This is a genomic window from Aquimarina sp. 433, from assembly GCF_054054605.1.
In genome coordinates, this window is sequence record NZ_JBSWZK010000003.1 from 115,344 (window position 1) to 173,014 (window position 57,671).

A 57,671-nucleotide genomic window follows, 5' to 3' on the forward strand; every position below is an offset into this window, starting at 1 on the left:
GGGTGTTTCATGATCTTTTAATGTTTTCATAGCATCTCCAATTTTTACGTTAATAAGGTGATCTACTTCAGCTTTTTTGAAAGTTGTGATAGCTTTTTGAGCTTTGGATTCAATTAGTTCTGTAGTTATTATAGAACCATTAGTTTCCATAACACCTAACGCTAAGTATAAGGTTGATATTCCGAAAGAGGTACCAAATTCTACAATATTTTTATAATTGTTTTTTATGATAAGTTGTGTTAGATCTTCGCCTTGCTCTTTGGAAATTGAAAGATATAGATCTTTAAAATCCTCGGGTTGTAAAGGTCTGATCACACCTTTTGAAACAGCCTTTATCATTTTGAAAAAATCACCTCTAGAATCGAGAAATAATTCATTTATTACTGAGTTTACTTTATCGTTGTTTATCGTATTCATATGAAATAATAAATTTGGTGTATGATTCTTTTTGAAACATTGTCAATGAATAAAAAATATCATAGCGTTCTTAAATTTAGGGGTAATGATTAATGTTAAATTCTATTTATAGTTAGGGTCTACATTATCATATACACGAATACCAGTTATTTTACCAGTTTCTTCATTGATATCATAGATGGAAACTCCTGCTTGGGGTTTGAAGGAAGCACTTCCCCATACGTCGCAAGTATATTCACCAGCGAAGGTTCCTTTATTATTATCAAAAATATAATTGTGGAATTTTAAAGGAACACCACCATCGCTAAAAAAGTGATCAAAATGTTCTTTTAAACCTTGTTTGGTTTTATGATTCCATCTCCAACCTGCAGGTTCTCGGAAATACACATCATCTTCAAAAGACAGCGTTTCCATGGTTTCTTCGGTTGATCCCACAGCAATAGACTTAAAATAGTTTACTACTTCTGTGGGTTCGGTTAATTCGATACGTTCTGATAAAATAGATGCTCTAAAAACATGTCCTTCCGTAATAGGATACACAGAATGATACGTTCGTATCGCACCGTATTTATCTCCGTCTTTTTCAAAAATTATCACTAATGGTAAATCAAAAGTATTGTTTAGCAGTATGTCGTACTCTATTACCAGATGTTTGCTGTCTTCAAATTCTTTAAAAATTTTAATCTCTTTAATTTCATCTTTTAGATAATTATGTTGCTTTTCCAGAAGTTGAAGAGCTTCATCTTTCCCATTAGAGACTCCTACACTTTGTAGGTTAAGGATTACATTATCAGAAAGTTGGGATAGTATTTCGTTATATTGTTGTGTTGTTATTAATTGTATATAGTTCATGTAAGTTATATTTTAATTACTATTTTTAGATATAGGTAATTACATTTGGTGTATTAAAAAACTTCGTTCTCCAAAAGCAGGAACGGTTAGTGATTCTTCCCCTTCAAAAAAGAATGAGATTTCATCTTTCTTTTCCATAAGTCCCAGGCTATATAAAGATGGAACATAATGGTCGGGAGTTGGAGCGGCTAGAATTCCGTATTTATGACTGGTGGCGTAATTTATCAATTCATTGAAATTTCTAGCTTCGATTTGTTTTTTCAACCAATTATCATATTCAGCTTCCCACCCATATAATGATGTGTCTTTTTGCATCATTTTTTGCATCCCTAACCTTATATTATGGATAAAAGCGCCACTACCAATTATTAATACTCCTTTTTTACGTAAACTCTTTAATTGTTTTCCTAATTCATAATGATAATTGGGATTGGCATTATAATTAATACTCATTTGAAAAACAGGTACATTTCCATCAGGGAATAAATGCATTAACATTGGCCATGCTCCATGATCCAAACCCCAATCGATTGTCTCTTTTGCAGAAGAGACAAGGTTGACAACTTCTTTTGCTATATCCGGTGCTCCTTTTGCATTATAAATGACATCATAATACTCTTTTGGAAATCCGTAATAATCATAAATCTGTTGTTGTGTATGAGATACGTTAACCAATGTTTGATCATTGGTACACCAATGGGCAGAAACAACCAGTGCTGCTGTTATCTCAAATGTATTTTGCAACTCCTTTCCCAAATCATAAAGAGTATTCCAAAAAACTCGTTCTTCTCTGGATTTTATAATGTCCATTGGATTTCCATGAGAAGTAAATAATACTGGCATTTTTCCTCCTTGAATTGGGAGGGAATCTGTAAATTTTTTGAAATTATTTAATGTAGACATATTAATTATATGTTAGTTTTAAATTTTGAGGTCATATGTTATTTTGGTTTTTAATAAAATCGGCGACTCTCTCAGCAATTAGGATAGTTGGCGCCATTGTATGGCCAGATATAAGATCAGGAATTGCAGAAGCATCAGCTACCCGTAAATTCTCTATTCCTCGTACTTGTAGTTTAGTATTTACAACAGCCATTGGATCATCATCTGATCCCATTTTGGCGGTACCTACAGGATGATAGATAGATTCTGCTTTGGCTCTAATGTAGTTTTCAATTTCTTCGTCTGAGGCATTGATAGGTAATGTAATTGTATCTAGATCTGTATAGGCCTTAAGTGACGCTGTTTGAAAAAACTTTAGGGCAATTTTCATACCCTTGATATATGTTTTTATATCCCTATCATCTCCCAGATAATTAGGATTCACTAGGATTGTATCTTTTGGATCCGAAGAAGCTAATCTAATAGTACCTCTACTCTTAGGTTGTACTAAACCTAAATCAATATGGTATCCTGCATTTTTTGGTGGTGGGGCGCCCCATTGCATTGGAGCATTAATGTTGAACATTAACTCCATATCTGCAACAGGAAGATCTGGTGATGATTTGAAAAATGAAACACTTGTGTTTTCTGCAACGGAAAGTGGACCATATCCTGTCGTTCTCCATTCTTGCAATTGATTGGGATCTTGAGGGTTTGCTCTTAATGATACACCAACTCCATCTGGAGCGGTAACACCGATATCCGTTCGTAAGTGATCTTTAAGGTTTTTACCTACACCAGGTAAATCCTGAACAACTTCTATACCTATTTCCTTTAGATAACCGGAAGGGCCAATCCCCGATAACATGAGAATTTTTGGTGTGGCATAAGTACCTGCACAGAGGATAATTTCTTTGTTGGCCTTCACTATTTTAGTTTGACCATCTTGAAAATACTCTGCTCCAGTGGCTTTTCCGTTTTCAATAATTAACTTAGAAACGAAAGATTCTGTTTGAATAGTTAAGTTGGGACGTAATCGAGCATTATCGAGATAGTTTACTACGGTATTATGCCTTTTCCCATTTCGGTATATGCATTGCCATACGTCGAAACCTTCTAATTTTTCACCATTTAGATCATCGGTTATGCCTAATCCCACTTCTTTGGATGCTTGTTTGAAGATTTGGGTCATATATGTTCCTTCTGGCGTTCGTTCTAACTTCATTGGTCCATCGAATCCTCTATATTGTCCACTCCCATGATCACTACCTTCAATTTTTAGGTACCATTTTAATACAGTGTCCCAATCCCAACCTTCTAAATTCCAACTATTATAATTCGACGCAGTACCTCTAGACCAAGATCCAATATTTATGGAAGCGGATCCACCTAGAACTTTTCCTCGAGGTTGCATAATAGCTCTGTCGTTCAACCCTTTTTGTGGAGTTGAATTATAGCCCCAATTAGTATCAGGTGTCCACATTTGTCCCGCACCTTGGACATACCCCATGGCTTCTTTGTTATTTTCTTTTCCAGCTTCAATAAGTAGCACTGAGTTAGCTGGATTTTCTGTCAGCCTTGTGGCAATTACTGGACCAGCAGTTCCGCCGCCAACAATGATATAGTCAAATGATTTGTTTGGTTCCATGAGTTTTGTATGATTTTTATGTGTTGATAATAGTAGGTAGTTCATTCAACAATCTATAATTGCTGAATGAACTTTTAAGACCTCGCCTAGTTAAGTTAGTTGTGTAGTGGGGTTGAAGATTTAGTTAGTTTAGGGTAATTGTAAAGGAAGCTCCTGGTTGAAATTCGAATCCTTCTCCAATTTCAACTACTAAAATATTATTAGCGTCGATTCTTAGAGTTACCGAACTGTTACTAGAAGAAAATCCTTTTACGTTTTGTGCTTCGTCAAAAGTTAAATAGTATCTGTCGAATGTATCAGGTTCTAATGTTCTAAATAAAGGCCCGTAGTTTGGATCGTTAGCCCCAGCTACTAGTTCAAAAGAAATACTGTTTTGATCGATGTCAATATCATACAACCCTAGTAAGTATGCCGGGAATTCAGTAGCATCACTGACATTTGCAGTTGCTTCTAAAGAACCTGCCGGTTGCATGAAAAGATCTTCAATAGCGGTTTCGACTCCTGACGTAATGGTAGCAGATTGAAATGTGTTTGCCACTGTTACACTTACTCCTGTATTGATGGGAGGTATGGTGTTATTATCATCATCACTATCGCAAGAAATAAATAGTGAAGTTGATACTATTGTTAAAAATAGAAATAGGGTGTTTTGCTTTAATTTTTTCATAATTAAGGTTTTAAAAAGTTTACGTTTGTTTTGAAATATTTGAATAGTAAAAGGGAATCTTGGTTTAGAATTTCCCGTTTTCGTTTTTCCAATCTGATTTTGCAGGTATGGTAGTTATTACATCCCAATGCTCTACGATAAGACCATTTTCTAGTCTAAATAGATCGTAGAATGCGGTAGGATCTCCTTTACCGAATTTCCCTTCGCTAACAGCTAATACGAAATCACCTTCAGCTATAGTCATATGTACTTTATCGTATTCCATAACCAAACCGTTTTTAGCAAAGTATTCCATGGCTTCTCCAAATCCCTTTAATCCATCTGCCACTGCAGAATTGTGTTGTAAGTATTTTTCGGGATTGATATAGGAGGTTATCTTTTCATTTTGGTGATTCAGTAATACATCATTGATAAAGTTTTTTACGATAGTTTTATTAGCTGCAGTTTTATCACGATCACTAATTTCTGATGTTCCGTCTAATTGTGTTCTTCCGCTTGGGTTTGGTGGAGTAATAGGAGCTAGGTTGTCCCAATGCTCTACGATTTTACCGTTTTCGAATCTGAAGATGTCGAAACCTACTTTTGGACCAAAAAAGTCATACTCTGTATGTGTGAATACATAGTCGCCATCTTCAAAAGCTCTAACCACTTTTGCTTTAAATCCACCTTCTGGAGCATTTTTCATTAACTTACCAAAGCCTGTTAATCCATCTGCTACATCTAGATTGTGCTGGATGTATTTCTGCGGATTGATATAAGAAATTGGTGTTTGATCTCCAGTATTGAAACTGTTTAAAAGTGCTATTACTTTTTCTTTCTTACTCTTATGAAATGGTAATAATTCATAACGTCCCATGAACATACTGGATTGGTCCATTTTGGACATGAATTCTTTGGCTGTTGGATCTGCCATAAAATCATTGATCGAAGCATCCGATGCTTCTTTAGTGGTCCAATATACTGCAACAGCTTGTTTTCCTTGTTCATTAACTCCAGTGAGTCTTTGTAAAAAACCATCCCTTTTTCCTGTGAAATCTGTTTCTACTTTTTGATTTAAGGTATCGAAACTATCTATATCCGTATCTGGTTTTAGATTAAAAGTCATTACTTCTACAAACTCACTTTTATCCGCGTTAAAAGTCTTATCCATTCCATAGCGTTCCATTTTCATTGTAGAACCATTGATCATTTTTGCGTAATCTGCGACAGATGGATCACTCATAAATTTATTCATAGATGCTTCTGCATCTTTTTGACTTTCCCAAAAGACAATGACCACATACTCTCCTTTTTCATTAATTCCACTTTGTCTTTTGATAAAACCAGGTTGTTTGCTGGTAAAGTTCGTTTCAATTTGTGCATCTCTGGTTTTAAAATCTAATGGGTCTACTGTTCCGTTAATTCCGAAAGTAGTTACTTCCATAATTGTTTTTGCTTCTTTTGACGTACCTTTTTTTTCTGAACATTGACTAAATAAAACAGCCAATAGAATTATTGAGGTAAGGTTGATTGCGTGTTTCATGTTACTGTATTTGATAATAATTAAAAGTTATCATCAAAATTAATTTACAGATACAAGAGTTAGATGGTGAATTTGATCCTAAATAGTGTCAAAATCGGAAAAATGTTAACGATGTGATTTTCTGAAGATTTCTGGTGAGGTTCCGACGTGTTTTTTGAAGTATTTAAAAAAATTAGCTGGATCATCGAAACCAGATGTATATGCAATTTCCTTTATGGATTCATTAGAACCAATGAGTAGTCTTTTGATCTGGGTAATCGCGATCTCATCAATGAAAGTTTTAGCAGGTTTATTAAGTATAGCATTCACGATATTGTTGATGGTTTTTGTAGAACATCCCATCTTATCAGCATAATACATTACTTTTTTATGTTGAAAGCAATGCTCTTCTACCAATTGTTGAAAGGATAAAAACTCTGCTAAGTATTTTTTCTTTCCTAATAACTGTTCATTTTTGAATTTAGTTCTAGATAGTTTTGTAATTACCATATGCAAGGCACTACGAGTTATACTAATAGAGTACTCATCTTTGATCTTATATTCTAATTGCATTTGATTAATCAGAGTGGAGAAATCGGAAAATGTAATATCATAAGGATCTAGTTGGATTTTGGGAAAGCTAAGCAATTCATTAAATAATTGAAACGATTTAATTGCTTCTAATTTGCTAAGATGACTGATAACAAATTCTTCTGTAAAGATTAATAAAAAGCCTTTCACGTTAGGACTTTTAAAAAACTTTTGAATTTGATCTTTTCTTATTAAAAGTATCGTGCCTTTTTGATACGGATAGTCTACAAAATCAACAGTATGAAATCCTTCACCTTCTATAATAAAAAGGATGATATAGAATTTAACGAGATGATTTTTGCAAATGTCATGATCTAGTTTTCTTGTTAATAGTTCTTCGATCTGAACAATTTCAAAATAGGATTTTGGATTCGTTTTGTTGTCAAATTTTATATGTTTTATGTCATCTTTCATCTTTTGAAAAAGAAACTTACTAATCTATTTGAACTCGAACACCTTCAGAATGACTACTGAATTCTGGTGCATACATACTCTGAATAGTGGTAATTCCGTTGGAGAAATTCCCTTTATTGTTCACACGAAGATCATATTCAAATACATAGACTCCTTTTGGTAAATAGTCAAAGAAGAAATTAGTAGATGCATCTTTAGTGCTTTCATAATATCCTAGTCCATCTTGATATTTGTATTGTGATAGTACATTTATTGGCTCTAATCCAGAAGCACGCATATCTTTCATGTGTACAAATTCCATAGCGCGATCAGATCGCAACTCAATACGTACTCTTACTAAGTCACCAAGTTGTAGTTTAGTTTTTTCGGTAATCTCTGTAATCTCTTCACCACGATCTGTGTTTTTCTTTATAAACAGTTTTTTCTTAAGCTGTAAAGGAGTTTCTGCTGAGGTGATTTTATCAAGGTTTTCGAAGTATTGCCAGTACAAAGCTCCCCAGGCGATTCCTTTTCCTTTTTTGGTAATTTTGGCAGTAGCCATATCCTTTTGGATTTCATTACCATTCCAGGAGGTTTTAAAATATCCTGTTCCAGCTTCTACTTTTACATCTTCGATCTTACTAGGATCAATCTTTTGATTTCCAAGCACGATTTCTACCATATCGGTTACAGATAACCAATCACTACCTTGTAGTAGTAACGCATATACAGCTTCGGTAGTAGCTTTTGTAGTCTTCCATTGATTAGTCTGTTTATTTTTTAATAACCAAATCTTTAGGTTGTCTACAATTTCTGTTTTTTTAGGTTCTTGTTCAATTTCAGAAAAGACTTCGATCATCAATGCTTGTGTTTCGATGGGTGCTTGATACCAGTACCAACTACCTACGTTAGATTTCCAGTACATTCCTAATTCTTCATTAGTAATACTTTTTTCATCTAGAGATCTTATGATTTTTGTAGCGGTGATGGAGTCATTATTTCTATGCAAGATCAGCGCTAATAGTCCTTGAGCATATAAACCTCTTTTTAACCAATATTTTTTAGACTGACCTAAGTAATACTCCCAAGCTTCATTGGTGTTCTTATTTCTTTTGATATCCGAAAAGAAACTACGCATATAGAGATAATGCATTTGGGTATAACTCAAATGATCTTTATTGATATCAACATTATGTTTTTTACAATATCTTTTTAGCTCTTCATATTCATCTACAAACTCTTGGTCTAGATAGCGAACTGCTTTTTGCATCATTCCTTTGGTTTTACTATCGTATTGCGTAACACCAAGTTTTTTAAGATGCCCAAACCCTGAAGCAATATGTTGTGTGATGAATCTGTTTTCTCTTCCGTCTTTAAACCATGGAAAAGCACCAGATCCATATTGCATTTGCTGTAGTTTATTAATAGCGCGTTGCAGCTCATTATTCATTTTATTCAGATCAAAAAGTAAAGCTATGCGTTTCTTTTGTTCACTTTCGCTCTGCGCATCGCGTAACCAGGGTGTCTCTTGGATGATCAATGATTTTAATTCCTGATTCTTTTCTAAGTTACTTTCTAAAGCATCCGTGTTTTTCCATTGATTAAAGACTTCCTGAATTCTAGGATTAGAATTGGCAATATGACTTGCCAAAGAGTTCGCATAATATCTAGAAAATGTTTGTTCTGCACATTCATAAGGGTACTCCATTAAATAGGGTAATGCTTGCACTGCATACCAAGCTGGATTAGAAGTCATTTCTAACGTAAGCTTATGATTCTTTAAGGTGTTAGAAGTGTTATCCTTTAACTTATCTAAGGTAAATGTCTTGGTTTGATCAGATCGAATCCACATGGGCAATGTTTCTGTAACCATCATACGATTGGATAGAACGGGTAATACATTTTGTTCTCCATCAGAAAATTCACCTGCTTTTGCTATGATTTTGTATTGCACCGTTTGTACATTATCCGGAATTTTTAATTCCCAAGAAATATTAGTGTTTCCCGCAGCTTTTACAGCAAATTCCTGTCGAATATTGTTGTTTTGTAAGTCTGTATCTATTGATTTTCCAGTGAGTGCATCGGTAAGTTGTAGTTCTATAATACCGGTAAGATCCTTAGTAGAAATATTAGATACTTTAGAACTCAGAATGATTTGATCTCCTTCTCGCAAAAACCTTGGTGGATTGGGTAAGATCATTAATTCTTTTTGCGTAACTGTTTCTAGTAATTGCGTTCCCGCGTTTAATGTTTTGGTATGTGCTAATAATTGTACTTTCCATTTTGTTAATGCTTCTGGAGTCGTAAAATTAAAACTTATGTTTCCTTCATTATCAGTAGTTAATTGTGGAAAGAAAAATGCTGTTTCTTGTAGGTTTTTACGAATTTTTACTACTTCTAAAGAGGGACCTTTTTTGCCATAAACCCCTTTTAGAGAATCAACAACTGCGTCGGTAAGTGAATTAAGTGGTTTTTGTACTATTTGTGATTCCTCCTTAGCTAAACCAGCTACAGTAACTTCTTCTAATTGAGCTTCATCTTCTACCATTTCCATAGCAGCTGCAGGAGCAGGAGCACTTCGTTCTGCCATTCTGCTCATTTTCTTTCCGCGAACATTAGAGAAAGTGTTTAGACTTCTGTAAGAGTTTCCAAAATATAACCCAAACCAATTAAGCTGGTCATAGTATTGACTGGTAAAGCTGGTTTTCCAGAGTTTGTGAGGATAGATATTAAATTTTCCTTTGGTAAAACTCTTGTTAGCATTACGCTGAGAATACGAATAGAATACTGGTCTATTGATTGGGTTGAAATACCATTGGTGCGGTTTAAATTGATCCAAAGATGCATCGTACATACTTGCTAATAGTTCTGCAGATACCTTGTCTCCTTTAGGTCCTTTGATAGTAAAACTCCAGGTTTCTTGCTGTCCAGGTTGTAGTTTATCCCTGAAAGTTTTAGTTTCTATAGATAATTGTGTTGATTCATAAGGTACAGTAATAGGTATAGTACCACTCTGATATGCGTTATAGTTGGCAAAACTGTACGAAATAGCAAATCCTCCAAGATCAGTTTTGTTTACCGGAATTTTAATCGTTTTACTATTGTTAGAAAGTTTAATAATTCTGGTATCAACTTCTTGTTTGTTTTTTTCGATATCTAAGGTTACGACGATATCTTCAGAAGCAGAACTAATTTTTAATACAACATCATCTCCAATATTGTAGGTATTCTTATCTGTAGTAATTTCGAAAAGTTTATTGTCTGCAATAGATTTTTCAGATTGATCGAATACATTGATATAGGTAATATCTTTTACTTCTTGTCCAAATTTGTCCTTGGTTTTAAGTTCTATGATATATTTACCTGTTTCCCATTTTTTTAAGTTTTTAAGTTCTATTTCTGCGGTTCCTTTGGTATTGTCTTTCGTTTCCTTAGTATCGTATGATGCTTCTAAAACCGGATTGCTTTTTTCCCAGTTTCTAAAATCATCTTCATCCTGGAAGGCATCATGAGGGAATAGTTTTTTAAATTCTTCTTTGGTGCTACTTTTATAATCTGGTGCTTTCCATGGGCGAACTCTAAGCGGACATTCTGGAGCTTGTAATTTGAATATTGTAATGTTTCCACTATTTTCAACAAGCTCTCCATTTAGATTTCTAGTGGATACAGATAAAACTTGATCTTTTTTGGTTCTATCAATTTCCGAACTAATATTTAGTGAGGCTATCAATGCATGGTATCCTACATTTACATAGGTTGTAGTACTCCTGGTTTCTCCATTGATATCAGTTACATCGGCGGTTACTTTATAAGTAAAAGTAGGTTGATTTTCTTTAGAAACACTTTTGTCAGGTAATGCTGCAAAAGTTATTTTATATTCACCACTATCATTTGTTTTTGTTTCTCCGTGGGTAATTTCTTGTTCTTCGGATCCGTATGAAGGGAACCAATAACACCAACGAGGATATTGCACCTGTCTATATACACGATATACCACTTTGGCATCGGTAATGTTACTACCAGCATATGCAGTTGCAGTTCCTGTTAAATGGATACTATCATTTACTTTGTAGGTTTCGGTAACAGGATTAAATTTTGTTTCAAACTTTGGTCGTTTATATTCCTCAACCGATATATACGTACTGTTATAACTATCCGTTTGAATTGTGTAATTACCTGTTAGTCCCGACGAAGGTAAAATGAATTCTCCAGCAAATGATCCATACTCGTTAGTGGTGAAATTAAGAAGTTTTACTTCTTGTCCATTCATGTCTATAAGTTTTGCAAAAGTGGCTCTGTTTGCTACAACTTTATGCTTTTCATTTCCAGCAGAAGACATCATTATTCCTTTAAAATAAACTGTCTGTCCTGGTCTGTAAATACTTCTATCTGTAAATAGAAATGTAGTATATCGCGTAGTATTGTCAGGCTCAGAATCACCACCATAATGGTTTAGGTATAAACCATTGAAATAAGCAGCATCTTCTCCTTTGGTAACTGTAGCTAATACATTATAATAATATCCTTCTTGGGTAAAAAAAGCTTCACCTTTATCATTGGTACTAAGTTTTTTGTTTAATTGGTTTCTTCTTCTATCAGAAGTAAGTTTAATAGAAGCATTAGAAATGGGAGTCCCATTTGTTCTATCGATTACCTGAAATTTTGTAGCCTTGTTTGTTTTGCTTTCTACAAGTGTTAAGTCAGTTACCTGAAGATTTCCAAAAGAGAAAGACGTATTAACACTAAGATCTTTAGAGGTAGATCCAACAATCATATAAGATCCTTGAGGCAATACAGGAACGTTAATTTCTATAGTATGATTCTGATAATCCTTTTCGTTTATCAGCTTAGAATTCCATGAAGTTACAGTAGATAACTTGTTTAAAAAAGATATTTTTTCTTTGCTTTGGTAAAGCTTGTTAAAGAATTTTAATTCACTTCTATTAATTTTTAAAACCCTAAAATACACCTGATCTAGATTTTTGTAATTGATTAGAAGTTTGGAAGGCTTATTTATAGGTATATAGCTTTCTAATGTTATACTATTAATATTTGTATCCAGAATTTGTTCTTTTAGGTAAGCACAATTATTAGCTCCTCTGGATTTTGGATGTTTAGAAATAGCATTATCACATATTTCTATTGTTTTTTGTAATGTCCAGCGATGTATTTCATTTTCTTTTGGGATGTATGTAGCTGCCTGTGTTTTATATAAATCGGCAATCTCATAATTGTACAAGGTAACTGCAGGAAATTGTTGGTGTTTTTCTTTTTCTGATAATAATGTGGTTAGCAGTAGTTCTTGTTTGTTGCTATAAATAGCATGTTCGTACACGAATTTTAGACGTTCGATATTTACCTCGATCAAAGCATCTGGTTTCTTATCTCTTTTATGAAAATTGATAAGGTTTTGATATATTTTTAAAGCATGAAATTGTAATGATAAAGAATCTTTTGTTTCTAGTTTTATTAAAGAAAATTGTTGGTGGTCTTTTAAATAGTCTGGAGAATCAATTTCAAAAGCATACGCTGGCTTAGTAATACTTGTTTCAGAGGTCTTGTAAAATACTAATGCATTGTGAGATAAAAAATCAAAAAGAGTAGGGCGGTATATTTTAGAATCTCCCGATTGTTCTAAGATATCGTTAAACTGCGTTAAATCTGTTTGCTGGGCTAGCAAGCCATTATCTAAGGATTTCTGATAATAGAAATGAATTTCTACAAACAACGTTTCTAAATCCCAAGTTCTAAAATCTTCTTTATCTACTTTTTTGGCAGTTTTAGTTCTGTTATAAAATTGCCATCTATGTTGCTGAAAATATTGCCAATATAAATTAGCAAGAATACTTTCTAATATATTTTTGCTAGGAAATTTGCTATTTGCAATTTCTTTTTTGAACTCCTTAATAATATTTAATTGTGCGTTTTCTTCTAAAACCAAAAGGTATTTGGCTTTATAAATCAGTGCTTTTGTAATCTGATTTGTATTATTAGCCTTTTTAGCTTTAGAGTGAATAGCTTCTACAATTTCTAATGCGGATTTAGGTAGTCCATCTTTATCAAAACTTTCTACTTTTTTCCAATCATCTTGGTAGTTATTATTGTTTTGAGCCATTGTATAATTTAGGTTTATTATAACGAGTATGAAAACAAGAATGATTCGTTCTTTCATCTGTTTGGTTTTTTGTGTTTATTAAAACTCAGTGCAAGTCTTATACCATTTCATGATAATGTAAAAACTTACTGCTAGTAAATAACTTTATAAAGCTACATAATTGCAACGATAAATTAGGGAAAAGCTTATGTGGTTTAGTGTACTATTTAATTTATTGAGTTTTTAGGATTTTGTAAACTACTGGTTTTTAGAGTTCGTTGACAAATTAAATAATGAATTAATGAGTAAGGATGTTAAAGGTGTACTACTTGTTTATGTTGGTTAATTATCGATTCATTTTTACTAATGATCTCTTTTGGTAATTGCAAAACATAAGTATTGGTTTCGGTAAATTCTTATTTTATGATTATCTTTAAGAAGATTACAGGTTTAATTTTTCCCCACTTCGTAAAAAAACTTTGATCAAGTAGAAAAGACACTAATTTATTTCAATTACTATAAACCAAATTTTCAAATATGAAGGGCATTATTATTTTTTTGTTAGTCATTATCACTCTGGTAATGGGGTATAATCAATATCATAAATACCAAAGATTTCACCCTAAGAATGTAGCCTATGTATCCAAGGATACTGTAGATAATTCTTATCATGATCCGCAAGTTGTTATGAATTATTATGAAGCTATCGAAATGCTGAATGGATATATAATCTCACAATGGTCTACAAACCGTATAGATGTTAGAAATCCAAAAAAAGACAATTCAGCCACACGATATGCTATTAACGAATATCAAAAGAAATTAGGAAAGGTGAAATATTACGAGGCTATTCTTATGCAATCTACAGTGTATAAATCTAAAGGATTATCTAATGATGAAATAAAATTGCTAGAGCAGAATCAATTATCACAAGAAGATATAGCAGAGAACAATAGAAAGGAAGCATTTTACGATTTATTTCAAAAAACAGTTTTGCAAAAAACATTAAAAACAGGAGATCGAGGTCCATGGGTGTATGAAATGCAAAAGCGCCTGGTTGCCAGTGGGTATACGATTGCTGTTGATGGGGATTTTAAAATAGAAACAGAAACAGCGCTAAAAGATTTTGAATATAAACATGAATTATTTCCGGATGGAATATTGGATGTTTTAACACTTCGCGAACTTTTGAAATTACCAGAAGAAGCTACTAGACCCTTATTGGCTACGCAATAATTTTACAGTAAAATCTGAAATTGATACAATCTACTCGTTATTTTAAAGTTAGTTTCTTTAATAATTAAAAGTAGGTTGTATCTTTACTTTTTAGAATTAAGAATACTATTATGCGCGTACATTTTATTGCGATAGGAGGTAGTGCTATGCACAACCTTGCTATGGCGTTGCATCAAAAAGGATATAAAGTTACAGGAAGTGATGATGTGATTTTTGAACCTTCGAAATCACGATTAGCTAAGCATGGTTTGCTGCCTGAAACTTTTGGTTGGTTTCCTGAAAAAATCACTAAAGAAATTGATGCTATTATTTTAGGAATGCACGCTAAAGAAGATAATCCAGAGTTACAGGAAGCCCAAGAATTAGGATTGAAGATATATTCTTATCCAGAGTTTTTGTACGAGCAGTCTAAGAATAAAACTCGTGTTGTGATTGGTGGTTCTCATGGTAAGACTACTATTACTTCTATGATTTTACATGTTCTACACTACCATGATAAGGAAGTAGACTATATGGTAGGAGCACAATTAGAAGGTTTTGATACGATGGTACATCTAACGGAAGAGAATGATTTTATGGTGTTAGAGGGTGATGAATATCTGTCCTCTCCGATAGATAGAAGACCCAAATTTCATTTATATAAACCAAATATTGCATTACTAAGTGGTATTGCATGGGATCATATTAATGTGTTTCCTACTTTTGATAATTACGTAGAGCAGTTTCAGATTTTTGTGGATAGTATCGTACGAGGTGGAAGTATTAACTATAATGAAGAAGATCCTGAGGTGGTTAAAGTAGTTGAAAATTCTGAAAATCAAATTAGGAAAATACCTTATACTACACCCGATTACAGAGTAGAAAATGGAGAAACCTTATTAAATACACCGGAAGGTGAAATGCCTATCGAGGTATTTGGGGCTCATAACTTAAGTAATTTAGCAGGAGCAAAGTGGATTTGTCAACATATGGGTATTGATGAGGATGAATTCTATGAGGCGATTGCATCCTTTACTGGTGCTTCTAAAAGACTAGAAAAAATAGCAGAGAGTAATGCTGCGGTTGCATATAAAGATTTTGCCCATAGTCCTTCTAAAGTAAGTGCTACCACAAAAGCAGTAAAAGAGCAATATCAAGACAGACAACTAATAGCATGTCTAGAGCTACATACGTATAGCAGTCTAAACGCAGAGTTTTTAAAAGAATACGAGGGAGCGTTGGATGCAGCAGATCAGGCAATAGTTTTTTATTCGCCTCATGCGGTAAAGATTAAACAGCTAGAAGAAGTATCCGAAGAACAAATTGCTACAGCATTTAACAGAAAAGATTTGTTGATTTATACAAATCCTGAAGAATTTAAGGAATATCTGCAACAAAAGGATTTTGCTAATTCTGCACTATTACTTATGAGTAGCGGTAATTATGGTGGATTAGATTTCGATGAGGTAAAGGAGTTGATATAATATTTTGTTATTCTAAAAAAAACTTACCGACTTTCTGTTGATTGTTTTATGGTTATGGTTAGTATATCACTAAGCCCTTTATTTTCTTCGATTGTACCATCATTACTAAAGGTGTCCCCCACAGCTATAATCGAACCATTACTTAGTTCTGCCACATCATAGATGTAATCGAACTGAGACCCTCCAGTACTTATTTGCCAAACAATATCTTGATTATTGTCTAGTTTGATAATCCAGCCGTCGATTTGCCCTTGATTTTCGGAAGTATCTCCATCTTCGCTCCGCGATGATCCCACAATTAAATAACCTCTATCAGCCGTATTGATAATTTTTTCTGCTGTATCAAAATTACTACCTCCAATAGTTTTTTCAGAAATCAAATCTCCAGATGGCGAAATTTTTACTAACCAAATATCCGTAACACCTTTGTTAGCTGAAACATCAATATCTGAGCTTTTGGTAGCCCCAACAATTAAATAATTCCCATCATTCGCTTTAGTGATACTAAATCCATTATCAATATTACTTCCGCCAAAAGACTTTTGCCATTCTAAAATTCCTGTATTTGAGATTTTAATAACCCAGAAATCATAAAAACCTTTGTTGTTAGTAATGTCTAAATCATCACTGTCGGATTCGCCAACAATAATATAACCTCCATCATCCGTTTGAATTACATCTTTTGGAGTTTCTGAAAAACCACCGCCAAATTGTTTACTCCATTCTAACATCCCATCTTCGGTAATTTTAATTGCCCAATAATTGCCTCCTGTATGTCTATTGCTAGTAGTTTTTGCAGTGTCACCTTCGCCATTCGATCCTACAACGTCTAGTTCTCCAACTAATACATATCCACCTTCACTTGATTTAATTAGGGATGTTCCAAAATCTTCACCAGAATAGCCAAAGGATTTTTGCCAAATAATGACTCCCATAGAAGATAACTTAAGAACCCAATAGTCTTTATCACCTTCATTATTAGTAGCGTCTCCATCATTGCTTGTGCTATAGCCTAATATTACTAAACTTCCGTCTTGATTTTCTATTAAATCATAACCTCTGTCATTACCCGTTCCTCCATAGGTTTTGCTCCATTGCAATTCGTTTAACCCATCGTATTTTAATAGATAGAAGTCAGCATCTTCTCCTTCCTTATCAGTGATGTCTTGGTCGTTACTTAATGTATACCCCAAAACAATATAACCTCCATCTTGGGCAGCTTTAATTGCTTGTGCACTATCATTATTGCTTCCTCCGTAAGTTTTGACTTTATCCAATATACCTACATTTATATTGTTATTGGTAACGGAATCTTTATCATCATTCGAACAATTTATAACGATAAATGATATAAGTAAGATCAATGAAATATTTAATGTTCTTGTCATGGCTACAGTTCTTTTCTTTATGAGATCTTTTGATATAGGTAGATTTGGAACTATTATTTATGGTTTTAAAAGTCTTAAGAATTATGTAAACTCAATTTAGTGTTTAGAACTTTAATAAATTAGGTTTAGTATACGTTAGAAGTAATATTTTAATCTAATGGTATTCTTAAGTTCATAGAACTTATATTGAAAAGGAATAGAATGGTAGTTAAAACCTTTAGAGAATAAGGAATCTGAAGAGATGCTTAAAAATGATTTTGGAATAAACCATTAACAAAATCAACAATACTGATCTGGTTATTTTTGATCAATTCATGTTTTGCATTTTCTATGTCAGCTGGTATTTTATCTTGGCTTAATTTAAATTTACCTTCCCAATGTTGTACTTCAATCTCAAAACAATGAATATACGGAACCAAACGATCCATTCTAGGGTCTTCTTTTAATAGTTTAAAACCATCATTGGGATTTTCTAAAAAGTCAGTCATTACTACCATTGATTCTTTGATTAATTCTGGATCTTTGATCGTCTTTACAATACCTACTGCGTGTGAAATAATGTAATTCCAGGTGGGTAATTGCTTGGTAGTATAAATCGTTGGAGAAATATAGGTTTGAGGTCCTTGGAAAATTGCTGTGACTGGATAGTCATTTTGCAATAATTCTACATGTGGATTATTAGCGTCTATGTGGCCGACAAGAGTGTCTCCTTTCAGAATTAATGGTGCGTGAGTAATGTATGGTGTTTTGTCTTTGGCAGATACTAAGGTAGCAAAAGGATATGCTTTAGCTACACTTTTAATGTTCTCTACGTTATAGTCTTGATGATGTTTTGGTGGATACACAGACTATACGTTAAATTGTTGTAAATGATGATCTAAATGCTTGTATTGCATTTTTCCCCATTGATCTTTGGTAAACTGTCCAAACATAGGATGCGGATCCCATTCGGAAATAGTTCTCTTTTCTGAGAATTCACTGATTAAATTTAATAATACCTTTTTTTCTTCTTCAAAAACTTTACTATCAACAACTTTTAATTTTGGATGTGTAGGTAAATTTTTTTTCCAAGGTTTGTCGTTATACAAGGATTTTTTAAAGAATATCTTAGCCAATAAATTTGGTTTTACCGTTGGATGCTTTTTTTTAAGTGCAATTTTTAAAGGAAACTGACAATGAAATAACATTTGAGAAATATCCATTTTGCCCCAATTTGGAGAGCTTTCTGTAGATAATTTCTGAATTCTACCTTCTATTTCATTTTTTACGGGTTCATCAAAAAGAGATTTCATCTTATGGCATATTTAAGCTGTACATACCAAAAATAACAGAATTATTTTAAATATGATCCATAAAAAACCTAAGCTATTGCTAAAATAACTTTAAAGATTAATCGTAAAAATAAATGATTTAATTATCCGACCTTTTCGAAGACAAGTTTAAGAATTCCTTCCAAATCTCCGTTTGCTGATATATCCGAAGGTGTTCCAAGATTTATCATCAAAGGCTGATCTTTAATTTTTCCCATTAAAAAATATTGGAAAGTAGTACCAGATTTAAATTTAAAACCTTTCAATTCAGATCCAAAGGAAGTAAATGTTACAGCCGTCTTAGAAGAGTTATCTGCTCCAAAAGCATCAATAGTAGCGTCAAATACTGCAGTTAACATATCATCACTGTAATAATCCCATTTAATAGAGGTTCCATTACATGCTTGCAGCTCAAATTCTGATTGCGCTTGACATCCTCTTGGCACTTGTATGTGGTTTCCTACTAAATTTAAGAAGCTTATGCGTTTCCTGTCTTGTCCATAAAAACTAATGGTAGCTAATAGTAATGCGAAGGTAATAATGTTCTTCATAAATAGGTTAATTTGAAGTTGTTAAATTCTCTTTTTTTAGATTATGGGTGTTCAAATATAGTAAAACTTTCATTTTCAAACAAATATATGTATAAAGAATCTTAGAATATCGACAGGGTAGACAATTTTTATTTTTGTAAATTATAGAATAATATATTGTATTTGAGCGGACTAGTTTATAAATAAGTATCGAAAAATTTAGGGAATAATACTTCTAAAAAAAAATATATGATTGAAAATAATGCTTCATTTTCGATTAGAAAATGGAATGAAAATGATCGTCCAAGAGAAAAATTATTGGTTAAAGGGAAGAATTCTTTAAGTGATTCGGAGTTAATAGCGATTTTAATAGGTTCTGGGAATAAAGAAGAAAGTGCCGTAGCATTAAGCAAAAGAATTTTAGCAAGTGTGGATCATCAAATAAATGCTCTTAGTAAACTTTCAGTAAAACAGCTCATGGATTTTAAAGGAATTGGAGAAGCTAAAGCAATATCAATCGTAGCAGGTTTAGAGTTAGGAAAAAGAAGAAAAGAAGAAAGTGTTCCGATGATACCTAAAATAGGGTCGAGTATGGATGTATTTCATATAATGAATCCAATTATAGGGGATTTGGAACATGAAGAGTTTTGGGTTTTGTTTCTTAATAATTCTAATAAGGTTTTACAAAAGAAGCAAATAAGTGTAGGAGGGAAGACCAGCACTTTGGTAGATCCAAGAATTGTGTTTAGATCTGCGCTAGAATTTAATGCCACAGCAATTATATTGACACATAATCACCCTAGCGGAACTTTAGTGCCAAGTGAATCCGATAAAGCCTTGACACAAAAATTGAAACAAGCAGGTATGAGTTTAGATATTAAACTATTGGATCACTTAATAATTACAGAAAAGGATTATTTTAGCTTCGCAGATCAAGCTATACTTTAATAACTATGCTATTAATCCATGTTTACAAGATAACACCTAGAGTATTATACACTTTTAAGCATATCTGTAAAAGAGTTTTGGGTTTAGAAGTTGATTTTACTTCCAAAATTGAATCTTTTATTGCCCATGATGGTCCAAAATTATCTTATGGTAAACAACCTTTAGGAAAAGAGCTTTATTTTCAAAGTGTAGATTTGCTTTTTGAGCACGGTTTCAACGAAGTAGAAATACAAGTAATGCCTTGGGAAGATACTCAGTGTTTTTTTTCGGTTAAAAACCAAAGTACGGCTTTGCCATTTGATATATTCGCGGCAACATTTTATTTGTTGACAAGATATGAAGAGTATTTACCTCACGTAAAAGACGAACTCGGAAGATTTGCCGCAACAGAAAGTATTGCTTATCAGAATGGTTTTTTGCATGAACCTGTTGTTGATATTTGGGCGCTAAAGTTTAAAAAAATACTAAAGGAAAAGTATCCAGATATTAGATTTAAAGAAAAAGAGTTTAAGATTCAACCTATTATTTATGTGAGTCAGACTTTTGCGTATTGGCAAAAAGGAATTTTAAGATCTGTAGGAGGAGGTATTAGAGATCTATGGCAGTTAAAAGTTAATGAAGTTACTGATAGAGTCAAAGTAATATTGGGGATTAAAAAAGATCCGTACAATACTTTTGATTTTGTGATTGATTTGCAAAAAAATATACATAGAAAATGTCTCATGTTTTTTGGCTTAGGGGATTACACGAATTTTGAAAAAAATATCAACCATAGTAATCCAGAACATAAGAAAGTTATTAAACATGTATCAGATTATTTAGATGTTGGTTTGAAGGTTTCATATGATGCTATTGCCGACTTAGAAATATTAAAGCAAGAAAAAACGAGAATAGAGAATATTGTGAATAGACAATTAAAGTCTTCATTATGTTCTTTTTATAAAATAAAACTTCCTGAAGCATATCGAAACTTTATTGAATTAGAAATTCAAGAAGACTATTCAATGGGGTATCCCGGACATGCTGGTTTTAGGGCAGGGACTTGTACACCTTTTTTGTTTTATGACTTGGATTACGAAGTACAAACACCTTTGGTGATTTATTCTTTTTGTATCACTCCTAAAAGTTTTGAGAATGCTGATAACGAATATGTTGTTAGGCAAGAAATTATAGATTACTTGGAAAAAGTGGAAAAAGTAAATGGATTATTTATTCCTGTTTTTAGTAATGGCTTATTAGGGGATCTTAATGAACAATCGTTTTGGAAATCAATTTTTAAATTTATTTGGACTAGGGATGAGACTAACAAAAATTGATCATATATTTTTTGATCTTGATCACACTCTTTGGGATTTTGATAGAAATTCGACTTTAGCATTTCAAAAGATGTTTGATAAATTCAATATCGAAATAGACGTTTATCAGTTTTTGAGTGTTTATCAGCCTATCAACTTACAATATTGGAAGTTGTATAGAGAAGAAAAAGTGACGAAACAAGAGTTGCGCAGAGGGCGTTTAATTAAAGCTTTTAATGCTTTTAGTATATCTTTTTCAATTGAAGTGATAGATCAGTTGTCTGAAGATTATATAAATTTTCTTCCTTTAAATAATTATTTGATAGAAGGTGCTGTGGAGTTGTTAACCTATTTAAAACCAAACTATCATTTGCATATTATAACAAATGGCTTTAGAGAGGTGCAAAACACCAAGATATCTAATTCTAACATAGCACAATATTTCAAGACTGTAACGAATAGTGAGGATGTAGGTGTTAAAAAACCAAACCCAATTATATTTGAGCATGCGATAGCTATTTCTGGCGCGAATATTGATAATAGTTTGATGATTGGAGATAACTATGAAGCAGATATTTTAGGGGCAGAATCTTTGGGGATCAGGTCAATATGTTTCAACTATCATCGGGAACAAATACCTCAGGATATATTGCAAGTTTCTTCATTAAATGAAATAAAAAATTACATTTAGTAATAAATATTTGTATATTTTCGTTAGATACTAAACAACTCCCCCAGATGAAAACAAAAAAAACTTATGCATTGCTGCTGTTTTTCAGCGCAATAATGTCAACCGTTTCGTGCGTTGAAGAATTAGATTTCGAGCAACTAGAAGATGTTGTTTTAACTCCTGTCTTTGAGGCGGATTTTATTTATTCAGAATTTGATATCGAGGAATATATTCCAGATGGACTTCCTCCTGATACAGAATTTACCATACCTCCTGAGGTTGTAAGGGATACTGCAAATTATGATTTAGTAGGAACTGATTTTGCAGTGGATAATTTAGATAGAGTCGAACTTACAATCGAAGTTCGTAATACCATTGAGCGAGCATTTCTTATTCAATTTCAATTTTTAACCGAAAATGATCAACCAATCGGACAATTATACAATGTTCCTGTGCAAGCAGGAATGGGACCAGGTACACAACCGGTTGTATCTTTCTCAGATCCTGATCCAATTGTTTTAGATAATGCTACTTTAAACCAATTGTCTTCTGCCCAAAAAATTGCAACAGAAATCATTGTACCCACATTAAACACGGACTTAAGAGGTGTTTTACATATTAGATCAAAAGCCAGTTACTATGTAAATTATGAATTATGAGAATCTTATTGTGCCTTTTTTTAGGTTTATTGGGATGCTCATTATATTCTCAAAATAAAGAAACCTTATACGATTTTACTGATCTACCGCAGTCGCTTATGCTTAATCCAGGCGCAGAGGTGAATTTTAAATATCACGCTGGAGTTCCTTTTTTATCTCAGATACATCTAAACGTTGGCTTTAGAGGAGCCTCAATCTATGATGTGTTTGCAGATGATGGTAGGGATATTAATGATAAAATAGAGAATACAATCAATACACTTACCAGTAACGACTACTTCACTTTAACAGAACAATTAGAGTTACTTAGTTTTGGTTGGCGTAGCAAAAACAATAAAGATTTGTATTATTCAGGCGGATTGTACCAGGAGCTTGATCTGATTGTATATTTTCCTAAAGACTTCGCAGTTCTAGCTTATCAAGGAAATCAGGATTTTATAAATGTCCCATTTCGGTTTTCTAATATAAGAGCTACAGGAGAATTGCTAACAGTGTATCATTTTGGTTACAATAAAAAAGTAAATAAGAAATTAACTTTTGGAGCTAGAGCAAAGTTGTATTCTAGTATTTTTAATTTTAGAAGTACAAAAAATCGTGGGACATTTACTACTATCGAGACTCCACAAGGTAATAACATCTATCAGCATGTAATTAGCAATGCTGATGTAAGTCTACAAACAGCAGGTTATGCGTCTCTGCGAGATATCGAATCTGAGGATAATGCAGATGGTGCTAGTCAAGTGGTGAATAAGTTTATTGGAAGAGCATTTCTTGGAGGAAACTTAGGAGTAGGTGTAGATCTAGGATTTAGTTATAAAATAGAAGATCAGTGGACGCTTACGGGAAGTATGACAGATTTAGGAATGATTTTTTATACCAAAGATGTGGAGACTTATAGGGCAAGAGGTAATTTTGTTTTTGAGGGATTAGAAACTCCCATTACAGATGATAATGGGCAAGATATATTGAATGAATTAGAAGAAGCAATACCGATTGATACGCTAAGTACAAGTTATGCCGCGTTAAGACCCTTAAAACTGAATAGTTCTATAAAGTATTCGTTTAACAGATATGATGACGGTACTTGTAACTGCGCGATAGAAGGAGAAGGACCTTTATATCAAGATGCGTTTGGACTGCAAGTATTTACACAATTTAGACCAAAAAGACCCCAATATGCGGCATCATTGTTTTATTACAAACGATTATCCAGTTTTCTGAGAACAAAATTAACATATACGGTAGACGATTATTCCTTTAAAAACATCGGTTTTTTAATGTCTACGCATTTTAATAAAATTAATTTTTATATTTCGGCAAATAATCTTTTAGAATATTCTAATCTGGCCGATGCAAGAGGAGCATCCGTCCAATTAGGATTTAATGTAATAATGTAATGAATATAACACGTGTTTTCTTTTTTGGGCTTGCTTTTTTCTTTATCAATAATTTCTGGGCTCAAAATTCGGTGAATGATTATAAATATGTAATTGTGCCAGAAGGTTACGTCTTTTTGAGAGAAAATGATGACTATCAATTAAATTCGTTAACCAAGTTTTTATTTGAAAAATATGGGTTTACTGCTTTTATTCGAGGTGAGGATTTACCGGAAGATTTAAAAACTAATGGTTGCAAGGGGTTAACAGCAGATGTAAGGAAAAATTCTGGATTATTGAAGACCAAACTTATTGTAGATTTAAAAGATTGCAACGGAATAGTTGTATTCAGTACTAAAGAAGGGACTAGTAGAGAAAAAGAGTATAAAAAATCTTATCATGAAGCTTTAAGAAATGCTTTTAAAGATATCCAAGCCTTGAATTATAAGTATAACGGTAAAAAAGAGAATATGGTTGCAGTGAGCAGTCCACAGTCCAATGTGCCAAAAGAAGTAAATAATTCAGTTGAGAACGCAGCGCCTACTATGTCTAAATCAGAGAGTGCAAACTCAATGATAAATGAAAAGAATACTAAAGAGCAGGTTCGGGAAAAAACAATTGTATCTTCTCAGAAAACTATTTCTTTTACTTATAACGATGAAATATATCTTTTAAATAAGAAAGAGTTTGGTTTTGAGTTATCACAAAAAAAGGGGAGTTCTGTTCTTTCTTTAGGCAAGATTTTAAAGTCTAGTAGAAAAAACGATTATATCGTTAAAGCAGGGGATTTAAGTGGTAGTGGTTATTTTGATGCTTATGGTAATTTTATTTTAGATAGAATTAATCCTGTTACTGATAAATTAATCACGGATACTTTTGCGCGTCAATAAACTAGTAATTGTACTTATCTTTCCATCGCAATTTTAGAAATGATCTAAAAGCATCCTCTCGTTGATTATTGCCAGGTTCATAGAGTTTTGTGTTTTCTAGTGATTCTGGTAAAAACTCCTGATCTACAAAGTTATTTGTATGGTCATGAGCATATTTATAATCTTCTCCATATCCTAGTTCTTTCATTAATTTAGTAGGAGCATTTCTTATATGCAAAGGAACAGGTAAATCACCAGTTTGCCTAACTAGTTGTTGCGCTTTATTAATTGCCATGTAGGATGCATTACTTTTTGGAGAAGTTGCTAGATAAACTGCACACTGGCTTAAGATGATTCTGGCTTCTGGGTATCCAACTGTGGTTACAGCCTGAAAAGTGTTATTTGCCATAATAAGTGCTGTCGGATTCGCATTTCCAATATCTTCCGAAGCTAAAATAATCATTCTTCTGGCCAAAAATTTAAGATCTTCTCCACCTTCTATCATTCTTGCTAACCAATACACGGCTGCGTTTGGGTCACTGCCTCTTACTGATTTGATAAATGCGGAAATAATATCATAGTGCTGTTCTCCGGTTTTGTCATACCTAACAGTGTTTTGTTGCACCAGTTTAAGAACCAGATCATTCGTAATTATTATTTCATTGTTTTCTTGACTACTGACAATCAGTTCAAAAATGTTTAATAATTTTCTAGCATCACCACCGCTTAAACGTAATAAAGCTTCCGTTTCTTTGAGTTCAATGTTCTTTGATGATATATGTTCATCTTGAACCATTGCTCTAGCTAAAAGTGCTTCTAATTCCTTTTTTTCGAAAGGTTTTAAAACATAAACCTGACATCTGGAGAGTAAGGCAGGAATTACTTCAAAACTTGGGTTTTCCGTAGTAGCTCCAATTAAAGTTACCCATCCTTTTTCTACTGCTCCGAGTAAGGAATCTTGTTGTGATTTACTAAAACGATGAATTTCATCAATAAAAAGAATTGGATTTTTAGAAGTGAACAATCCACCGCTTTGTTTTGCTTTATCAATTACCTCTCGTACCTCCTTTACACCACTATTAATAGCACTGAGTGTATAAAATGGGCGATCAGATTCACTGGCAATAATATTAGCTAGTGTTGTTTTACCCACGCCCGGAGGGCCCCAAAAAATTAGAGATGGGATGATTCCATTTTTGATCTGTTTGGTTAAGGAACCATCATCACCAATCAAATGTTCTTGACTTAAATACTCTTCTAAGGATCTAGGACGTATTCTTTCCGCTAGAGGTTTGTTCATAATTACAAATGTAGTAAATGGTGTTTGCTTTTGTCGTGATCTCTATGAAAATTAAGTTACTGACAATTTAGCGTGATATAGTCTTTGGAAGATTTTTTGATATATCTAACAAAGTTATGAGAAAAAGAGATCAATTTGTTTTTAGTACAGGCGTTATTGGATATCCTTTATTGTTTGTATTGCTGATATGGATAGTTTTCTGGTTTGAAGTGAGATTTGGCTTTGATTTTAATAATTTTGGGATATATCCAAGAACTTTAATAGGGTTGAGGGGGATTCTGTTTTCTCCTTTTATTCATGGAGATTTGTCGCATTTGTGGCATAATACTTTGCCATTATTTATTTTGTCTTCTTCACTTTTCTTTTTTTATCCCAGAAACTCTTGGAAAGTTATTCTTATAGGAGGACTTCTTACAGGGTTTTTGACTTGGTTTCTAGGTCGTACAGCAAACCATATAGGTGCAAGTGGATTAATTTATATGTTATTTGGTTTTTTGTTTTTGAAGGGTATTATTGCAAAGCACTACAGGCTAATAGCACTATCTTTTGTAGTGGTTTTTATCTATGGTAGCATGATTTGGTATACATTTCCTATTGATCCAAAGATTTCTTGGGAAGGGCATTTATCAGGATTGTTAGTTGGATTTTTTTTGGCTTTTTGTATTAAAAAAGGCATTGCTACACCTAAGAGGTATAATTGGGAAGAAGATGATTTTGATCCTGAAGAAGACGACTTCTTAAAACATTTTGACGAAAACGGTAATTTTATAGAGAATTTACCAGAACCTGATGAACAGGAACATATAGAAATCATTTATAACTTTAAGTCTTCAGATAACGATAATTCTGAAGAAGAATGATGATCTTTTATGTGTTTATAATCTTTGTCTAATGGTTTCATATAAAAATACTCCACACGCGACAGAAACGTTTAAGGAAGCTATTTCTCCGTACATAGGAAGTTTGGCCATATGATCAACAATTTTTAAAACAGAGTTAGAAATACCTTTTCCTTCACTACCCATTACGATAGCAGTTGGTATTTTAAGATCTATATCATAAATAGGGGTTACTGCTTTTTCACTTGCCGCTACTATTTGCATTCCTGAGCCCTGGAGATAAAACATAGCATCTTTAATATGATCAACTTTACAGATCGGAATTTTAAAAATAGCTCCGGTCGATGTTTTTACTGTGTCCGAGCTCACAGGAGCGCCTCCTTTTTTCTGAATTATAATACCATGGACTCCAGTGCATTCTGCGGTTCTAATAATTGCTCCAAAATTCCGAACATCAGATAGTTGATCAAGAATTAGAAATAGAGGTGTTTCTCCAGATTCAATTACTTGCATTGTTAGATTTTCTAAGTCATGAAATTCTATGGGTGAGATGAATGCTACAACACCTTGATGATTTTTACGAGTTAGTCTATTTAGCTTTTCTACAGGAACCTGAGAAAAAGAGATATTTTCTTTTTTAAGTAGCGCTATCAATTCTTTGGATAGCTCACCTTGCAAACCTTTTTGGATAAAGATTTTATCAATTGTTTTTCCGGAATGAATAGCTTCAATTACTGTGCGTATACCAAATATTTGGGATTCATTATTCTTCATATAGTGCAAATATAATGCTATATAAAAAAATCATCCCGATGAATTTTCATCGGGATGAGATTTTATGTATTTCTTAAGTTTTTATCTAGTTCTTAGACATTACTAAGAAATTATCTATAAATCCAGCAGACTGGATAGAAATATCTACAGTTCCAGTACAAGAGAAAACAAATCCACTTACACCTAAATACGCAGCAGGACCGAAGGTGTTGAAGTGAATAGCTTCACCAGATCCTCCGTAAGATGCAATACCTGTATTAGGGTCAACAGAAATAATTAAATCGTCAGCTCCGTCTTGGATAACAGCTCCACCTACAACTGTGATCTGATTCTCTCCTGGTCCAGCTACAACTGTTCTTGTAGCGACAGCACCTGGGAAAAACCCATCAAATCTATGGAAAGAAACAGTATATTCTCCTGCAGCATCTGCCGCATTAAACGGACAAGAGATAAAAGTATTGTAACTTAAAGCTTGTTGTAATCCAGGGTTGTTAATGTCTCCTAAGAATTGAGTTTCATCAGCACCATTAAATTCAACACCATCGTTATCTGTAATGATAACTCTGAAGTTAATTTTGTCTCCAGGATTTAAATCTGCTAAAGTTAAACCTAAAGCTGTAGTAACTTCAGTAGCATTTATACTTAGATCAGCAGGGAACTCAGTTATAGTCTTTAATGGAGTTAAAACCAAGTTCTCATCAGCATCTTCCTCATCGTTAAGATTAACGAATATTTCGTAAGATGCAACATTATTAAATGGAGCAACAAGTTTAGCAGTATATGCAGAACCTTCAAGGTTTGTTACATCGATTACAGGCGCATCTATTGACTCAAAGTATACCCAAGGTGCCTCTACTGTATCTGTTATCTGATTTTTCTCATCGTCCTCACAAGAGAAAAATATCGCCGCAATAAAAACGACTAAAAATATATTTATTAATTTTTTCATTTTATAAAAATTTTAATTTTTTATTTAGTCAACAAATCCTTCTGGGTTTGTATCCCAGAATACTGGAGAAGCTTGATTAGCTTTCTGATCAACATTAGAGTTTCTGTCAACTAAAACACTTGGATATAAGAAAGATCTGATGTATACACCTGGATTCGCTAATAACGATGGCTGTAAATTTTCTGGTTTACCAGTTCTTCTATATGTGTTGTATGCCTCAATACCGTTTCCGTATAATGCGATGAAATATTCTTGAACAATAATTTCTAATCTTTCATCATCATCAGCAGCAGTATCATAGTTACCAAGTACTTCATCAATGTAATCTTGTACATCTAAAGCAGTAGGTGCTAATGCAGCATCAGTTAAGTCAGGTCTGAAGTTCATAACTTTAGCAAATGATTTGGTCAAACCAGCTTCAAGATATGTTCTAGCATCTCCAGTAGTACCTAATTCAAGTGCAGCTTCTGCTAACATAAAATCAACATAAGAACTTAACATGATTGGAGATATACCAGCTCCCTGAGCTCCTACAGTTCTGTCGTTTGTTCCGTCAAAACTATTATCATCGAAACGAGCTCCAATTGGATAAACTCCCCAATCTGTTCTGTCAGCTTCATCTGGTGGGATACCATCATTATCATGGTGATCTCTACCATTATAACCTTGACCAGCTACACAGAATACAGTACCAGCAGGATAATGAGCAGGTGCAGTTTCAGTGATACATGGTAATGCGTTAGGATCTGTAGAAGCGTTAGATCTGTTTCTATAGAAATAGTATCTGATTCTTGGATCTGGTGCGCTTTTACCATTTAATAAAACATCCATGAAAGAGTTTGATTGGTAATCTGTAACTCCATTATCAAAGTTTCTTGAAAATATTGGGTGTCTACTATCTGGGTTAGCATCTACAGAAGAATACTGAAATTGGAAATCTTGATCAGCAGAAACTATATAGTTTCCAGAAGCTAAGATTTCATTAATACCTGTAGTCGAAGCTGTAGCATTTACTAAACGAGTTTGTAAAAATAATTTGATTTTTAAAGTATTCGCAAAACGAATCCAGTTATCAGTATCTCCATCGTAATATAAATCAACAGCTGGTTCACCAGTAGAAGTAGCATTCAAATTAGCGATAGCACTATCTAATAATGCAAACATTTCATCGTAAACAGCTTGACCACTATCTAAATTTGGATTTTCATTTTCTAATCCTAAAATAGCTTCACTGTATGGAACATCTCCTAAATAGTCAACCATTGTTGCTATAGTATACGCTTCAATAATTTGACCGATAGCGATATGAGTGAAAAGACCCAATTCTTCTGCTAAAGGTGCCATTGCTCTATTGTCTGCTAAAATACCAGCATAAGCTGTAGTATAAGGAGCATCTAATTGAGCAGGTCCATAACCATTATCATATGTAGGTCCAGCTTGATGAAGAATACGAGTTACTTCCATTCCTTCTTCAGTAATTTGCTCAAAGAACGTTGAAGCACTTATTTGCATACTATTTAGAAAGAAATCTACATCAGCCTGATCTGGACGAAGTACGTTCGGACTTTCCAGAATCTCTAGTTCCGTTGTTTCACAAGAATTGAATCCCAAAGCTAATACTGCTAGGAATAAAATTCTTTTTATATTTTTTTTCATGTTTATCATTTTTTTATTAAATAAAATTAGAAAGTAGCTCTAAAACTAAGACCGTATCTTCTAGAACTAGGACCAGTAATAAAATCAATACCTTGTCCGTTACCAACTCCTGTACTTAGAGTGTTAGTGTCAAAATTAACGTCATCAGGGAAATTAAATGCTTTGTACCATAAATTAGATCCAAGTAACGTAATTGATAATGATCCAAATGGAGTTTTGTTTAAGAACTCTTTTTTGAAATCATAGCTAAGACTAACTTCATTTAATCTTAAAGTAGTACCATCATATATTTGCGATTCGTTTGGTCCAAAACCGAAGTTACCAAAGAATACGTTTGTAGCAGTGATTGGAATGTTATTTGGTGTTCCATCTTGGAAAACACCTGGTAATATGTAAGCTCCTCTTCTGTCTAATGGGTCATCAGCATCAACAACTCCACGTCCTACAAGAGTAGAAGCTGTTTGAGAGAAAATATCTCCACCATGTCTATATTGGAAATCAAAAGAGAATTTAAATCCTTTGTAAGAAAAAGTATTCTTTAAAGTACCTGTCCAATCTGGATTTGGATCTCCGATAATTTCAATGTCTGTAGTAGCTAAGTATAAACCATCACTACCTACGATTGGATTACCGTCTGCATCTCTCTGTATTGCAGTTCCTTGAAGGATACCAAAAGCTTCTCCAGCAATAGCATAGTTTGCAGGTCTTCCTCCAATAGAAGCAGTAAGAGCAATCTGATCAGTAGGTAACTCTGTTACTACGTTTTCATCAGCATAGAAGTTACCATTGATTAACCACTTAAAGTTATCAGTTTTCCATGGAGTAATATCGAAATCTACCTCAATCCCTTCGTTTTCAGATTTACCTAAGTTTACTACCTTATTAGTAAATCCAGAAGCAGGATCTAATGCTTGATTAGTAATTAAATCTTTTGTGTTTCTTTTGAATAAACTAACGTTTAATCCAACTCTGTTGTTGAAGAAACGAGTTTCAACACCGATTTCAAATTCTTGGAATCTTTCAGGCTTAAGATCTGCGTTTCCTAAAACGTTAGAAACAGCATTACTAGAAATTACATTTCCTTGTGCATCAACAAATGCTCTAGAGTTAAGTCCTAAAGTATTTCTAGTACTAAATGCTCCAGGTGCTCCTGCAGATTCTCCATATGCTACTCTTGTTTTTAAGTAGTTAAACATATCTCCTTGTAAACCAGGTATAGCATCCGTAGCAATTAACGAGATACTCGCTCCAGGATATAAGATTGAGTTGTTGTCTTGTTCTAATGTAGAGAACCAGTCATTTCTAACAACTCCATTAAAGAATAAGTAATTCTTATAATCTAGACTAACATCTGCATATACACCGATCGTGTTATCTTCAAATTCTAAGTCTAAACGTCCACCGTCAAAGTCAGCTGTTGACTGGTTTACGAAGTTGAAGTGTCTTAAAACTCCAAAAGCTAACTGCTGAGTACTTAAAGTACCTTCTTGTAGGTATGTGTTTCTTCTGGTATTTAAACCAGCTATGAAAGTTAAACCAAGGTTTTCGTTAAGTTGCTCATAACCATTTAAGATTAAACTGTTATCAAATATAGTATTTCTTACTTGAATAGTTCTGTAGAAACCTGTTACGTCACCATCAACACCACCTTTGTTTTGACCGTTAGTGTTAAATTCTGTAAACGTATTTAAACCAGCTCTATATGTTAAAGAGTAGTTATCGTTGAAATTGTAAGTAAGACTTGCATTTCCGAAAATGTTATCTGTTTCCTGTGTAACTTTTGCATTTGCAACAGTCCATAATGGATTCTGAATATCGTTTCCAGATCTATAATAAACACTTCGTCCATCTTGTGCTTGGAAAGGTAATCCAAATAAATCAACACTTCTTGGAGTATAAAGGATATCACCAAAAACAGAACTACCACCACCAACAGTTCCACTACCAGCAGATGCTGAAATTGGAGGAGTCTTTAATCTAGAATTAGTATAGTTTGCAGTACCTTGGAAAGTAATTTTGTTACTTAATTTTGCTTTACCACCAAAACCAATGTTGTTTCTTGTTAATTGGTTTCCTGGTGTAAAACTGTCTTGATCAAAATAACTGTAGTTAGCACTGAAAGATGCATTTTCATTACCACCAGTCATACCTATAGATGTGTTAGATATAAAACCAGTTTTAAAGAATCTATCAACACTATCATAAGGTCTGTAAGCATATTCTGAAGCAGCGATATCTTCAAAACCAATCACTAAACTTTGGTCAGCGATTTGAGATAAAGGATTGGCTACAAAAGTATTTCCAGGAGCACCGCTTCTATATAAAGGGTTAGCACTTATATCTCTATTAAAACTTGGACCCCAGTTACTAAAGAAGAACCCAAAGTTTTGGTGGAAACCACCTCCGTATTCGTCCTGATATTTTGGTAATACAGCTTCTTCTGCAAAAAGAGATTGAGAAAAAGTAACTTCAAATTTTTTGTTTGAAGCTTTTGCAGCTCCTGTTTTTGTAGTAATAAGAATTACCCCATTTCTACCTTCTTGTCCGTATAATACAGATGCACTAAGACCTTTAAGTACGTTTACGCTTTCGATGTTATTTGGATCAATATCCAAGAATCTACTTGATTCCGTAACGTTGTTAAAGAAAGCATTCTGTTGGTTTGTATTATTAGCGAAAGGAACACCATCTACAATAAATAGTGGCTGGTTACTTCCTGAAACAGTAGATAAACCACGAATAATGATATTTGTTCCAGAACCTGCAGTACCGTTTGTAGATGTGATATTCAAACCAGCTGCTTCACCCGATAGGATTCTACCAAGGTCTGCACTAGACTGTTCTTGAATATCATCAGATGCAACGGTAGAGATAGCATAACCTAAAGATTTTCTTTCTCTCTTAATACCTTGTGCAGTTACAACAACTTCTTCAAGTGTCGCTGCATCTTCTTCAAGTTGTACATTGATGGTGTTGCTGTCCCCAACCACAACTTCTTTTGTTGTAAATCCTAAGTAACTGAAAGAAAGTACAGCTCCTCTGTTCACTTCGATAGTAAAGTTACCATCAAAATCGGATTGAGTACCCTTACTGGTACCTTTTACAACGATGTTTACCCCTGGAAGCGGTAACCCACTATTGTCGGTCACATTACCTGAGATCGTTTTTTCTTGTGCAAACGTTAGTTGCACTACAAACGCCAGCAATAGCGTTAGAATTCCTCTAAACTTTGTTCTCATTTTATAATTTATTTGAATTAGCCAATGCCAAAAATCATAATAATATCTTAATTAAACAACTTTTATTTAGTTAAAAATTAAATTATTGTTCAGGTCAAGTTAATATAATGTGAAATCCCACTATAACGTTGTAGTTCTGTGATTAGGCATATTTTTGGTCTGTTTTTTGGTCGTCAATTTGATGGATTAAACTATTGTTTTAGGATTCATTTTTCAGTCTAAATCTTTTGTTTTGAGTTTGTTATAGTCTGGGTGCGTTCTTTTGGTTTTAGTGGGTAGGGTGGTTTTAAGAGTTTTAATTGATTTCTTGTTGAAATGTTAATTTTTTGGATTTTCTTAAATATGGAAATTGTAGTTAAAATTGACTTGTAATATTAGATTTTTAGTGTTTTTTCTATCAGAAGATGACTTTTTGAGCTATTTGGTGTTTAGAACGTAGCATTCAAGCTAAGGTGTACCTTAGTGTTTGAAAACTCAAAGTTAGCGTCGCTATTTTTTCCGTTAGCGAAGATTATTCTGAATAAACCAGTTTTTGTATTTAGGCCTAATCCAAATCCAAAGCTGGTTAGATTATCGGATATGTTGTTGGTTTCGTCTTCGAAGTAGGAGTAGTCAGTAATTGTGTGTATGTATATGTTATTTGATAAGATATATCGATACTCAGTTGAAAAAACATTGAATAATGAGGCATTGATGCTGTTTTCTTCAAAACCTCTAACAGAATTAATTCCACCAAATCTATAAAGCTCATTAAAAAAAAGATCTTCGGAAAAAATTGCAGCCGAACTATTTTTAATAAAAATGTTATTTCTAGTGTTTAACTTGAATATGTGTTCTATGTTGATAGTTCCTTTTATTTGATTAGTCTTCAATGCATCAGTATTTCGTGTCCCGTATTCTATTTCAAAGAGGTAATTGTTTTTTATTGGAAATAATATGTTGTTTTGTCTTTTTGTATGGTTGAAGCTTATTCCGAAAAAATTAGCAGAATAGTTTTCTATGTTTAAACTTGGTAGTGGTTCGTCTAGAAGATTGTCTGAAGAAATTGATTTGTATCCTAAGGCAATATTATTTTTGTCATTTATTAAATAGTTAAGCTTTAGTTTTTGTTCGGTAATCAAAAAACTAGAGTCTTTTTTGAAAATGTCGAGACCTGCTTCAATACCAATAGGGGATTTGAAAACATAAGGTAGGAATAAATTGGCTTGGAATCTTTGTTGTTCATTTCCGTCACTCTTATATATTAGATTTAATCTTTCTCCAAAATTAAGATTGTTTATCAAATTCAAATTTAGATATCCATTTAATTCAAGGTTGTTGGATTCAGAGTCGTTCGAAAACCCAAGAAATCCATCAAAGCTATTGGCTGATTTTTTTTCTAGATATAAATATACTTTGGTGGAATCTTTTTCAAATAATATTTCAGGAGGTTTTATGTTCTTGCTAAAACCTAGATTGTCGATTGCTTGTGATTTTTTTAAAACATCACTTTTGTTAAAAACGCTTCCCTTTCTTATTTTGCTATTATACTTTAAAAATGAATTTGGAAATTTGGTATAACCTTTTATGATTATATCATCGATTTTTCTTTCAACTCCTCTTTTGCTTATAAGTTTAGCAAAGACCTTTTGCTCTTTTTTTATGATTTCGGTTAAGGAAAGGTTGGTAAATGTGTTTCCTTGGTTTACTAGGTAATTGGTTAGGTGTTGTAAGGTGTTTTCTGTTTTTTCAATGGGGATAATAAATTCTGAAGTGGAGGGGTTTTTAGAGATCTCTTCTATTATTTTTAAGGGTAATGTTTCATTGTCATATTTTATAATAAGCTCGGTGTATTTTTGGTTAAGTATAAAGCTACTTAGAAATGTGGTGTCTGAGGTTTTTGTGATGCCTCGCCATTCTGCGTCAAGGTAACCTGTTTTTAATAATTTTTTGTGTAGGTTGCTCGTTTCTGTTCTTAAATCAATATAATTGTCGAATGTTTTCTTGTAAGAAATGCTATCAATCTTTGCTGTTTCGATAGAATCTTTTCCTTTTACTTGAAGGGTAATCGACGAATTTTGTCCATTACAAAAAGAATGTATACATATATTAAGGACGAAGATGTAAAAATATAAGGTTCTCAAACTGCAATTTAATACTGCTAAAATAACGGAAAATACAGGTATTTCTTACGGTTTAATCCTATCATTTTAAATGTATTTGAAAATTAATGCATTAGGATTTGAATTGCTGAAAAATATTTCTACCTTTGCAGCCCTCTATAAAGAGGTAATTTAAAATTATTTTAATAATAGTGTAAAGCAAATTATGCCAACAATTTCACAATTAGTAAGAAAAGGTAGAGCCAAAATAACTAAGAAGAGTAAATCGGCTGCTTTGGATTCGTGCCCGCAACGTCGCGGTGTTTGTACGCGTGTTTATACTACTACACCAAAAAAACCAAATTCAGCAATGAGAAAAGTTGCTCGTGTTAGGTTGACTAATGGTAAGGAAGTGAACGCATACATCGGAGGTGAGGGTCACAATCTACAGGAGCACTCGATAGTATTAGTTAGAGGTGGAAGGGTAAAAGATTTACCAGGAGTTAGATATCACATTGTTCGTGGAGCTTTAGACACCGCGGGTGTTGAAGGTAGAACGCAACGTAGATCTAAATATGGTGCAAAACGCCCTAAAAAGTAATTAAAAAACTTTAAGAAGAAGACATGAGAAAAAGAAAGGCTAAAAAAAGACCTATTTTACCTGATCCACGTTTTAATGATCAATTAGTGACTCGTTTTGTTAATATGATGATGTGGGATGGTAAGAAATCGGTTGCTTTCAAAATTTTCTATGATGCGATTGATATCGTAGAAGAGAAAAAACAAAACGAAGAAAAAACAGCTTTGGAAATGTGGAAAGATGCGTTATCAAACGTAATGCCACATGTAGAAGTAAGAAGTCGTCGTGTTGGAGGAGCTACTTTCCAAATTCCTAATCCAATCAGACCGGACAGAAAGATATCAACTGCGATGAAATGGTTGATTCAGTTTGCTCGTAAGAGAAATGAAAAGTCTATGGCACAGAAACTTGCTGCAGAGATTATTGCTGCAGAAAAAGAAGAGGGTGCTGCGGTTAAGAAAAGAGTAGATACCCATAAGATGGCTGAAGCAAATAAAGCATTCTCACACTTTAGATTTTAATCACGAACAGAAATGGCTAGAGATTTAAAATATACAAGAAATATTGGTATTGCTGCACATATTGATGCAGGAAAAACTACAACTACAGAGCGTATCTTATATTACACAGGTGTAAGTCATAAGATCGGTGAGGTGCACGATGGTGCTGCTACTATGGACTGGATGGAGCAAGAGCAAGAAAGAGGTATTACAATTACTTCTGCTGCTACCACTTGTGAGTGGAAGTTTCCGACAGAAAATGGTCAGGCTGTTGCAGATACAAAAGGATATCATTTTAATATTATCGATACTCCGGGACACGTTGATTTTACGGTAGAGGTTAACCGTTCTTTACGTGTTCTTGATGGGTTGGTGTTTTTATTTAGTGCGGTTGATGGTGTTGAACCTCAATCAGAAACTAACTGGAGACTTGCAGATAACTATAAAGTACCGCGTATCGGATTTGTAAATAAAATGGATCGTCAAGGGTCTAATTTTATGGCAGTGTGTCAACAAGTAAAAGATATGTTAGGTTCTAATGCAGTTCCTATTGTAATGAATATTGGTGATGAAGCTGATTTCAAAGGAATTGTGGATTTAGTTAAGAACCGAGCTATTGTGTGGCATGATGAAACACAAGGATCTACTTTTGATGTAATTGATATTCCAGAAGAATTAAAAGAAGAAGCGGCAGAGTTAAGAGGAAAACTTATAGAAGAAGTTGCTGCTTACGATGAGGAGCTTCTTGAGAAGTTCATGGAAGATGAAGACTCAATTACAGAGGAAGAAGTTCACGCTGCTTTAAGGGCTGCGGTAATGGATATGTCTATCATACCGATGATTTGTGGTTCTGCTTTCAAGAATAAAGGAGTTCAATTTTTATTAGATGCAGTATGTCGTTACTTACCTTCTCCAACTGATAAGGAAGGTATTGTAGGTGTTAATCCAAATACTGATCAAGAAGAAATACGTAAGCCAGATGTTAAGGAGCCGTTTGCTGCATTAGCATTTAAGATTGCTACAGATCCTTTCGTAGGTCGCTTAGCATTCTTCCGTGCATATTCAGGACGTTTAGATGCTGGTTCTTATATCTTGAACAATCGTTCAGGTAAAAAAGAGCGTATTTCTCGTATCTATCAAATGCATTCTAATAAGCAAAATGCTATAGAATATATTGAAGCTGGAGATATTGGAGCTGCAGTAGGTTTTAAAGATATCAAAACGGGCGATACGATGTCGGATGAGAAAAATCCTATCGTTTTAGAATCTATGGATTTCCCTGATCCTGTAATTGGTATTGCTGTTGAGCCAAAAACTAAAGCTGATGTTGATAAGTTAGGTTTGGCGTTAGCTAAGTTGGCAGAAGAAGATCCAACATTTACAGTAAGAACAGATGAGGCTTCAGGACAGACAATTATTTCTGGAATGGGAGAGCTTCATTTAGATATTATCGTTGACCGTTTGAAAAGAGAATTCAAAGTAGAGGTTAATCAAGGTCAGCCACAAGTAGAGTACAAAGAGGCTATTACCGCTAGAGCCGAACACAGAGAGGTTTATAAGAAGCAGTCTGGTGGGCGTGGTAAGTTTGCGGATATTGTATTTACATTAGAGCCAGCAGAAGAAGGAAAAGTAGGGTTAGAGTTTATTTCCGAGATTAAAGGAGGTAACGTTCCTAAGGAATTTGTTCCTTCTGTAGAGAAAGGATTTAAAATGGCAATGCAAAATGGGCCGCTTGCGGGTTATGAAGTAGATGCTATGAAAGTTACTCTTACAGACGGTTCTTATCACGATGTGGATTCTGATCAATTATCATTCGAATTGGCTGCTAAGCTTGGTTTTAAAGCAGCGGCAAAAGCAGCTAAAGCTGTGGTGATGGAACCTATCATGAAACTAGAGGTTATTACACCAGAGGAAAACATGGGTGATATCGTAGGTGATTTGAATAGACGTAGAGGTCAGGTAAGTGATATGGGTGATAGAGCGGGCGCTAAAACGGTTAAAGCTACAGTACCACTTTCTGAAATGTTTGGATATGTAACAACATTAAGAACTTTATCATCTGGTAGAGCGACATCTACAATGGAATTTTCTCACTATGCTGAGACTCCTTCGAATATATCGGAAGAAGTGATTGCAGCAGCAAAAGGAGTTAACGCTTAATTTTACAGAAATGAGTCAAAAAATTAGAATAAAATTAAAATCTTACGATCATAATTTAGTAGATAAGTCTGCTGAAAAGATTGTTAAGACTGTTAAGAGTACTGGAGCTGTGGTGACTGGACCAATTCCATTACCAACACATAAAAAGATCTTTACTGTTTTAAGATCTCCACACGTAAATAAGAAGTCAAGAGAGCAATTTCAATTAAGTTCTTATAAAAGACTTTTAGATATCTATAGTTCTTCTTCAAAAACGATCGATGCGTTAATGAAGTTAGAATTACCTAGTGGAGTCGAAGTGGAAATCAAAGTTTGATAAAACTTCCAGTAAGAAAGTCTTACATGAAATGTCCCAAGCTGCGTGCGAGGGAAAAACGGCAAAAATACATTCAGGGTTGAAGTATTTTGACCCTGTTTTTTTGCGAAAATTTAAATAAGTATACTAATTAATAATTAATAAATATGTCTGGGTTAATAGGAAAAAAGATCGGTATGACCAGCATCTTCGACGAGAATGGGAAAAACATTCCATGTACTGTGATCGAAGCTGGGCCATGCGTGGTTACCCAAGTCAGAACTGAAGAAGTGGATGGTTATGAGGCTATTCAATTAGGTTTCGATGACAAAGCAGACAAAAATGCTACGAAAGCGGCTTTAGGTCACTTTAAAAAAGCAGGAACTGTTGCTAAGCGCGAAGTTGTAGAATTCCAAGGTTTTGATGAGGAGTACAAATTAGGTGATACAATCACTGTAGAGCACTTCGTAGAAGGAGAGTTCGTGGATGTAACAGGAACTTCTAAAGGAAAAGGTTTCCAAGGAGTTGTAAAGAGACACGGTTTTGGTGGTGTTGGACAAGCGACACATGGTCAGCATAACCGTTTAAGAGCTCCTGGTTCAATCGGAGCTGCATCGTATCCTGCAAGAGTTTTTAAAGGAATGCGTATGGCAGGAAGAATGGGTGGAGATAAAGTAAAGGTTCAAAACTTGAAAGTGTTAAAAGTAGTAGCTGAAAAGAATCTACTAGTTGTGAAAGGTTGTGTGCCTGGACATAAAAACGCTTACGTAACTATTCAGAAGTAATGAAGGTAGCAGTAATTGATATTAACGGAAAAGAAACAGGTAGAAAGGTAGATCTTTCTGATGCTGTTTTTGGTATAGAGCCTAATGATCACGCTGTTTATTTAGATGTTAAGCAGTACTTGGCGAATCAACGTCAAGGAACGCATAAAGCTAAAGAACGTGCTGAGATCGCAGGTAGTACAAGAAAAATTAAGAAACAAAAAGGAACCGGTACAGCGAGAGCAGGTAGTATTAAGTCTCCAGTTTTCAAAGGTGGAGGTAGAATATTCGGACCTAGACCACGTAATTATTCTTTTAAATTAAATAAGAATTTAAAAAGATTAGCACGTAAATCTGCGCTAAGTATAAAGGCGAATGACAAGGCAATTACAGTGGTAGAGGACTTCACTTTTGATACAATTAAAACAAAGAATTTTACTGCAGTTTTAAAGTCGTTAGGGCTGGAGGATAAAAAATCTTTATTTGTGTTGGGAGAGTCAAATAAAAATGTATATTTGTCGTCACGTAATTTAAAAAGCTCTGAAGTTATAACTTACTCAGAATTAAGTACTTATAAAATACTTAACGCTAAGAATGTTGTTCTTTTAGAGGGTTCTTTGAAAGGAATTGAAACGAATTTAAGTAAATAGAAGCCATGAGTATCTTAATAAAACCTATTATTACGGAAAAGGCTACTGCAGATAGTGAGGTTTATAATCGCTATGGATTTGTGGTAGATAGAAATGCGAATAAGGTAGAGATCAAAAAAGCAGTAGAAGCTGCTTATGGGGTATCTGTTACTAAAGTTCGAACTATTAATGTCCGTCCAGATCGTAAAACTCGTTATACAAAAACGGGAATGATCACTGGTAAAACAAAAGCTATTAAAAAAGCTATTGTACAGGTGGCGGAAGGTGATGTAATTGATTTATATAGTAATCTTTAAGACTAAAAAATGTCAGTAAGAAAATTGAAACCAATTACCCCAGGTCAGCGTTTTAGAGTAGTTAATGGGTTTGATGCCATTACTACTGATAAGCCGGAGAAAAGTTTATTAGCTCCGAAAAAAAGATCAGGCGGTAGAAACAATCAAGGAAAAATGACCATGCGCTACAAAGGTGGAGGTCATAAGAAAAGGTATCGTATTATCGATTTTAAAAGAGACAAGCAAGGAATTCCTGCTACTGTTGCTACTATCGAATATGATCCAAACAGAACTGCTTTTATAGCGCTTTTAAACTACCAAGATGGTGAGAAGCGTTATATTATCGCTCAGAATGGGCTGCAAGTGGGTCAGAACGTAGTTTCTGGTAATAATGTTGCTCCAGAAATTGGAAACGCAATGCCGCTTAGCGATATCCCTCTAGGTACTATTATTTCTTGTATAGAATTAAGACCAGGTCAAGGTGCTGTAATGGCACGTAGTGCTGGTTCTTTTGCTCAGCTTATGGCGAGAGATGGTAAGTTTGCTACAGTAAAATTACCTTCTGGCGAAGTGAGAATGGTGTTAGTAAATTGTATGGCTACTGTCGGGGCAATTTCTAACAGTGATCATCAATTAGTTGTTGGTGGTAAAGCGGGTAGAGGAAGATGGTTAGGTCGTCGTCCTAGAACTAGACCAGTAGCAATGAACCCTGTAGATCATCCAATGGGTGGTGGTGAAGGACGCTCTTCTGGAGGTCACCCACGTTCTAGAAAAGGTCTTCCTGCTAAAGGATTTAGAACCCGTTCTAAGACAAAAGCGAGTAATAAGTATATTGTAGAACGTAGAAAGAAATAATAAGATATGGCACGTTCATTAAAAAAAGGACCTTACATTCACTACAAGTTAGAGAAGAAAGTTGCAGCGAATGTTGAGGCTAATAAGAAAACTGTTATCAAGACTTGGTCAAGAGCTTCTATGATTTCTCCTGATTTTGTTGGTCAGACGATCGCAGTTCACAATGGTCGCCAGTTTGTTCCTGTGTACATTACAGAAAATATGGTAGGTCATAAATTAGGAGAGTTTTCGCCAACACGTTCTTTCAGAGGGCACGCTGGTGCTAAAAATAAAGGTAAAAAATAATTTAAGCTATGGGAGTTCGTAAAAGAGAAATGGCAGAAAGAATTAAGGAAGAGAAAAAGCAGATTGCTTTTGCTAAACTTAATAACTGTCCTACGTCACCTCGCAAAATGCGTTTAGTAGCAGATTTAGTTCGTGGTGAAAAGGTAGAAAGAGCGCTTCATATTCTTAGATTTAGTCAAAAAGAAGCTGCACGTCGTTTAGAAAAGTTATTGCTTTCTGCAATAGCAAACTGGCAAGCAAAAAATGAAGACGCAAGCATTGAAGATGCTGATCTTTTCGTAAAAGAGATTCGTGTAGATGGTGGAAGTATGTTAAAAAGATTACGTCCAGCACCGCAGGGTCGTGCACACAGAATAAGAAAACGCTCTAATCACGTTACAATCGTGGTTGCGGCAAAAAATAATACACAAAGCTAATATAAATAGTATGGGACAGAAGACAAATCCAATCGGAAATCGCCTTGGTATCATTAGAGGATGGGAATCCAACTGGTATGGCGGTAATGACTACGGTGATAAATTAGCCGAAGACGATAAGATTAGAAAGTACGTACACGCACGTTTATCTAAAGCTAGTGTATCTAGAGTAATTATTGAGCGTACGCTTAAACTTGTAACCGTTACTATCACTACTGCTAGACCTGGTATTATTATCGGAAAAGGTGGTCAAGAGGTAGACAAGTTAAAAGAAGAGCTTAAAAAGATTACAGATAAGGAAGTTCAGATTAATATTTTTGAAATCAAGAGACCAGAACTTGATGCGTTTTTAGTAGGATCTAGTGTTGCTAGACAGATAGAGAGTCGTATCTCTTATCGTAGAGCAATAAAGATGGCTATTGCGGCTGCAATGAGAATGAATGCTGAAGGTATCAAAATTCAAATTTCAGGAAGATTAAATGGTGCTGAAATGGCACGTTCAGAGTCTTATAAAGACGGAAGAATTCCTTTATCAACATTTAGAGCTGACATAGATTATGCTTTGGTAGAAGCACACACTACTTATGGTAGATTGGGTGTAAAAGTATGGATTATGAAAGGCGAAGTATATGGTAAGAGAGAGCTTTCTCCTTTAGTAGGTCTTTCTAAGAAACAAGGAAAAGGAGGCGACAGAGGAGCCGGACGAGGTGGAAATAATAAATCACGTCGTAGAAAGTAATTTTTTAAAGTAAATTAACAATGTTACAGCCTAAAAGAACAAAATTCCGTAAGCAGCAAAAAGGACGTATGAAAGGTCTTTCTCAAAGAGGTCATACGCTTTCAAATGGAACTTTCGGAATCAAAGCATTAGATTCAAGTTTTGTAACCGCTAGACAAATAGAAGCAGCTCGTATTTCTGCTACTCGTTATATGAAAAGAGAAGGTTCTCTGTGGATTAAAATTTTCCCAGACAAGCCTATTACAAAGAAACCTCTTGAAGTACGTATGGGTAAAGGAAAAGGTGCTGTAGAATATTGGGCAGCAGTTGTAAAACCAGGAAGAATCTTGTTTGAGATAAGTGGTGTTCCTCATGATGTGGCTAAAGAAGCATTACGCTTAGCTGCTCAGAAATTACCAGTTAAAACTAAGTTTATCGTAGCTAGAGATTATCAAGCTTAATAATTGAAGATTATGAAACAATCACAAGTAAAAGAATCGTCGACAGCTGAATTACAAGAGGAACTTGGAAAATATCGAAAAGAATATTCAGATTTAAAAATGGCTCATGCTATGTCTCCATTAGAAAATCCTTTACAAATCCGTAAAGTTAGAAGATCTATTGCGAGAATGGAAACAGAGCTTACTAAAAGAGAATTAAACGGTTAATTCTGCTGAAAGATGGAAAAAAGAAACTTAAGAAAAGAACGTATAGGTGTAGTTACTAGTAACAAAATGCAGAAGTCAATTGTGGTTTCTGAGGTTAAAAAAGTGAAACACCCGATGTACGGAAAGTTCGTGTTAAAGACAAAGAAATATGTTGCGCACGACGAGAAAAATGACTGCAATATTGGTGATACCGTAAAGATCATGGAAACAAGACCTATGAGTAGAACCAAATGCTGGAGATTAGTAGAAGTAATTGAAAGAGCTAAGTAATTATGGTACAACAAGAGTCTAGATTAAAAGTAGCAGACAACACAGGTGGTAAAGAAGTTTTAGTTATCCGTGTTTTAGGTGGTACAAAAAGAAGATACGCCTCTGTAGGAGACAAGATCGTTGTCAGTGTTAAAGAAGCAACTCCAAATGGAAATATCAAAAAAGGAGCGGTTTCAACTGCAGTTGTAGTTCGTACCAAAAAAGAAGTGCGCAGACCAGATGGTTCTTATATTCGTTTCGATGATAATGCATGTGTTCTTTTGAACCCTGCTGGAGAAATGAGAGGAACACGTGTGTTTGGTCCTGTAGCGAGAGAACTTCGTGACAAGCAGTTTATGAAGATTGTATCACTAGCGCCAGAAGTGCTTTAATAGTATTGCAGACATGACAAAACTAAAAATTAAATCAGGAGATACAGTAAAGGTTATTGCTGGAGACAATAAAGGTCAGCAAGGAACTGTACAAAAGGTATTGAAAGATAAGAACAAGGCAATTGTTGAAGGTGTAAACCTTGTTTCAAAACACAAAAAGCCTAGTGCTGCTAATCCACAAGGTGGTATAGTAAAGCAAGAAGCACCAATTCATATTTCCAATTTATCATTGTTAACATCTAATGGTGAGACTACAAGAGTTGGATATAGAATGGAAGGAGATAAGAAAGTGAGATTTTCTAAAAAATCTAATGAAGTAATATAGTTATGGCTTATATCCCAAGACTTAAACAAGAGTATAAAGACAGAATCGTGTCAGCTCTTACAGAAGAATTTAGTTACGGTAATGTAATGGAAGTACCAAAACTTAAAAAAATAGTTTTAAGTAGAGGTATTGGTGCAGCTGTAGCAGATAAAAAGTTAATCGATTACGCTGTAGATGAATTAACAACAATTACAGGGCAAAAAGCTGTAGCTACAATTTCTAAGAAGGATGTTGCTTCTTTCAAATTACGTAAAGGAATGCCAATAGGTGCTAAGGTTACGTTAAGAGGAGAAAGAATGTATGAGTTTTTAGATCGTTTGATTACTTCAGCTTTACCACGTGTAAGAGATTTTAATGGTATTAAAGCAACTGGTTTTGATGGTAGAGGTAATTACTCTTTAGGGATTACTGAGCAGATCATTTTCCCGGAGATTGATATTGATAAGGTGAATAAAATTTCAGGAATGAATATCACTTTCGAAACTTCTGCGAATACTGATAAAGAAGCAAAATCATTGTTAACTGAACTAGGTTTACCTTTTAAAAAGAATTAATTATGGCTAAAGAATCAATGAAAGCCCGTGAGGTGAAGAGAGCTAAAACGGTTGCTAAATATGCTGAAAAGCGTAAGGCTTTAAAAGAAGCTGGAGATTATGAAGCATTACAAAAATTACCGAAAAACGCTTCGCCAATCCGTATGCACAATCGTTGTAAGTTAACAGGAAGACCAAAAGGATATATGCGTCAGTTTGGAATTTCTCGTGTTACTTTCCGAGAAATGGCAAATAAGGGATTAATTCCAGGTGTAACTAAAGCTAGTTGGTAATAACAAAAAATTAATTGGTCTAAGGTTCGGTTAAGAAATAATTGAAAACCAAGATCATAAATATCAAATAATGAATACAGATCCTATTGCAGATTATTTAACTAGAATTCGTAATGCAAATAGCGCTCAACATAGAGTAGTTGAGATTCCTGCATCGAAAGTTAAAAAAGAGATTACTAAGATATTATTCGATCAAGGATATATCTTAAGTTATAAATTTGAGGATAATACAACACAAGGTAGTATTAAGATTGCTCTTAAATACGATAAGTTAACAAAAGAGCCTGTGATTAAAGAATTACAAAGAATCAGTAAGCCTGGTTTACGTAAATACGCAGGATCTAAAGAAATACCAAGAATTCTTAATGGATTAGGTATTGCGATTGTTTCTACTTCTCACGGTGTAATGACTGGTAAGCAAGCTAAGCGAGAGAATGTAGGTGGAGAAGTACTTTGTTACGTATACTAACAGTAAAAAAAGACAAAAGAAATGTCAAGAATAGGAAAAAATCCAGTAACTATTCCGTCTGGTGTCACTGTAGAGGTGACAGGTAATGTTGTTACTGTTAAAGGAAAATTAGGAGAGCTTTCACAGGAGATCGATAGTATCGATGTGAAAGTAGAAGAAGGTCAGGTTGTTCTAGAAAGACCTAGTGATGCTAAAGATCATAGAGCGAAGCACGGATTATACAGAGCTTTAATCAACAATATGGTACAGGGTGTTTCAGAAGGTTTTACTAAAGAGTTAGAATTGGTAGGGGTAGGATATAGAGCTTCTAATCAAGGACAGAAATTAGATTTAGCTTTAGGTTTTTCTCATAACATCGTTATAGATGTTGCACCAGAGGTAAAAATCGAAACTATATCTGAAAAAGGTAAAAACCCGATCGTAAAATTAACTTCTCATGACAAACAATTGGTTGGTCAGGTAGCCGCTAAGATTAGAGGATTCCGTAAGCCAGAACCTTACAAAGGAAAAGGAGTTAAGTTCGTAGGAGAGCAATTAAGAAGAAAAGCAGGTAAATCTGCATAATAACGAAGTTATGGCATTCTCAAAAGATTTAAGAAGATTAAAAATCAGAAAGCGAATCCGCGGAACAGTAAGCGGAACAGAACAACGTCCTAGATTATCTGTTTTTAGAAGTAATAAAGAGATCTATGCACAGATCATAGATGATGTAACTGGTAAGACTATTAGTGCTGCTTCTTCAAGAGATAAAGATATAGCAGCTGCATCAGGAAGCAAAGCAGAAAAAGCTGGCTTAGTTGGTAAAGCTCTAGCAGAAAAAGCTATGAAAGCAGGTGTAGAAACCGTATCTTTTGATAGAGGTGGATATTTGTACCATGGAAGAGTTAAATCATTAGCTGAAGGAGCTAGAGAAGGAGGACTTAAATTCTAAGAAATTATGTATCAAAAATATAAAAACGCAGAATTAGTAAAACCAAGTGGACTTGAATTAAAGGATCGTTTAGTTGGTGTACAACGTGTTACTAAGGTAACAAAAGGAGGTAGAGCATTTGGATTCTCTGCTATCGTTGTTGTAGGAGACGAAAACGGTGTTGTAGGTCATGGTTTAGGTAAGTCTAAAGAAGTTGCTGAAGCTATTGCCAAAGCAGTAGAAGATGCTAAGAAGAATCTAGTACGTATACCATTAAATAAAGGAACTTTACCTCACGAACAAAAAGGTAAGTACGGTGGAGCAAGAGTATTATTAATGCCTGCTGCAACGGGTACAGGAGTTATTGCCGGTGGAGCGATCCGTGCGGTATTAGAATCTGTTGGTGTGCATGATGTACTTTCTAAAAATCAAGGATCATCTAACCCTCATAATGTGGTGAAAGCAACTTTCGATGCTTTGTTACAAATGAGAAGTGCAGAACAAGTTGCTAAGCAACGAGGTGTTTCACTTGAAAAAGTATTTAAAGGATAATAAATTAGGAACGATGGCAAAGATTAAAATTACTAAAGTAAAAAGCGCGATAAACCGTACTCAGAGACAGAAAAGAACTCTAGAGGCTTTAGGTCTTAAAAAGATCGGTCAGGTTGTTGAGCACGATGACACTCCTAATATCCTAGGGATGGTAAATAAAGTTAAACATTTAGTTTCAGTAGAAACAAAATAATATAAGCACATGGATTTAAGTAACTTAAAACCTGCTGCAGGTTCAGTAAAAAATAACAGCAAGCGATTAGGTCGTGGTCAAGGTTCTGGAAAAGGTGGAACAGCTGCTCGTGGTCACAAGGGAGCAAAGTCTCGTTCTGGTTACTCTAGAAAGATTGGTTTCGAAGGTGGGCAAATGCCTCTTCAAAGACGTGTGCCTAAGTTTGGTTTTACTAATATTAATAGAAAAGAATATCAGGGAATCAATTTAGATACACTTCAGAAGCTAGTTGACGCTGGTAAAATAACTGATACTGTAGATCTAGACGTGATATTGGAAACACGTTTAGCGGGGAAAAATGATTTGGTTAAGATACTGGGAAGAGGTGAGCTGAAAGCAAAATTAAAGGTTTCAGCACATAAATTTACAGCCACTGCAAAAGCTGCAATTGAAGCAGCAGGTGGTGAAGCGGTAACCTTATAAAAGATATTTCATGAAATTTATTGATACAATAAAAAACGTTTGGAAAATCGAAGAGCTGAAAAATAGAATTCTAGTGACATTAGGATTGCTTTTAGTATATCGATTTGGAGCACAAGTCGTGCTTCCTGGAGTAGATGGAGGTGAGTTAGCTAGTTTAGGGGCTCAAACAGAAAATGGATTACTTGGTTTATTTAATGCGTTTACTGGTGGGGCATTCGCTAATGCCTCTGTGTTTGCTCTTGGGATTATGCCATATATATCGGCTTCAATTGTTGTGCAACTCATGGGTATAGCCATTCCGTACTTGCAGAAGTTGCAAAAAGAGGGGGAGAGTGGAAGGAAAAAAATTAATCAGATCACTAGATGGTTAACAATTGCGATAACTTTAATACAAGGACCAGGTTATATTTACAATTTGTTTGCCACTCTTCCGGCTACTGCTTTTAGCACCGAAATTAGTCAAACTGTTTTCGTTGTATCGTCTGTTATAATTCTTACAACTGGTTGTATTTTTGCGATGTGGTTGGGAGAAAAGATTACCGATAAGGGTATCGGTAATGGAATATCCTTATTGATTATGGTTGGTATTATTGCTACACTTCCTCAATCATTTGTTCAGAATTTTGTTTCTAGAACTTCTGGAGAAGGAGGTGATGTGATTATGGTATTGATTGAATTAGTAATTTGGTTTGTTATTATTTTAGCTTCCGTGCTATTAGTGATGGCTGTTCGTCAAATACCGGTGCAATATGCCAGAAGAACTGCAAGTGGGGGATATGAGAAAAATGTATTTGGTTCTCGTCAATACATACCCTTGAAACTTAATGCCTCGGGGGTGATGCCGATTATATTTGCACAAGCTATTATGTTTGTGCCTGCTGCGGTTGCGAAACTTTCGGATTCTGATTTTTCTCAGGGAATAGCAGCTGCATTCAGCGATATTTTTGGGTTTTGGTATAACGTGGTATTTGGTTTGTTAATTATAATCTTTACATATTTCTATACTGCTATTACTGTACCGACAAACAAGATGGCTGATGATTTAAAAAGAAGCGGTGGTTTTATTCCAGGAATCAGACCAGGTAGTGAAACAGCAGAGTATTTAGATAAAATAATGTCTCAGATAACATTACCAGGATCTATATTTCTAGCTTTGATTGCTGTATTCCCTGCTATTGCAGTTAAGTTATTAGGTGTTCAACAAGGATGGGCACTGTTTTTCGGAGGAACCTCATTACTAATTATGGTGGGAGTAGCAATTGATACAATGCAACAGGTTAATTCATATTTGTTAAACAGACATTATGATGGATTAATGAAAACTGGTAAAAATAGAAAAGCGGTAGCATAATGGCAAAACAACCAGCAATAGAACAAGATGGAAGTATTATAGAAGCATTGTCTAATGCAATGTTTCGTGTGGAATTAGAAAATGGTCACGTGGTGACAGCCCATATCTCTGGTAAAATGCGTATGCATTATATTAAATTACTACCAGGTGATAAAGTGAAATTGGAAATGAGTCCTTATGATTTATCAAAGGCTCGTATAACATACAGATACTAATAATTTTAAGAATATTAGTTAATTAAGATTTTTTGTTTACTTTTGCAGGCTGAAAATCTTGTTAACGAGACCTTCTGAAATGCTAATACGTATTTTCAGGATTTAAACACAAAGAGATGAAAGTTAGAGCATCAATAAAAAAGAGAAGTGCCGAGTGCAAGATTGTGCGTAGAAAAGGCCGACTTTACGTAATTAATAAAAAAAATCCTAGATTTAAACAAAGACAAGGGTAATTATGGCAAGAATTGCAGGGGTAGATATACCTAAACAAAAGCGAGGAGTTATAGCATTAACCTATATCTTCGGAATCGGTAGAAGTAGAGCTAAAGAGATATTAGCTACTGCCAAAGTAGACGAGAGTATTAAAGTTTCTGACTGGGATGATGATCAAATTGGTCGTATTCGTGAAGCTGTAGGAGCCTATACCATTGAAGGAGAATTACGTTCTGAAGTACAACTGAATATTAAGCGTCTTATGGATATTGGATGCTACAGAGGTATACGTCACAGAGCTGGTTTACCACTTAGAGGACAACGTACAAAAAACAATTCTAGAACACGTAAAGGAAGAAGAAAAACAGTTGCTAATAAGAAAAAAGCAACTAAATAATAAGTAGTATGGCAAAGTCAACTTCGAAAAAACGTAAAGTAATCGTTGAATCTATAGGAGAAGCTCATGTAACAGCATCTTTTAACAACATTATTATTTCGTTAACTAATAAAAAAGGAGACGTTATTTCTTGGTCTTCAGCTGGTAAAATGGGATTCAGAGGTTCTAAAAAGAACACACCATATGCTGCACAGTTAGCTGCAGAAGATGCTGCTAAAGTGGCTATAGAAGCTGGATTAAAGAAAGTAAAAGTTTACGTTAAAGGTCCTGGAAACGGTAGAGAGTCTGCAATACGTTCTATTCATAATTCTGGAATAGAGGTTTCAGAAATCATCGATGTAACTCCAATGCCTCATAATGGTTGTCGTCCTCCTAAAAGACGTAGAGTATAAGTAAAAGTGTCCCGAGTTCATTCGGGATCTCTTTTATTAATATATTATAAATCAAAGTAAGTCTAAGAAGAGGAAAAACAATTATCGAAGGAAAGAGACCTTAATTCATAATTACCTCTCAAAATTTAAGTAAAAATCAAATGGCAAGATATACTGGTCCAAAAACTAAAATCGCTCGTAAATTTGGTGAAGCGATCTTCGGAGACGATAAGTCGTTCGAAAAAAGAAATTATCCTCCTGGTCAACATGGAAATAACAGACGTAGAGGAAAGAAAAGTGAATATGCAATCCAATTAATGGAAAAGCAAAAAGCTAAGTATACATATGGAATATTAGAGCGTCAGTTCAGAAATATGTTCGAAAAAGCAACAAGGTCACAAGGAATTACTGGTGAGGTTTTACTTCAATTATGTGAATCTCGTCTTGATAATGTTGCTTTTAGAATGGGATTGGCAAACTCTCGTAGAGGAGCTAGACAACTAGTTTCTCATAGACACATTACTGTTAATGGAGAGTTAGTAAATATTCCTTCTTACCGTTTAAAACCTGGTGATGTAGTAGGAGTAAGAGAAAAATCAAAATCTTTAGAAGTTATTCAAAACTCATTAGCTAACAATAGCAAGGTGTATGAGTGGATTACTTTTAATAATGACACAAAAGAAGGTACTTTTGTATCTGTGCCGGCAAGAATTCAAATTCCGGAAAATATCAACGAACAATTCATCGTCGAATTATATTCGAAGTAATAAATAACTCTTAGAAGAAACAATAATATGGCAATATTAAATTTTCAGAAGCCCGATAAAGTTATCATGATCGACTCTAGTGAGTTTGATGGTAAGTTTGAATTTAGACCATTAGAACCTGGATACGGACTGACAGTTGGTAACGCTTTACGAAGAGTTTTGCTATCTTCTTTAGAGGGATTCGCTATAACTTCATTGAGAATAGAAGGAGTAGATCATGAGTTTTCTACAATTTCTGGAGTTGTAGAGGATGTAACTGAGATTATTCTAAACCTAAAACAAGTTCGTTTTAAACGTCAGATTGAAGATATAGATAATGAGTCAGTAACCATTTCTATTTCTGGTCAAGAGCAATTAACAGCTGGAGATTTTCAGAAGTTTATTTCAGGTTTTCAAGTTCTTAATCCAGACTTGGTAATCTGTAATATGGATAAGAAAGTTGCTCTTAATCTAGAGATTACTATAGAAAAAGGTAGAGGATATGTGCCTGCTGAAGAAAATAAAAAGGCAAATGCTCCTATCGGAACAATCTTTACTGATTCAATCTATACGCCAATCAAAAATGTAAAGTATAGTATCGAGAATTATCGTGTAGAACAAAAAACAGATTACGAAAAGTTAGTTTTCGAAATTGTTACAGATGGTTCTATACATCCTAAAGATGCTTTGACTGAAGCTGCTAAAATCTTGATTCACCACTTTATGTTGTTCTCTGATGAGCGTATCACGTTAGAAGCTGACGAAATTGCTCAGACTGAAACATATGATGAGGAATCATTACATATGAGACAGTTATTAAAAACTAAATTAATCGATATGGATCTTTCTGTTAGAGCATTAAATTGCTTGAAAGCGGCAGAAGTTGATACATTAGGAGATTTAGTTTCTTACAACAAAAATGATTTAATGAAGTTCCGTAATTTCGGAAAGAAATCTTTAACAGAGCTTGAAGAGCTTGTAAATGTTAAAGGTCTTAATTTCGGTATGGATCTTTCTAAATACAAATTAGATAAAGACTAACACATCATATTTTGCTCTCTGCACGAGGTGGATCGAGCAAGATGATGCTAAATTTTTAATGTCATGAGACACGGAAAAAAAGTAAACCACTTAGGAAGAAAAACTGCACATCGCAAGGCAATGCTTGCAAACATGGCTTGTTCTCTTATCGAGCATAAAAGAATAAACACTACAGTTGCAAAAGCAAAAGCTTTAAAGCAGTTTGTTGAGCCATTAGTAACTAAATCTAAAGAAGATACTACGCACAACCGTAGAATCGTATTCAGTAAATTACGTAATAAGTATGCAGTTGCTGAATTGTTTAGAGATGTAGCAGCAAAAGTTGGAGACAGACCTGGAGGATACACTAGAATTATCAAGTTAGGGAATCGTCTTGGAGATAACGCTGATATGGCAATGATAGAATTAGTGGATTACAACGAATTGTATAACGCTGGTAAGCCTGCTAAAAAGAAATCTACTCGTAGAGGTAGAAACAAAAAGGCTAGTGCTCCTGCAGCACCTGCACCAGAAGCTACTAATTCAGAAGAAGAATAAATGATTAGTATTAATCACACATAATAGAAAAGGATAAACGTTCTGTCGTTTATCCTTTTTTTTTGAATTTTTGTAAAAACTTAAATCCTAAGAAAAAGGAATCGTAATATTAAATAATTATAAAGGATGAAATATCAATCTCGAAAAAAGGCAATCGTTTTATTAGCAGATGGTACTATTTTTTATGGAAAAGCAGTTGGAAGAGAAGGAACTGCATTTGGAGAAGTTTGTTTTAATACTGGTATGACAGGATACCAAGAGATTTTTACAGATCCTTCCTATTTTGGTCAATTAATGGTAGCTACCAACGCACATATCGGTAACTATGGGACACAAAAAGAAGAGGTTGAGTCTGATTCTATTAAAATTGCAGGATTAATCGTAAAGAATTTTAGCTACGAATTTTCTCGTGATCGTGCAGATAGTTCTTTACAAGATTTTCTAGAGGAGAATAATCTTCTGGCTATATCTGATGTAGATACAAGAGCACTAGTAAGTTATATTAGAGATAATGGAGCCATGAATGCACTGATTTCTACAGAAATTGATGATATCGAGGGGTTGAAAAAAAGATTGGCAGAAGTTCCTGATATGAATGGATTAGAACTTGCATCACAAGTATCTACAAAAGAGCCTTATTATTTTGGTAATCCTGATGCTACTTATAAAATCTCTGCTTTGGATATAGGAGTTAAGAAAAATATTCTACGTAATCTTTCTGAAAGAGATGCTTATATAAAAGTTTTCCCATATAATGCTACTTTTGAAGAAATGAGCGAATGGGGACCAGATGGTTATTTCTTATCTAATGGTCCTGGAGATCCTGAACCTTTATCCCAAGCCATTGCTACGGCAAAGGAAATAATCAGTAAAGACTTGCCTTTATTCGGAATATGTTTAGGACACCAAGTTATTGCATTAGCTAATGGAATCGGTACCTATAAAATGCATAATGGACATAGAGGAATTAATCATCCGGTAAAAAACTTAATTACAGGAAAAGGAGAAATTACTTCGCAAAATCATGGTTTTGCAATCAATAGAGAAGAAACAGAGGCAAATCCAGAAATTGAAATTACTCATGTTCATCTTAATGATGATACTGTGGCAGGTATAAGAATGAAAAATAAAAATTGTTTTTCTGTACAATATCACCCAGAAGCAAGTCCAGGTCCTAATGATTCTGTTTATCTATTTGATCAGTTTATAAATAATATTAAAAACGCAAAAGTAGAGGCTTAAAAAAACATAATTTTTGCAAAACCAAAGGATAATATGTAATAAGTTGATCTATAACGTTATAGTTGATAACTTGTTGTGTTTACTGGTGTTTAAGCAATAAATTAAGAGGTTTTCTGAGGTATTTAAACTAACTCGTTTTGTATATTGCGAAGAATTAAAATTATCCAACAAAAACAAATCAAGAAATGAGTGTAATTATCAATATTCACGCCAGACAAATTTTAGATTCACGTGGTAACCCAACTGTAGAAGTTGACGTGATAACCGAAAATGGTGTATTAGGAAGAGCAGCGGTTCCATCTGGTGCATCTACAGGAGAACATGAAGCGGTAGAGCTAAGAGATGGTGGTAGTGACTATATGGGTAAAGGAGTAAAAAAAGCTGTTGAAAATGTGAATACCATAATCGCAGAAGAATTACTTGGTTTTTCAGTGTTTGATCAGAATTTATTAGATCATACAATGATCAAATTAGATGGAACTCCTAATAAATCCAAATTAGGAGCGAATGCGATCCTAGGTGTTTCTTTGGCTGCTGCAAAAGCTGCTGCTAATGAGCTGAATATGCCATTGTATAGATACGTAGGAGGAGTGAGTGCTAATACATTACCAGTTCCTATGATGAATATCATTAATGGAGGATCTCATAGTGATGCACCAATTGCTTTTCAAGAGTTTATGGTAATGCCTGTAAAAGCTGAAAACTTTACACATGCTATGCAAATGGGAACCGAGATTTTTCATAATCTAAAAAAAGTTCTTCATGATAGAGGATTAAGTACAGCTGTAGGAGATGAAGGTGGTTTTGCTCCTACTTTAGATGGTACAGAAGATGCTTTAGATTCTATAGCACTTGCAGTAGAAAAAGCTGGGTATAAGTTTGGAGATGAAGTAATGGTAGCATTAGATTGTGCAGCGGCAGAATTTTATGTAGATGGAAAGTATGATTATACTAAGTTTGAAGGAAAATCTGGAGTAGTTAGAACTAGCGAAGAGCAAGCTGATTATTTAGCTTCCTTAACTGAAAAATATCCTATTATCTCTATTGAAGATGGTATGGACGAGAATGACTGGGATGGATGGAAATATTTGACAGAAAAAGTTGGTGATAAGGTTCAGTTAGTTGGAGATGATTTGTTTGTGACAAATGTAGAACGTTTGTCTAGAGGAATCGAGAATGGTATCGCGAATTCAATTTTGATAAAAGTGAATCAAATTGGTACACTTACTGAAACTATTGCAGCAGTAAATATGGCACATAATGCAGGGTACACTTCTGTGATGTCACATAGATCAGGAGAAACTGAGGATAATACCATAGCTGATTTAGCAGTTGCTTTAAATACTGGACAGATAAAAACAGGTTCAGCATCTAGAAGTGATAGAATGGCTAAATACAATCAATTACTTCGAATAGAAGAAGAATTGGGTATGGTAGCGTATTATCCAAAAGAAAAAGCATTTAAAGTCAAAAAATAAATGTATCAAAGAGCTCACCTTAATGGTGAGCTTTTTTTTTATATGTAAATCAATAAAAAATTAGGTAATATCCTTTAAGTAATCTTTTTCATATTCGTAAAAGTTGTGCTTATTTTCCTTAGTCTTAATAATTACGTATTGGACTTTTTATAGTTATGGAGTAAGTTATGATTGATGAATTATATGATTATTGAAAGTTATATGAAAAATAACTTCAAAAATGATATTTCCTGTGCAAAATTGATAGTGCGATTAATAATATATTAACACTATATTTTGTAATTTAGCAACCCTTACTATAACAGCAAAATTCTAAATAATAACAATGTCAAAAAAAGCTATTTTAGAAATCGACGGTAACAAATATGAGTTCCCTATAATCGAAGGAACTGAAAAAGAATTAGGAATAGATATCAAAACTCTCAGAGGTGCTACAGGTGGTATCACTACAATAGATCCAGGATATAAAAACACAGGAAGTTGTGAGAGTGCAATAACTTTTCTAGATGGAGAAAAAGGAATTTTAAGATACCGAGGATATTCTATAGAAGAATTAGCAGAAAAAGCAGATTTTTTGGAAGTAGCTTATTTGTTGATTTTTGGTGATTTACCAACTGCAGAACAATTAGATAAATTCGATAAAGACATTAAAGAAGAGTCTCATATAGATGAAGACATGAAAAGAATCCTAGATGGATTCCCTAAAAGCGCTCATCCAATGGGTGTGCTTTCTTCCTTAACAAGTGCGTTAATTGCTTTTAATCCTGGATCAGTAGATGTAGATTCAGAAGAAGCAATGTATGGTGCAATTGTAAAAATAATGGCTAAGTTTCCTGTTCTAGCTTCATGGACGATGAGAAAGCGAAAAAGTCTTCCTTTGGATTATGGAGATAGTTCTTTAGGGTATGTAGAGAACTTGAGCAAAATGATGTTTTCTAGACCGAATAAGACATATGAAGCTAATAAAATTGTAAATGATGCACTAGATAAACTATTAATTTTGCATGCAGATCATGAACAAAACTGTTCGACATCTACAGTAAGAATTGTAGGTTCTTCTCATGCAGGTTTATTCGCTTCCTTGTCAGCTGGTATTTCTGCTTTATGGGGTCCATTACATGGTGGAGCCAATCAAGCGGTTATAGAAATGTTAGAAGCAATTAGAGAAGATGGAGGAGATACTGCAAAGTACATCGCTAAAGCAAAAGATAAAGAAGATCCATTCCGTTTAATGGGATTTGGACATAGGGTATATAAAAACTTTGATCCTAGAGCAAAAATTATAAAGGTTGCAGCAGAAGAAGTATTAGGAGATCTGGGGATAGAAGATCCTGTTTTAGATATCGCTAAAGGGCTTGCAAAAGTAGCCTTGGAAGATGAATACTTCGTTAAAAGAAAACTTTATCCGAATGTAGATTTCTATTCTGGGATTATCTATAGAGCTTTAGGTATACCTACAGAAATGTTTACGGTTATGTTTGCTTTAGGTAGACTTCCAGGTTGGATTGCGCAGTGGAGAGAAATGCGTCTGCGTAAAGAACCGATAGGAAGACCAAGACAAATATATACAGGAGAAACTTACAGAGCGTTTAAATCGGTTTCTGAGAGATAATAAAAGTATAAAAAGTAAAAAAGGGTATTGATTTTTTCAATATAGTAAATTGAAAATGAGCTGCTAACTATGTTAGCGGCTTTTTTGCTTTTTACGGGTATTGCAATAAAATAACGAACTAATTACATTTTAGTAAATGTATTTGGAGTAGTAAGACTTTTTTAATGTGAATAAATGTACATGTTAAGATCTTTCTTTTATTAAAAAACACTAAATAATGTTTAGTGTTTATTCTATTTTAATTAACATTTCTTAAATAATTGTTTAATTTATTTTTGAGGATTATTTGTTTTAAAC

62 protein-coding genes (1 of these 62 only partly in view) are annotated in these 57,671 nt (G+C 34.2%); 44 read left to right on the forward strand and 18 right to left on the reverse strand.

Annotation, left to right across the window (positions count from 1 at the left end; translation table 11 throughout):
- The 8 genes from ACWNT5_RS07305 to ACWNT5_RS07340 all read right to left on the reverse strand — a co-directional run.
- Positions 1 to 417, reverse strand: partial view of an O-methyltransferase gene (locus ACWNT5_RS07305; RefSeq protein WP_299608472.1) — the 5' portion only. Its footprint begins 210 nt before the window's first position; only the first 417 of its 627 coding nucleotides appear in the window; the start codon lies at positions 415 to 417; its stop codon lies beyond the left edge, outside the window.
- Positions 418 to 519: 102 nt separating this feature from the next.
- Positions 520 to 1,269, reverse strand: a complete 750-nt coding sequence (locus ACWNT5_RS07310) for a hypothetical protein (protein ID WP_456517005.1) — start codon at positions 1,267 to 1,269, stop codon at positions 520 to 522.
- A 39-nt stretch (positions 1,270 to 1,308) separates the two neighbouring features.
- Positions 1,309 to 2,172, reverse strand: a complete 864-nt coding sequence (locus tag ACWNT5_RS07315; RefSeq protein ID WP_456517006.1) for a dioxygenase family protein — start codon at positions 2,170 to 2,172, stop codon at positions 1,309 to 1,311.
- A 31-nt stretch (positions 2,173 to 2,203) separates the two neighbouring features.
- Entirely contained in the window at positions 2,204 to 3,799 is a 1,596-nt protein-coding gene (locus tag ACWNT5_RS07320) for a GMC family oxidoreductase (protein WP_456517007.1), read from the reverse strand.
- A gap of 124 nt (positions 3,800 to 3,923) precedes the next feature.
- Entirely contained in the window at positions 3,924 to 4,466 is a 543-nt protein-coding gene (locus ACWNT5_RS07325; RefSeq protein WP_299608461.1) for a hypothetical protein, read from the reverse strand.
- 64 nt (positions 4,467 to 4,530) lie between these two features.
- Entirely contained in the window at positions 4,531 to 5,988 is a 1,458-nt protein-coding gene (locus tag ACWNT5_RS07330; protein ID WP_456517008.1) for a hypothetical protein, read from the reverse strand.
- 105 nt (positions 5,989 to 6,093) lie between these two features.
- Positions 6,094 to 6,972 carry a helix-turn-helix domain-containing protein gene (locus ACWNT5_RS07335; protein WP_456517009.1) on the reverse strand — a complete coding sequence of 293 codons (879 nt, stop codon included), beginning with the start codon at positions 6,970 to 6,972 and terminating at the stop codon, positions 6,094 to 6,096.
- Between the two features lie 19 nt (positions 6,973 to 6,991).
- Positions 6,992 to 13,123 (reverse strand): alpha-2-macroglobulin family protein, encoded by a 6,132-nt coding sequence (locus tag ACWNT5_RS07340; RefSeq protein ID WP_456517010.1) that lies wholly within the window; start codon positions 13,121 to 13,123, stop codon positions 6,992 to 6,994.
- 459 nt (positions 13,124 to 13,582) lie between these two features.
- Here ACWNT5_RS07340 and ACWNT5_RS07345 point away from each other — a divergent pair, with 459 nt between their 5' ends.
- A complete protein-coding gene (locus ACWNT5_RS07345; RefSeq protein ID WP_456517011.1) occupies positions 13,583 to 14,281 on the forward strand; it encodes a peptidoglycan-binding domain-containing protein in 699 nt (232 codons plus the stop codon).
- Between the two features lie 110 nt (positions 14,282 to 14,391).
- The gene (locus ACWNT5_RS07350) at positions 14,392 to 15,744 is read left to right on the forward strand and encodes a UDP-N-acetylmuramate--L-alanine ligase (RefSeq protein WP_456517012.1); all 1,353 of its coding nucleotides are present in this window, start codon (positions 14,392 to 14,394) and stop codon (positions 15,742 to 15,744) included.
- Positions 15,745 to 15,767: 23 nt separating this feature from the next.
- Here ACWNT5_RS07350 and ACWNT5_RS07355 read toward each other — a convergent pair whose 3' ends face one another.
- From ACWNT5_RS07355 to ACWNT5_RS07370, 4 genes are all read right to left on the reverse strand, one after another.
- The gene (locus tag ACWNT5_RS07355) at positions 15,768 to 17,132 is read right to left on the reverse strand and encodes a hypothetical protein (RefSeq protein ID WP_299608444.1); all 1,365 of its coding nucleotides are present in this window, start codon (positions 17,130 to 17,132) and stop codon (positions 15,768 to 15,770) included.
- 245 nt (positions 17,133 to 17,377) lie between these two features.
- Positions 17,378 to 17,977, reverse strand: coding sequence for an FMN-binding negative transcriptional regulator (locus ACWNT5_RS07360; RefSeq protein ID WP_299608441.1), 600 nt, complete (start codon positions 17,975 to 17,977; stop codon positions 17,378 to 17,380).
- A gap of 3 nt (positions 17,978 to 17,980) precedes the next feature.
- Positions 17,981 to 18,424 (reverse strand): DUF1569 domain-containing protein, encoded by a 444-nt coding sequence (locus ACWNT5_RS07365; protein ID WP_299608438.1) that lies wholly within the window; start codon positions 18,422 to 18,424, stop codon positions 17,981 to 17,983.
- 122 nt (positions 18,425 to 18,546) lie between these two features.
- Entirely contained in the window at positions 18,547 to 18,993 is a 447-nt protein-coding gene (locus tag ACWNT5_RS07370; RefSeq protein WP_299608435.1) for a hypothetical protein, read from the reverse strand.
- 228 nt (positions 18,994 to 19,221) lie between these two features.
- Between ACWNT5_RS07370 and radC the strand changes: the two genes are divergently transcribed.
- The 6 genes from radC (at position 19,222) to ACWNT5_RS07400 (ending at position 24,810) form a co-directional block, all read left to right on the forward strand.
- Entirely contained in the window at positions 19,222 to 19,920 is a 699-nt protein-coding gene (gene radC / locus ACWNT5_RS07375) for a RadC family protein (RefSeq protein ID WP_299608433.1), read from the forward strand.
- Between the two features lie 5 nt (positions 19,921 to 19,925).
- Complete coding sequence (locus ACWNT5_RS07380; RefSeq protein ID WP_299608431.1) at positions 19,926 to 21,236, forward strand: polysaccharide deacetylase family protein; 1,311 nt, start codon at positions 19,926 to 19,928, stop codon at positions 21,234 to 21,236.
- Positions 21,217 to 21,906 (forward strand): YjjG family noncanonical pyrimidine nucleotidase, encoded by a 690-nt coding sequence (locus tag ACWNT5_RS07385; RefSeq protein ID WP_456517013.1) that lies wholly within the window; start codon positions 21,217 to 21,219, stop codon positions 21,904 to 21,906. Before ACWNT5_RS07380 ends, ACWNT5_RS07385 begins: the two co-directional genes overlap by 20 nt.
- A gap of 47 nt (positions 21,907 to 21,953) precedes the next feature.
- Positions 21,954 to 22,544 carry a hypothetical protein gene (locus ACWNT5_RS07390; protein WP_299900918.1) on the forward strand — a complete coding sequence of 197 codons (591 nt, stop codon included), beginning with the start codon at positions 21,954 to 21,956 and terminating at the stop codon, positions 22,542 to 22,544.
- Entirely contained in the window at positions 22,541 to 23,941 is a 1,401-nt protein-coding gene (locus ACWNT5_RS07395; RefSeq protein WP_299608424.1) for a DUF5723 family protein, read from the forward strand. The genes ACWNT5_RS07390 and ACWNT5_RS07395 overlap by 4 nt, the downstream gene beginning before the upstream one ends.
- 71 nt (positions 23,942 to 24,012) lie before the next feature.
- The gene (locus tag ACWNT5_RS07400) at positions 24,013 to 24,810 is read left to right on the forward strand and encodes a hypothetical protein (protein WP_299608422.1); all 798 of its coding nucleotides are present in this window, start codon (positions 24,013 to 24,015) and stop codon (positions 24,808 to 24,810) included.
- 1 nt (position 24,811) lies between these two features.
- Here ACWNT5_RS07400 and ACWNT5_RS07405 read toward each other — a convergent pair whose 3' ends face one another.
- Entirely contained in the window at positions 24,812 to 26,089 is a 1,278-nt protein-coding gene (locus ACWNT5_RS07405; RefSeq protein WP_299608420.1) for a replication-associated recombination protein A, read from the reverse strand.
- 116 nt (positions 26,090 to 26,205) lie between these two features.
- Between ACWNT5_RS07405 and ACWNT5_RS07410 the strand changes: the two genes are divergently transcribed.
- Complete coding sequence (locus ACWNT5_RS07410) at positions 26,206 to 26,949, forward strand: rhomboid family intramembrane serine protease (protein ID WP_299608418.1); 744 nt, start codon at positions 26,206 to 26,208, stop codon at positions 26,947 to 26,949.
- Between the two features lie 15 nt (positions 26,950 to 26,964).
- On the opposite strand, the gene rlmB is transcribed toward ACWNT5_RS07410, so the two are convergent.
- The 5 genes from rlmB to ACWNT5_RS07435 form a co-directional block, all read right to left on the reverse strand.
- The gene (gene rlmB / locus ACWNT5_RS07415; RefSeq protein ID WP_299608416.1) at positions 26,965 to 27,702 is read right to left on the reverse strand and encodes a 23S rRNA (guanosine(2251)-2'-O)-methyltransferase RlmB; all 738 of its coding nucleotides are present in this window, start codon (positions 27,700 to 27,702) and stop codon (positions 26,965 to 26,967) included.
- 85 nt (positions 27,703 to 27,787) lie between these two features.
- The gene (locus ACWNT5_RS07420; protein WP_299608413.1) at positions 27,788 to 28,651 is read right to left on the reverse strand and encodes a hypothetical protein; all 864 of its coding nucleotides are present in this window, start codon (positions 28,649 to 28,651) and stop codon (positions 27,788 to 27,790) included.
- Positions 28,652 to 28,675: 24 nt separating this feature from the next.
- Positions 28,676 to 30,307, reverse strand: coding sequence for a SusD/RagB family nutrient-binding outer membrane lipoprotein (locus tag ACWNT5_RS07425; protein ID WP_299608410.1), 1,632 nt, complete (start codon positions 30,305 to 30,307; stop codon positions 28,676 to 28,678).
- Between the two features lie 26 nt (positions 30,308 to 30,333).
- Positions 30,334 to 33,546, reverse strand: coding sequence for a SusC/RagA family TonB-linked outer membrane protein (locus ACWNT5_RS07430; protein WP_456517014.1), 3,213 nt, complete (start codon positions 33,544 to 33,546; stop codon positions 30,334 to 30,336).
- 428 nt (positions 33,547 to 33,974) lie between these two features.
- Positions 33,975 to 35,669 (reverse strand): BamA/TamA family outer membrane protein, encoded by a 1,695-nt coding sequence (locus ACWNT5_RS07435; RefSeq protein ID WP_456517015.1) that lies wholly within the window; start codon positions 35,667 to 35,669, stop codon positions 33,975 to 33,977.
- Positions 35,670 to 35,853: 184 nt separating this feature from the next.
- Between ACWNT5_RS07435 and rpsL the strand changes: the two genes are divergently transcribed.
- From rpsL to ACWNT5_RS07610, 35 genes are all read left to right on the forward strand, one after another.
- On the forward strand, positions 35,854 to 36,228 hold the full coding sequence (gene rpsL / locus ACWNT5_RS07440) for a 30S ribosomal protein S12 (RefSeq protein ID WP_024770883.1): 375 nt from the start codon (positions 35,854 to 35,856) through the stop codon (positions 36,226 to 36,228).
- Between the two features lie 23 nt (positions 36,229 to 36,251).
- Positions 36,252 to 36,728: a 30S ribosomal protein S7 gene (gene rpsG, locus ACWNT5_RS07445; RefSeq protein ID WP_219009333.1), complete on the forward strand. Its 477-nt coding sequence runs from the start codon at positions 36,252 to 36,254 to the stop codon at positions 36,726 to 36,728.
- A 12-nt stretch (positions 36,729 to 36,740) separates the two neighbouring features.
- On the forward strand, positions 36,741 to 38,867 hold the full coding sequence (gene fusA, locus ACWNT5_RS07450) for an elongation factor G (RefSeq protein WP_299608401.1): 2,127 nt from the start codon (positions 36,741 to 36,743) through the stop codon (positions 38,865 to 38,867).
- Positions 38,868 to 38,877: 10 nt separating this feature from the next.
- Positions 38,878 to 39,183, forward strand: a complete 306-nt coding sequence (gene rpsJ / locus ACWNT5_RS07455) for a 30S ribosomal protein S10 (protein ID WP_010181931.1) — start codon at positions 38,878 to 38,880, stop codon at positions 39,181 to 39,183.
- 146 nt (positions 39,184 to 39,329) lie between these two features.
- Complete coding sequence (gene rplC, locus ACWNT5_RS07460) at positions 39,330 to 39,947, forward strand: 50S ribosomal protein L3 (RefSeq protein ID WP_299608399.1); 618 nt, start codon at positions 39,330 to 39,332, stop codon at positions 39,945 to 39,947.
- A complete protein-coding gene (gene rplD / locus ACWNT5_RS07465; protein WP_299900883.1) occupies positions 39,947 to 40,576 on the forward strand; it encodes a 50S ribosomal protein L4 in 630 nt (209 codons plus the stop codon). The genes rplC and rplD overlap by 1 nt, the downstream gene beginning before the upstream one ends.
- A 5-nt stretch (positions 40,577 to 40,581) precedes the next feature.
- Entirely contained in the window at positions 40,582 to 40,872 is a 291-nt protein-coding gene (gene rplW / locus ACWNT5_RS07470) for a 50S ribosomal protein L23 (protein WP_299900880.1), read from the forward strand.
- Positions 40,873 to 40,881: 9 nt separating this feature from the next.
- Entirely contained in the window at positions 40,882 to 41,706 is an 825-nt protein-coding gene (rplB, locus tag ACWNT5_RS07475) for a 50S ribosomal protein L2 (protein WP_299608393.1), read from the forward strand.
- Positions 41,707 to 41,712: 6 nt separating this feature from the next.
- Positions 41,713 to 41,991, forward strand: coding sequence for a 30S ribosomal protein S19 (rpsS, locus tag ACWNT5_RS07480; RefSeq protein ID WP_027392549.1), 279 nt, complete (start codon positions 41,713 to 41,715; stop codon positions 41,989 to 41,991).
- Positions 41,992 to 41,999: 8 nt separating this feature from the next.
- Positions 42,000 to 42,407 carry a 50S ribosomal protein L22 gene (rplV, locus tag ACWNT5_RS07485; protein WP_299608390.1) on the forward strand — a complete coding sequence of 136 codons (408 nt, stop codon included), beginning with the start codon at positions 42,000 to 42,002 and terminating at the stop codon, positions 42,405 to 42,407.
- Positions 42,408 to 42,417: 10 nt separating this feature from the next.
- Complete coding sequence (gene rpsC, locus ACWNT5_RS07490; RefSeq protein WP_027392547.1) at positions 42,418 to 43,146, forward strand: 30S ribosomal protein S3; 729 nt, start codon at positions 42,418 to 42,420, stop codon at positions 43,144 to 43,146.
- Between the two features lie 20 nt (positions 43,147 to 43,166).
- Positions 43,167 to 43,586: a 50S ribosomal protein L16 gene (gene rplP / locus ACWNT5_RS07495; protein ID WP_299608388.1), complete on the forward strand. Its 420-nt coding sequence runs from the start codon at positions 43,167 to 43,169 to the stop codon at positions 43,584 to 43,586.
- A 12-nt stretch (positions 43,587 to 43,598) separates the two neighbouring features.
- Positions 43,599 to 43,793: a 50S ribosomal protein L29 gene (rpmC, locus tag ACWNT5_RS07500; protein WP_299608386.1), complete on the forward strand. Its 195-nt coding sequence runs from the start codon at positions 43,599 to 43,601 to the stop codon at positions 43,791 to 43,793.
- Positions 43,794 to 43,805: 12 nt separating this feature from the next.
- Positions 43,806 to 44,063 carry a 30S ribosomal protein S17 gene (gene rpsQ, locus ACWNT5_RS07505; RefSeq protein WP_025741866.1) on the forward strand — a complete coding sequence of 86 codons (258 nt, stop codon included), beginning with the start codon at positions 43,806 to 43,808 and terminating at the stop codon, positions 44,061 to 44,063.
- Positions 44,064 to 44,065: 2 nt separating this feature from the next.
- Positions 44,066 to 44,434, forward strand: a complete 369-nt coding sequence (gene rplN / locus ACWNT5_RS07510) for a 50S ribosomal protein L14 (protein ID WP_027392543.1) — start codon at positions 44,066 to 44,068, stop codon at positions 44,432 to 44,434.
- 13 nt (positions 44,435 to 44,447) lie between these two features.
- Positions 44,448 to 44,759, forward strand: a complete 312-nt coding sequence (gene rplX / locus ACWNT5_RS07515; protein ID WP_219009323.1) for a 50S ribosomal protein L24 — start codon at positions 44,448 to 44,450, stop codon at positions 44,757 to 44,759.
- Positions 44,760 to 44,761: 2 nt separating this feature from the next.
- Positions 44,762 to 45,313, forward strand: a complete 552-nt coding sequence (rplE, locus tag ACWNT5_RS07520) for a 50S ribosomal protein L5 (RefSeq protein ID WP_219009322.1) — start codon at positions 44,762 to 44,764, stop codon at positions 45,311 to 45,313.
- A gap of 2 nt (positions 45,314 to 45,315) precedes the next feature.
- Positions 45,316 to 45,585, forward strand: coding sequence for a 30S ribosomal protein S14 (rpsN, locus tag ACWNT5_RS07525; RefSeq protein ID WP_140597674.1), 270 nt, complete (start codon positions 45,316 to 45,318; stop codon positions 45,583 to 45,585).
- A 70-nt stretch (positions 45,586 to 45,655) separates the two neighbouring features.
- Positions 45,656 to 46,054, forward strand: coding sequence for a 30S ribosomal protein S8 (rpsH, locus tag ACWNT5_RS07530; protein ID WP_219009320.1), 399 nt, complete (start codon positions 45,656 to 45,658; stop codon positions 46,052 to 46,054).
- Positions 46,055 to 46,075: 21 nt separating this feature from the next.
- Positions 46,076 to 46,618: a 50S ribosomal protein L6 gene (gene rplF, locus ACWNT5_RS07535; RefSeq protein WP_299608378.1), complete on the forward strand. Its 543-nt coding sequence runs from the start codon at positions 46,076 to 46,078 to the stop codon at positions 46,616 to 46,618.
- A 10-nt stretch (positions 46,619 to 46,628) separates the two neighbouring features.
- Positions 46,629 to 46,985, forward strand: coding sequence for a 50S ribosomal protein L18 (gene rplR, locus ACWNT5_RS07540; protein ID WP_299608376.1), 357 nt, complete (start codon positions 46,629 to 46,631; stop codon positions 46,983 to 46,985).
- 6 nt (positions 46,986 to 46,991) lie between these two features.
- Positions 46,992 to 47,516, forward strand: a complete 525-nt coding sequence (rpsE, locus tag ACWNT5_RS07545) for a 30S ribosomal protein S5 (protein ID WP_219009317.1) — start codon at positions 46,992 to 46,994, stop codon at positions 47,514 to 47,516.
- A 13-nt stretch (positions 47,517 to 47,529) separates the two neighbouring features.
- The gene (rpmD, locus tag ACWNT5_RS07550) at positions 47,530 to 47,709 is read left to right on the forward strand and encodes a 50S ribosomal protein L30 (protein ID WP_027392536.1); all 180 of its coding nucleotides are present in this window, start codon (positions 47,530 to 47,532) and stop codon (positions 47,707 to 47,709) included.
- Between the two features lie 9 nt (positions 47,710 to 47,718).
- A complete protein-coding gene (gene rplO / locus ACWNT5_RS07555) occupies positions 47,719 to 48,171 on the forward strand; it encodes a 50S ribosomal protein L15 (protein WP_219009316.1) in 453 nt (150 codons plus the stop codon).
- Between the two features lie 10 nt (positions 48,172 to 48,181).
- Positions 48,182 to 49,522 carry a preprotein translocase subunit SecY gene (gene secY, locus ACWNT5_RS07560; protein ID WP_299608373.1) on the forward strand — a complete coding sequence of 447 codons (1,341 nt, stop codon included), beginning with the start codon at positions 48,182 to 48,184 and terminating at the stop codon, positions 49,520 to 49,522.
- On the forward strand, positions 49,522 to 49,737 hold the full coding sequence (gene infA, locus ACWNT5_RS07565) for a translation initiation factor IF-1 (protein ID WP_010181908.1): 216 nt from the start codon (positions 49,522 to 49,524) through the stop codon (positions 49,735 to 49,737). Before secY ends, infA begins: the two co-directional genes overlap by 1 nt.
- 116 nt (positions 49,738 to 49,853) lie before the next feature.
- A complete protein-coding gene (gene ykgO / locus ACWNT5_RS07570; protein WP_013621733.1) occupies positions 49,854 to 49,970 on the forward strand; it encodes a type B 50S ribosomal protein L36 in 117 nt (38 codons plus the stop codon).
- A 2-nt stretch (positions 49,971 to 49,972) separates the two neighbouring features.
- Positions 49,973 to 50,347 carry a 30S ribosomal protein S13 gene (rpsM, locus tag ACWNT5_RS07575; protein ID WP_073316874.1) on the forward strand — a complete coding sequence of 125 codons (375 nt, stop codon included), beginning with the start codon at positions 49,973 to 49,975 and terminating at the stop codon, positions 50,345 to 50,347.
- Between the two features lie 8 nt (positions 50,348 to 50,355).
- Positions 50,356 to 50,739, forward strand: a complete 384-nt coding sequence (gene rpsK, locus ACWNT5_RS07580; protein WP_299608368.1) for a 30S ribosomal protein S11 — start codon at positions 50,356 to 50,358, stop codon at positions 50,737 to 50,739.
- A 140-nt stretch (positions 50,740 to 50,879) separates the two neighbouring features.
- The gene (gene rpsD / locus ACWNT5_RS07585; protein ID WP_219009313.1) at positions 50,880 to 51,485 is read left to right on the forward strand and encodes a 30S ribosomal protein S4; all 606 of its coding nucleotides are present in this window, start codon (positions 50,880 to 50,882) and stop codon (positions 51,483 to 51,485) included.
- Positions 51,486 to 51,512: 27 nt separating this feature from the next.
- Positions 51,513 to 52,505 carry a DNA-directed RNA polymerase subunit alpha gene (locus tag ACWNT5_RS07590; protein ID WP_027392530.1) on the forward strand — a complete coding sequence of 331 codons (993 nt, stop codon included), beginning with the start codon at positions 51,513 to 51,515 and terminating at the stop codon, positions 52,503 to 52,505.
- 63 nt (positions 52,506 to 52,568) lie between these two features.
- A complete protein-coding gene (rplQ, locus tag ACWNT5_RS07595) occupies positions 52,569 to 53,042 on the forward strand; it encodes a 50S ribosomal protein L17 (protein ID WP_299608361.1) in 474 nt (157 codons plus the stop codon).
- A gap of 126 nt (positions 53,043 to 53,168) precedes the next feature.
- Positions 53,169 to 54,284: a glutamine-hydrolyzing carbamoyl-phosphate synthase small subunit gene (carA, locus tag ACWNT5_RS07600; RefSeq protein WP_299608359.1), complete on the forward strand. Its 1,116-nt coding sequence runs from the start codon at positions 53,169 to 53,171 to the stop codon at positions 54,282 to 54,284.
- A 185-nt stretch (positions 54,285 to 54,469) separates the two neighbouring features.
- Positions 54,470 to 55,762 (forward strand): phosphopyruvate hydratase, encoded by a 1,293-nt coding sequence (gene eno, locus ACWNT5_RS07605; protein WP_299608357.1) that lies wholly within the window; start codon positions 54,470 to 54,472, stop codon positions 55,760 to 55,762.
- A 325-nt stretch (positions 55,763 to 56,087) separates the two neighbouring features.
- Positions 56,088 to 57,374, forward strand: coding sequence for a citrate synthase (locus ACWNT5_RS07610; RefSeq protein ID WP_299608355.1), 1,287 nt, complete (start codon positions 56,088 to 56,090; stop codon positions 57,372 to 57,374).
- Positions 57,375 to 57,671: the final 297 nt, after the last annotated feature.

Coding starts and splice junctions, on each gene's coding strand:
- ACWNT5_RS07310 (WP_456517005.1), bottom strand. CDS start 1,269: ATGAACTATATACAATTAATAACAACACAACAATATAACGAAATACTA.
- ACWNT5_RS07315 (WP_456517006.1), bottom strand. CDS start 2,172: ATGTCTACATTAAATAATTTCAAAAAATTTACAGATTCCCTCCCAATT.
- ACWNT5_RS07320 (WP_456517007.1), bottom strand. CDS start 3,799: ATGGAACCAAACAAATCATTTGACTATATCATTGTTGGCGGCGGAACT.
- ACWNT5_RS07325 (WP_299608461.1), bottom strand. CDS start 4,466: ATGAAAAAATTAAAGCAAAACACCCTATTTCTATTTTTAACAATAGTA.
- ACWNT5_RS07330 (WP_456517008.1), bottom strand. CDS start 5,988: ATGAAACACGCAATCAACCTTACCTCAATAATTCTATTGGCTGTTTTA.
- ACWNT5_RS07335 (WP_456517009.1), bottom strand. CDS start 6,972: ATGAAAGATGACATAAAACATATAAAATTTGACAACAAAACGAATCCA.
- ACWNT5_RS07340 (WP_456517010.1), bottom strand. CDS start 13,123: ATGAAAGAACGAATCATTCTTGTTTTCATACTCGTTATAATAAACCTA.
- ACWNT5_RS07345 (WP_456517011.1), top strand. CDS start 13,583: ATGAAGGGCATTATTATTTTTTTGTTAGTCATTATCACTCTGGTAATG.
- ACWNT5_RS07350 (WP_456517012.1), top strand. CDS start 14,392: ATGCGCGTACATTTTATTGCGATAGGAGGTAGTGCTATGCACAACCTT.
- ACWNT5_RS07355 (WP_299608444.1), bottom strand. CDS start 17,132: ATGACAAGAACATTAAATATTTCATTGATCTTACTTATATCATTTATC.
- ACWNT5_RS07365 (WP_299608438.1), bottom strand. CDS start 18,424: ATGAAATCTCTTTTTGATGAACCCGTAAAAAATGAAATAGAAGGTAGA.
- ACWNT5_RS07370 (WP_299608435.1), bottom strand. CDS start 18,993: ATGAAGAACATTATTACCTTCGCATTACTATTAGCTACCATTAGTTTT.
- radC (WP_299608433.1), top strand. CDS start 19,222: ATGATTGAAAATAATGCTTCATTTTCGATTAGAAAATGGAATGAAAAT.
- ACWNT5_RS07380 (WP_299608431.1), top strand. CDS start 19,926: ATGCTATTAATCCATGTTTACAAGATAACACCTAGAGTATTATACACT.
- ACWNT5_RS07385 (WP_456517013.1), top strand. CDS start 21,217: ATGAGACTAACAAAAATTGATCATATATTTTTTGATCTTGATCACACT.
- ACWNT5_RS07390 (WP_299900918.1), top strand. CDS start 21,954: ATGAAAACAAAAAAAACTTATGCATTGCTGCTGTTTTTCAGCGCAATA.
- ACWNT5_RS07395 (WP_299608424.1), top strand. CDS start 22,541: ATGAGAATCTTATTGTGCCTTTTTTTAGGTTTATTGGGATGCTCATTA.
- ACWNT5_RS07405 (WP_299608420.1), bottom strand. CDS start 26,089: ATGAACAAACCTCTAGCGGAAAGAATACGTCCTAGATCCTTAGAAGAG.
- ACWNT5_RS07410 (WP_299608418.1), top strand. CDS start 26,206: ATGAGAAAAAGAGATCAATTTGTTTTTAGTACAGGCGTTATTGGATAT.
- rlmB (WP_299608416.1), bottom strand. CDS start 27,702: ATGAAGAATAATGAATCCCAAATATTTGGTATACGCACAGTAATTGAA.
- ACWNT5_RS07420 (WP_299608413.1), bottom strand. CDS start 28,651: ATGAAAAAATTAATAAATATATTTTTAGTCGTTTTTATTGCGGCGATA.
- ACWNT5_RS07425 (WP_299608410.1), bottom strand. CDS start 30,307: ATGAAAAAAAATATAAAAAGAATTTTATTCCTAGCAGTATTAGCTTTG.
- ACWNT5_RS07430 (WP_456517014.1), bottom strand. CDS start 33,546: ATGAGAACAAAGTTTAGAGGAATTCTAACGCTATTGCTGGCGTTTGTA.
- rpsL (WP_024770883.1), top strand. CDS start 35,854: ATGCCAACAATTTCACAATTAGTAAGAAAAGGTAGAGCCAAAATAACT.
- rpsG (WP_219009333.1), top strand. CDS start 36,252: ATGAGAAAAAGAAAGGCTAAAAAAAGACCTATTTTACCTGATCCACGT.
- fusA (WP_299608401.1), top strand. CDS start 36,741: ATGGCTAGAGATTTAAAATATACAAGAAATATTGGTATTGCTGCACAT.
- rpsJ (WP_010181931.1), top strand. CDS start 38,878: ATGAGTCAAAAAATTAGAATAAAATTAAAATCTTACGATCATAATTTA.
- rplC (WP_299608399.1), top strand. CDS start 39,330: ATGTCTGGGTTAATAGGAAAAAAGATCGGTATGACCAGCATCTTCGAC.
- rplD (WP_299900883.1), top strand. CDS start 39,947: ATGAAGGTAGCAGTAATTGATATTAACGGAAAAGAAACAGGTAGAAAG.
- rplW (WP_299900880.1), top strand. CDS start 40,582: ATGAGTATCTTAATAAAACCTATTATTACGGAAAAGGCTACTGCAGAT.
- rplB (WP_299608393.1), top strand. CDS start 40,882: ATGTCAGTAAGAAAATTGAAACCAATTACCCCAGGTCAGCGTTTTAGA.
- rpsS (WP_027392549.1), top strand. CDS start 41,713: ATGGCACGTTCATTAAAAAAAGGACCTTACATTCACTACAAGTTAGAG.
- rplV (WP_299608390.1), top strand. CDS start 42,000: ATGGGAGTTCGTAAAAGAGAAATGGCAGAAAGAATTAAGGAAGAGAAA.
- rpsC (WP_027392547.1), top strand. CDS start 42,418: ATGGGACAGAAGACAAATCCAATCGGAAATCGCCTTGGTATCATTAGA.
- rplP (WP_299608388.1), top strand. CDS start 43,167: ATGTTACAGCCTAAAAGAACAAAATTCCGTAAGCAGCAAAAAGGACGT.
- rpmC (WP_299608386.1), top strand. CDS start 43,599: ATGAAACAATCACAAGTAAAAGAATCGTCGACAGCTGAATTACAAGAG.
- rpsQ (WP_025741866.1), top strand. CDS start 43,806: ATGGAAAAAAGAAACTTAAGAAAAGAACGTATAGGTGTAGTTACTAGT.
- rplN (WP_027392543.1), top strand. CDS start 44,066: ATGGTACAACAAGAGTCTAGATTAAAAGTAGCAGACAACACAGGTGGT.
- rplX (WP_219009323.1), top strand. CDS start 44,448: ATGACAAAACTAAAAATTAAATCAGGAGATACAGTAAAGGTTATTGCT.
- rplE (WP_219009322.1), top strand. CDS start 44,762: ATGGCTTATATCCCAAGACTTAAACAAGAGTATAAAGACAGAATCGTG.
- rpsN (WP_140597674.1), top strand. CDS start 45,316: ATGGCTAAAGAATCAATGAAAGCCCGTGAGGTGAAGAGAGCTAAAACG.
- rpsH (WP_219009320.1), top strand. CDS start 45,656: ATGAATACAGATCCTATTGCAGATTATTTAACTAGAATTCGTAATGCA.
- rplF (WP_299608378.1), top strand. CDS start 46,076: ATGTCAAGAATAGGAAAAAATCCAGTAACTATTCCGTCTGGTGTCACT.
- rplR (WP_299608376.1), top strand. CDS start 46,629: ATGGCATTCTCAAAAGATTTAAGAAGATTAAAAATCAGAAAGCGAATC.
- rpsE (WP_219009317.1), top strand. CDS start 46,992: ATGTATCAAAAATATAAAAACGCAGAATTAGTAAAACCAAGTGGACTT.
- rpmD (WP_027392536.1), top strand. CDS start 47,530: ATGGCAAAGATTAAAATTACTAAAGTAAAAAGCGCGATAAACCGTACT.
- rplO (WP_219009316.1), top strand. CDS start 47,719: ATGGATTTAAGTAACTTAAAACCTGCTGCAGGTTCAGTAAAAAATAAC.
- secY (WP_299608373.1), top strand. CDS start 48,182: ATGAAATTTATTGATACAATAAAAAACGTTTGGAAAATCGAAGAGCTG.
- infA (WP_010181908.1), top strand. CDS start 49,522: ATGGCAAAACAACCAGCAATAGAACAAGATGGAAGTATTATAGAAGCA.
- ykgO (WP_013621733.1), top strand. CDS start 49,854: ATGAAAGTTAGAGCATCAATAAAAAAGAGAAGTGCCGAGTGCAAGATT.
- rpsM (WP_073316874.1), top strand. CDS start 49,973: ATGGCAAGAATTGCAGGGGTAGATATACCTAAACAAAAGCGAGGAGTT.
- rpsK (WP_299608368.1), top strand. CDS start 50,356: ATGGCAAAGTCAACTTCGAAAAAACGTAAAGTAATCGTTGAATCTATA.
- rpsD (WP_219009313.1), top strand. CDS start 50,880: ATGGCAAGATATACTGGTCCAAAAACTAAAATCGCTCGTAAATTTGGT.
- ACWNT5_RS07590 (WP_027392530.1), top strand. CDS start 51,513: ATGGCAATATTAAATTTTCAGAAGCCCGATAAAGTTATCATGATCGAC.
- rplQ (WP_299608361.1), top strand. CDS start 52,569: ATGAGACACGGAAAAAAAGTAAACCACTTAGGAAGAAAAACTGCACAT.
- carA (WP_299608359.1), top strand. CDS start 53,169: ATGAAATATCAATCTCGAAAAAAGGCAATCGTTTTATTAGCAGATGGT.
- eno (WP_299608357.1), top strand. CDS start 54,470: ATGAGTGTAATTATCAATATTCACGCCAGACAAATTTTAGATTCACGT.
- ACWNT5_RS07610 (WP_299608355.1), top strand. CDS start 56,088: ATGTCAAAAAAAGCTATTTTAGAAATCGACGGTAACAAATATGAGTTC.